The organism is Saccharopolyspora aridisoli, assembly GCF_004348445.1.
GTDB lineage: Bacteria > Actinomycetota > Actinomycetes > Mycobacteriales > Pseudonocardiaceae > Saccharopolyspora > Saccharopolyspora aridisoli.
In genome coordinates, this window is sequence record NZ_SMKV01000040.1 from 1 (window position 1) to 50413 (window position 50413).

The window sequence follows — 50413 nt, forward strand, 5'->3', positions numbered from 1 at the left end:
GGCGTGTTCTTCGCGCCGCCGGAGGAACCGCGCTCCCACCGGCGGCGCGAAGAACACGCCGGTCACGGGCACGGGCACGGCCCGGCCGCCCCCGCTTCGACGCACGTCAAGCGACTGCTGGCATTCCTGCTGATCCCGTTCGCGCTGGCCGCGGTCGTCGGGATCTTCATGCTCTACCCGTGGGGTCACGACCAGAAGACCGGCGCCGACCTCGGGTTCGGGCAGTCCCCGGTCAACGGCGAGGTCATCTCCGCCGGAGCCACCTCGTGCAGCGAGGGCGAGGCCGGTCAGGGCTGCGTCCAGCTCGCCGTGAAGATGCAGGACGGGCCGCGGGCGAACCAGACCATCGAGCAGGTCGTGCCCACCGACCCGGGCAGCCCGCGCTTCGCCGTCGGCGACCAGGTGGTGCTCTCCTACGCAGGGGAGAACCCCGACGACCCGACGTCGTTCCAGGTCGTGGACTTCCAGCGCGGCATGCCGCTGACGCTGCTGGCGCTCGTGTTCGCCGCCGCCGTCCTCGTGCTCGGCCGCTGGCAGGGATTGGCCGCGCTCGTCGGTCTGGGCCTGAGCCTGGTGATGCTGGTCGGATTCGTGCTCCCCGCGATCCTCGCCGGTGAGGACCCGCTGCTGGTGGCGGTCGTCGGCGCCGGACTGATCATGTTCATCGTGCTGTACCTCACGCACGGGTTCTCCGCGCGGACCTCGACCGCCGTGCTCGGCACGCTGCTGAGCCTGGCGCTCATCGGCGTCCTGAGCACCGCGTTCTCGGCCGCCACCAGTCTGACGGGGCTGGACGAGAACACCTCCAGCCTGATCGGGGCGCTGGGCGCACCCATCGACGCGCGCGGTCTGCTGCTGGCCGGCATCGTCATCGGCGCTCTCGGCGTCCTCGACGACGTGACCGTCACCCAGACCAGCGCCGTGTGGGAGCTGCGAGCGGCCAACCCGGCGTTGTCCTGGCGGCAGCTCTACGGGGCGGGTTTGCGCATCGGTCGCGACCACGTGTCCTCGGCGGTCAACACGCTGGTGCTGGCCTACGCGGGCGCGGCGCTGCCGATGCTGCTGGCCTACACCCTCTCCGGCCGCACCTTCGGCGAGGTCGTCAGCTCGCAGGCCGTGGCGCAGGAAGTCGTGCGCACCCTCGTCGGCAGCGTCGGCCTGGTCGCGGCGGTGCCCATCACGACGGCCATCGCAGCGCTGGTGGCCGTCCAGGAACCCGCCGAACAGCCTGGCGAAGCGGGTGCCGAACGGGCGAAGAAGCGGCGACGTCCGGGTAGAGCTGGTAGTAGGTAGGGCTGCGCGTTGCGGGCGACCTGCCGCAGACTGGCGGGCATGCCCACGCCGTTACCCACATTCGGCAGCGTCCTGGACGTCCCCGGCCGCCTGCTCGGGGGCCTGACGTCCCTCGGCGGAGCGGTGCTCCGCGAGGCGACGGCCGTGCTCGCCGCGATCCACGCCCTGCCGCGCCTGGTGGTCGCGCTGGAACGGATCGGACCGCTGTCCGACACCCTCGCCGAGACGCGGGACGCGCTGCGCGAGCTCGCCGACGGCACGAACGACCTGGGCCCGACCGCCGACCAGCTGCGATTCCTGCACGAGCAGGTCGTCCAGCTCGCCTGCGATCTCCGCGTCCTCGAACCGGACGTGGAAGCCCTCACCAAGACCACGGCCCGACTCGACCAGACGGCCCAGCTCCTCATCACAGCCCTCAACCGCGCCTGAACGTCACCCTGCATCCCCACGAGGGTCAGAGGGTGGCGACGAACTTCGAGACCGCCTCCGGCTGGAGGCGCTGGGCCATGCGGCCCTGAGGCGCGAGGGACGCGAGCTGGTAGAGGGGCCGGTTCGGTGGGGCCTCACCCCTGGCCTCCGCGCGGAGCTGCGCGACGACCAGCTGGGAGAGCACCAGACCGCGGGTGTCCTCGTTGCCCGCCAGGGCGTCGGCGAGGCGGCGCAACGCGTAGATCCCCAGCTCGCGGCCACCGGTCCCGGCGTACATGGCCAGCGAGACGCTGATCGCCTTGCCCTTGGGGGCACCACCGATGAGCACGTTGATGGTGCGGGCACCGCGCAGGTCGGTGACGAACAGCTCCAGCCGCGTCGCCTTGTGCACGTCGACCACCCTGCTGCCCAGGGCGCGGGCCACGACCTCGTGCCCGCGCAGCGTGATGGTCTTGCGCGACTCGGTCCAGGCCAGCAGCAACAGCGGCACCGCGACGATCACCAGCGTCGTCGCGAAACCGACCGGCCCGGCGAACACGCTGACGATGCCGCCGAACGCTGCGGCCACGATGACCGCCGCAATCGCCACGTTGCGGGCCCGGACCCGCACGGTGCGCCGGTCCAGCAGGTTCAGCGGCACCGCCTCGACTTCGCTCATCGGCCCTCCGCGACCGCCGCACGCACGTCGTCGACCAACGACTCCAGCGACACCGCGCGCTGCTCACCGGTGGCCAGCTCCTTGAGCTGCGCGCTGCCGGATTCCAGGTCGCGCTCGCCCAGCACCAGAGCGAAGCGGGCGCCGGAGCGGTCGGCGGCCTTCATCGCGCCCTTGAGGCCCTTGCCGCCGTAGGCGATGTCGACCCGCACGCCGTGCGCGCGCAGCCCGCCGGTGGCGGCGACCAGCTTGCGCTTGGCCGTCTCGCCCATCGGGACGCAGTAGACGTCGCACCGCGACTGGTCACCGACCGACAGCCCCTCGGCCTGGCAGGCCAGCAGCGTGCGGTCCACGCCGAGGCCGAAGCCGATGCCGGACAGCTCCTGGCCTCCCAGCTCGGCCATCAGCCCGTCGTAGCGACCACCGCCGCCGATGCCGGACTGCGCGCCGAGCCCGTCGTGGACGAACTCGAACGTCGTCTTGGTGTAGTAGTCCAGACCGCGCACCAGCCGCGGGTTCTCCACGAACGCCACGCCGAGGTCCACCAGGTGCGCCTTGACCGACTCGTAGTGATCCTTGGCCTCGGCCGAGAGGTGGTCGACCATCAGCGGCGCGTCGGCGACCATCTCGCGAACCTCGGCACGCTTGTCGTCGAGCACCCGCAGCGGGTTGAGCTCGGCGCGACGCTTCGTGTCCTCGTCCAGCGGCAGGCCACGCAAGAACTCCTGCAGCTTGGCGCGGTAGGTGGGACGGCAGGTGGCGTCGCCCAACGAGGTCAGCTCGATGCGGTGCCCGGTCAGGCCCAGCCGCCGGTAGCCCTCGTCGGCGATCGCGATGACCTCGGCGTCCAGCGCCGGGTCGTCCACACCGATGGCCTCCACGCCGACCTGCTGCAGCTGCCGGTAGCGACCGGCCTGCGGGCGCTCGTAGCGGAAGAAAGAGCCGCTGTAGTACAGCTTCACCGGCAGCTGGCCCCGGTCGAGGCCGTTCTCGATGACCGAGCGCATCACGCCGGCCGTGCCCTCCGGGCGCAGCGTCACCGAACGACCGCCCCGGTCGGCGAAGGTGTACATCTCCTTGCTGACCACGTCGGTCGACTCGCCGACACCGCGCGCGAACAGCGAGGTCTCCTCGAACAGCGGCAGCTCGACGTAGCCGTACCCGGCGCGACGCGCGGCGTCGGCCAGGGTGTCGCGCACCGCGAGGAAGCCCGCCGAGTCCGGCGGGAAGTACTCCGGAATGCCCTTGGGGGCGTTGAACGTGCTCATCAGGTTCGCGATTCGTCCTCGTCAGTGGGCGTCAGATGCGGGCAGTTCCTGCAGGAACGGGTTGCCCGCGCGCTCGCGCCCGATGGTGGTGGTCGGTCCGTGGCCCGGCAGCACGACGGTCTCGTCGTCCAACGGCAGCACCTGGGTGCTCAGCGACTCGAGCATCTCGCCGTGGTCGCCACCGGGTAGATCGGTGCGCCCGATGGCGCCGGCGAAGAGGGTGTCGCCGGACAGCAGCAGCCGCCCGCCCTCCTCTGCACCGACGCCGAACAGCACCGACCCGCCGGTATGGCCCGGGGTGTGCGTGACGTCGAAGCGCAGCCCCGCCAGCTCCAGCACGTCGCCGTCGGCGATCTCGCGGACCTCGGCGGGCTCGTCACCGCTGATGCCGTCGCCGAAGAGCTGGCGGCCCGCGGGCCCCAGCGCCGCACCCGGGTCGGCGAGCATGAACCGGTCGACGGGGTGGATGTGGGCGGGGACGTCGTGCTCGGCGCAGATCTGCGCGGCCGAGAGCACGTGGTCGAAGTGCCCGTGCGTCAGCAGCACGGCGGCAGGCGTGAGCCGGTGCTTGGCCAGCTGCTCGTTCAACGGCTCGACGGCGTCCTGCCCGGGGTCGACGACGACGCAGGCTTCGCCCTCACCGCGGGCCAGCACGTAGCAGTTCGCCTGCAGCGGTCCTACCGGGAAGCCGAGGACAAGCACGTCAGAAGGGCCTTTCGTCGAGGATGCACAGCCGAATGGCATCCCTAGATTATCGTCCGCCGCCGATCCGCCTGCGCACACCGGCATGGGCTCTCAGGAAGCGGTCCCGGGGCACCTCATAAACTCCGCTGCACAACATCAGATCATGGAGTGCGGGGAGGGGAGCAAGTGCCCAGCAACGAGCAGCGTCGTCAGGCGGCCAAACGGAAGCTCGAACGCCAGATGCAGCGCCGTGAGGAGCAGGCCAAGCGACGCCGGGTGATCACCATCGGGGCGACGATCGTGGTGGTCATCGCGATCGTGGTTGGCGTCTTCTACTTCAGCCGCAGCGGCAGCGCGCCCGCGGCCGAGCAGCAGCCGCCGCAGCCGCAGGTCAACATCCCGACCGAGCTGGCTCCGCCGCCGACCCGTCCGGCCCCGCTGGCCGACCCCGTCTCGTGCACCTACCGCCCGGACGGTCAGGCGAGCAAGCCGGTGCAGCCGCCGGCCAACGGCGAGGTGTCCTCGAAGGGCACCGTGCAGGCCACCATCGAGACCAACCAGGGCAACATCCCGCTGACCCTGGACCGCTCGCTGGCCCCCTGCACCGTGAACAGCTTCATCAGCCTGGCCAAGCAGTCGTTCTACGAAGGCACCAACTGCCATCGGATCAGCACCGAGGGTCTGCAGATGCTGCAGTGCGGTGACCCGACCGGGCAGGGCTCCGGCGGTCCCGGCTACGCCTTCGACGACGAGACGTTCCCGGAGCTGAAGTACGGCCGCGGCTACCTGGCGATGGCGAACTCGGGTCCGAACACCAACGGCAGCCAGTTCTTCATGGTCTTCGGCGACGCCCAGCTCTCGCCGGACTACACCGTCTTCGGCACGATCTCCCCCGAGGGCCTGGAGGTCATCGACGGCGTCGCTCGCGCGGGCCACGACGGCGCCTTCGACTCCTCTGCGGGCGGTGGCCACCCGCACGAGCAGGTCACCTTCAACAAGATCAACGTCCAAGCCTGACCCGGAGACCCTGCAGGGACCCGATGCGAACAGGGGCACCGTTCCACCCGGAACGGTGCCCCTTCCGCTGCGATGACCGGTCTTCAGTGGAAATCGGGAACCGGACTTCCATTGGAATCGGGGTCCTGATCTCCATTGAAATCCGGGTAGGGGACGTGAGACCGCTGCTTGGCGGGACACGACGCCCGGTTTCGGTCAGGTCAGGTCCGGTGGACTCGGGTGGTCGGCATTGGACCGGTCCGGGCAGGGGTCAGGTGGCCGAGGTGACTCGGTAGACGTCGTAGACGCCTTCGATGTTGCGGACCGCCTTGAGGACGTGGCCGAGGTGCTTGGGGTCGCCCATCTCGAAGGAGAAGCGGCTGACCGCCACCCGGTCCTTCGAGGTGGTGACCGAGGCCGAGAGGATGTTGACGCGCTCGTCGGCGAGGACCTTGGTGACGTCGGAGAGCAGGCGGTGGCGGTCGAGGGCCTCGACCTGGATGGCGACCAGGAACACCGAGGACGACGACGGCGCCCAGTGCACCTCCACCAGGCGTTCCGGCGTCTTGCGCAGGTCGTCGGCGTTGGTGCAGTCGGTGCGGTGCACGCTGACCCAGCCGCCGCGGGTGACGAAGCCCAGGATCTCGTCGCCGGGAACCGGGGTGCAGCAGCGGGCGAGCTTCGCCCACACGTCACCGGCGTCCTTGACCACCACGCCGGAATCGCCGCTGCTGCGCCGCTTTCCACCGCCCTCCAAGGTGGACGGCGTTGAGCGCTCGGCGATCTGGTCGGCGGCCTGCTCGGGTCCGCCGATGTGCTGCACCAGCTGCTGCACGAGGTGCTGCGCGGAGAGCTGCTTCTCCCCCACCGCCGCGTACAGGGCGGTGACGTCGACGTAGTGCAGCTCGCGGGCGACGGCCCCCAGCGCCTCAGCGGAGACCAGGCGCTGCACCGGGAGTCCGAGACGCCGGATCTCCTTGGTGATCAGCTCCTTGCCGGACTCGATGGCCTCTTCGCGGCGCTCCTTGGCGAACCACTGCTTGATCTTGGCCTTCGCGCGCGGCGAGGCGACGAACGACAGCCAGTCGCGGCTCGGGCCGGACCCCTCCGCCTTGGAGGTGAAGATCTCGACGACCTCGCCGTTCTCCAGCTTGCGCTCCAGCGCCACGAGCCGGCCGTTGACCCGCGAGCCGATGCAGCGGTGCCCGACCTCGGTGTGCACGGCGTAGGCGAAGTCGACCGGTGTCGAGCCGGACGGCAGCGTGATCACATCGCCCTTGGGCGTGAAGACGAAGATCTCGCGAGTGGCCAGGTCGTAGCGCAGCGACTCCAGGAACTCGCCCGGGTCTGCGGCCTCGCGCTGCCAGTCCAGCAGCTGGCGCATCCAGGCCATCTCGTCGACCTCGACACCGCCGCCGCTGTTGCGGCCCTTGGTCTCCTTGTAGCGCCAGTGCGCGGCGATGCCGTACTCGGCGGTCCGGTGCATCTCGCGGGTGCGGATCTGCACTTCGAGGGGCTTGCCCTCCGGGCCGATGACCGTGGTGTGCAGCGACTGGTAGACGCCGAAGCGCGGCTGGGCGATGTAGTCCTTGAACCGGCCGGGCATGGGTTGCCACAGCGCGTGCACCACGCCCATCGCCGCGTAGCAGTCGCGGATCTCGTCGACCAGGATCCGCACGCCCACCAGGTCGTGGATGTCGTCGAAGTCGCGACCGCGGACGATCATCTTCTGGTGGATCGAGTAGTAGTGCTTGGGCCTGCCCTCGACCTTGGCGGCCAGCCGGGCGGCGTCGAGCTGCGTGGACAGCTCGTCGATCACGGTGCGCAGGTAGGTGTCGCGCGAGGGGGCGCGGTTGGCGACCAGGCGCACGATCTCGTCGTACTTCTTGGGCTGCAGGATGGCGAAGGCCAGGTCCTCCAGCTCCCACTTGATCGTGGCCATCCCGAGCCGGTGCGCCAGCGGCGCGAGCACTTCGAGGGTCTCGCGGGCCTTGCGGGCCTGCTTCTCCGGGGGCAGGAAGCGCATCGTGCGCATGTTGTGCAGCCGGTCCGACAGCTTGATCACCAGCACCCGGGGGTCCCGGGCCATCGCGATGATCATCTTGCGGATGGTCTCGGCCTCGGCCGCCGCGCCCAGCTTGACCTTGTCGAGCTTCGTGACGCCGTCGACCAGGTGGGCGACCTCGTCACCGAAGTCGGACCCGAGTCGCTCCAGCGAGTAGTCGGTGTCCTCGACGGTGTCGTGCAGCAGCCCCGCGACCAGCGTGGTCGTGTCCATGCCGAGCTCGGCCAGGATCGTGGCCACGGCCAGCGGGTGGGTGATGTAGGGGTCGCCCGACTTGCGCTTCTGGCTGCGGTGCTTCTCCTCGGCGACGTCGTAGGCGCGTTGCAGAAGCGTCAGGTCGGCCTGCGGGTGCAATTCGCGGTGGACGACGGCCAGCGGTTCCAGGACCTGCTTGACCTGGGCGGCGCGCTGAGCGGTGATCCTCCTCGCCAGCCTGGCGCGGACTCGGCGCGTGGCCGAGGTCGCACGCGGCTCGGCAACCGGATCGGTTGCCGAGGCAGGAGAATCAACGTGGTGGCTCACCGCACGCTCCCGGGCTCAGGCGTTGCTTAGTCCCAGGTCCGGGGGACCCGGACACTGAGAATAACGCCGACGGGTCAACGACCCATCCCTGGTGTGGTGGTCGATACGCCCAACGGTCACCTTCTGCAGTCGAGATGACCTTGGGAATTCAGCCGAACCGATCACCGACCGTTGTGACGCTGCTGGTGGGCAGCGTCCGGATCAGGATCGCAGCAAGGCGCGGACGTGCACGTCGACGATCTTGTCCCGCCCTTCCAAGGCGGTGAGCTCCATCACGACCGTGGCCGCGGTGACCTCGGCACCCGCCTGGCGGATCAGCCGGCACGCGGCACCCAGGGTGCCTCCGGTGGCCAGCACGTCGTCCACGACCAGGGCCCGCTGTCCTGCACGCAGGGCGTCGGCGGGCAGCTCCAACGTCGCGTGGCCGTACTCCAGCTCGTAGGAGATGCGGTCGGCGACCTCCGGCAGCTTGCCGGGCTTGCGCAGGCCGATCACCCCCGTGCCGAACGCCTGGGCGACGGCGGCGCCGAGCAGGAAGCCGCGGGCCTCGACGCCGGCGACGACGTCGAACTCCAGCCCCCGGCCCAGCGCGTCGGTGATCGCCCGCAACGCCGCCGGATCGGCGAGCATCGGGCTGATGTCGCGGAACAGCACGCCCGGCTCCGGGAAGTCGGGGACCTCCCGGATCAGCCGGACCGCGCTGTTGAGGGCGACGTCGTCGCCGTCCACCACTTCGACGCCGGCGGTGACTTCCTCAGGCATCAACGACGTCGCTTTCCGCTGGGCCGCGCGGCCTTGCCCGCCGGGCGCGCCGCGGGCTGCTGCCGCGTCGTCGCACCGGCCGGGACCGGGCGCTTGGGCTCCTCCGGGACGTCCTCGCCCGCCTCGCGGGCGGCGGCCTTGGCCCGGCGCTGCTCGACCTTCTTGGCGTGCGAGCGGTACTTCGACTCGCTCATCTTCAGGTCCACCAGCAACGGCGTCGCGAGGTAGATCGAGGAGACGACGCCGGTGATCATGCCGACCAGCTGCACCAGCGCCAGGTCGCGCAGCACGCCGACGCCGAGCAGTCCGGCACCGACCACGAGCAGGCCGAGCACCGGCAGCAGAGCGATGACCGAGGTGTTGATCGAGCGCATCAGCGTCTGGTTGACGGCCAGGTTCGCCGCCTCCGGGTAGGTGCGGCGGGTCATGCTCAGCAGGCCCCGGGTGTTCTCCTTGACCTTGTCGAAGACCACCACGGTGTCGTACAGCGAGAACCCGAGGATCGTCAGCAGACCGATCACGGTGCTCGGCGTGACCTCGAAGCCCACCAGCGAGTAGATGCCGGCCGTGACCACGACGTCGTGCAGCAGCGCGGCGAGTGCCGCGACCGCCATCCACTTCTCGAAGTAGAACGCGAGGAAGATCGTCACCAGCACCAGGAACACGCCGAGCGCGAGCAGCGCCTGGGTGGTGATCTCCCCGCCCCAGGTGCCGGAGACCGCGCTGTCGCTGAGCACCTGCTGGCTGGGCTTGCCCGTCCCGTCCAGCGGCTGGACCTGGTTGAAGATCTCCTGCTTGGCCTCCATGACCTGGTCCACCGTCAGCGACGAGGACCTGACCTGGATGCTCTGGTTCGCACCGGCACCGACGACCTGGACAGTCTCGGCCGGGTGCCCGATCGCCTCGCTGAAGGCGGACTGCACCGCGTCCGTCTCGATCGGGCCCTGGGCGCCGACCGCGGGCACGGAGATCTTGGTGCCGCCCTCGAAGTCGATGCCGAGGTTGAACCCCTTGAACCCGATCGCGCCGATGCACAGCAGCACCAGCAGACCGAGCGCGATGTACCAGCGGGAACGCTTGCCGATGATGTCGAAGGCACCGGTACCGGTGTAGAGCCGGTGGAAGACGCTCTCGCGCTTCTGGGCCCCTTCGGTTTCAGGAGTCGTCACCTTCACGCCTCCTTGGAGGTGGTCGCGGCGGCCTTGCGCGCGGCGCGGTTCCGGTTGCCGATGCGCTGCACGGCGCCCAGCCCGGAGACCGACGGCTTGGACAGGAACTTGTTCCTCGAGGCGAGCGCCACCAGCGGGTGCGTGACCAGGAAGACCACCACGAGGTCGAGCACCGTGGACATGCCCAGGGTGAACGCGAAGCCCTTCACCTGGCCGACGGCCAGCACGTAGAGCACCGCGGCGGCGAGGAAGCTGACCGCGTCGGCGGACAGGATCGTGCGCCGCGCCCGGACCCATGCCCGGGGCACCGAGGAGCGGAAGGTGCGACCCTCGCGGATCTCGTCCTTGAGCCTCTCGAAGAACACGATGAACGAGTCAGCGGTGATGCCGATGGCCACGATGAACCCGGCGACTCCGGCCAGGTCCAGGGTGAAACCGATCCACCGCCCGAGCAGCACCAGCACCCCGTAGACCACGCCACCGGACAGGACCAGCGACAGCACGGTCAGGATGCCCAGCAACCGGTAGTAGGCCAGGCAGTACACAGCCACCAGCAGCAGGCCTATGCCACCGGCGATCAGGCCCGCTTCCAGCGAGGCGATGCCCAGCGTCGCCGAGACAGTCTCGGCCTCCGACTGGTCGAAGGCCAGCGGCAACGAGCCGTACTTGAGGATGTTGGCCAGGTCCGTGGCGGACTGCTGGTTGAACTGGCCGCTGATGCTGGCGTTGCCGCCCAGCAGCGGCTCATTGATCGAGGGCGCGGAGACGACCTCGCCATCCAGCACGAACGCGGCCTGCTGGTTGACGTTCGCGGAGGTGAAGTCCGCCCAAGTCTTGGCTCCACCGGACTTGAAGTTGAGGCTGACCGACCAGCCCGGATTGCCGCCCTGCGGGTTCGGCGGCTGGGCCATCGAGTCAGCGATCTCCTTGCCCTCCAGGAAGACCGGCTCGAGGATGTACTTGGCCGTGCCCTCCCGGTCACAGGCGACCAGCGGCAGCTTCGGGTCCTCGTTGCCGCGCAGCGGGTCCTCGGCCTTGCAGTCCAGCGCTTGCGCGGCCTGCATCAGCACGTTCGGATCGGTGCTCTGCCGAGTCGCCTTCGCGGCTTCGATCGCCCGAGCCGAGTCTCCGGGCGGCTGCGCCTGCTGCGGCGCCGTCGGAGCAGGGGACTGGGTGGCGGGGAGCTGCTGGGCGACCTTGCGGAAGTTCAGCTCCGCGGTCTGCCCGAGCTGCTTGGCTTGTTCACCGCCCGCACCGGGCACGGTGATGATCAGGTTCGATCCGTCGAGGGCGACCTCGGAGCCGCCGATGCCCATGCCGTTGACGCGGGTCTCGATGATCTGGCGCGCCTGGTCCAGCGACTCCTTGCTGGGAGGCTGCCCGTCCGGGGTTCGCGCGGTGAGCGTGACCCGCGTTCCTCCCTGCAGGTCGATGCCCAGTTTCGGATTGGGCTTGCCATCACCGGTGAAGAACACCAGTGCGTACAGCGCCATCACGATCAGCGCGAAGATCGCGAGATAACGCCCTGGGCGCAGCTGCCCGGCCGGAGGTGCCACGGTGCGTAGGTCTCCTGTTCAGGGTCAGTTCGGATGCGCGACCCGGCCGGGGCCGAGAGCGCGAGCGGCGAGCGGTTTCGCCCTCGACAACGTACCGCCGGTTGTACCGGGTGCCGCCGTTCGACGCGATCTCATGGCGATCTTCGCCACCACCGACCGCGTACCGCCATCCAGTCTCGCAGGCCCGAACCGAACCGCGACTACATGGGGTGGCCGAACGGCAGCGACGCGGGCCCGGAGTGGTTGGCTCCAGTGCCCGCGTCGCGATGACGACATGTTGTCCCCGGCGGGCGCCCGGCGTGCGGCACCCGTCACCGGGGTCGACCAAACGCGTCAGCTGGTCTTCTGCTTCTCCGCCGACTCGGTGACCTCGGTCTCGGCCTTGTCCTCGACCTTGGTCTCCTCGGTCGCGGTCTCCTCGGTCGCGGACTCCTCGGTCGCGGACTCCTCGGCGGCCTCGGTCTCGACCTTCTCGCGGACGGCCTGACGCACCCAGGTGGTGGTCATGCCCGGAGCGATCTCGATGTCGATGGTGTCATCGCTGGTCGACACGACGGTGCCGAAGACGCCGGAGGTCGTCATCACCCGGTCGCCTGCGGTGATCGAGTTCTGCAGCTTCTGCTGCTCGGCCATCGCACGCTTCTGCTTGCGGGCCTGCAGGAACAGCGGCACCGCCAGCAGGACGATCAACAGCGGCAGGATCAGGGATTCGAGTTGCATCATGCTCCGTTCAGCGGGCGCACGACAGGACCAACCAACGAGTCCGCGCCCGGTTTGTTCGGATGTTCTAGCCCCAGTCTGCCAGGTCAACGGAAGTGCCAGGTTGACGCGTGGCATTCAGCTGGTCCGCCGCCACCGTAACGGCGGATTGTCACCATTCGGTCACTCCGCGAAGAGGGAGGGCGGACCCTCTCCGGGAGCGTTCGCCGGAGGGGTCATGCCCAGGTGGAACCAGGCGGCGGCGGTGGCCACCCGACCTCGCGGGGTGCGGGCCAGCATTCCCGCTCTGACCAGGTAAGGCTCGCACACCTCCTCCACCGTGGTGGGCTCCTCGCCAACCGCGACCGCTAGCGTGGAGATGCCCACCGGCCCGCCGTGGAAGGACTTGATCAACGCCCGCAGCACCGCCCGGTCCAGGCGGTCCAGACCCATCTCGTCGACGTCGTAGACCTCCAGCGCGGCGCGCGCGACCTCGCGGGTCACCGCACCGTCGGCGCGGACCTCGGCGTAGTCGCGGACGCGGCGCAGCAGCCGGTTGGCGATGCGCGGCGTGCCCCGGGAGCGGCCGGCGATCTCCGCGGCACCGTCGTCGCGCAGGTCCACGCCCAGGATGCCCGCCGAGCGGCGAACCACCTGATCGAGTTCGCCGGAGGTGTAGAACTCCATGTGCGCGGTGAAGCCGAACCGGTCCCGCAGCGGACCCGTCAGCGCTCCCGAGCGGGTGGTGGCCCCGACCAGCGTGAACGGCGCGAGTTCGAGCGGGATGCTGGTCGCGCCCGGCCCCTTGCCGACGACGATGTCAACGCGGAAGTCCTCCATCGCCAGGTAGAGCATCTCCTCGGCGGGGCGGGCGATCCGGTGGATCTCGTCGATGAACAGCACGTCCCCCTGGGAGAGGTTGGACAGCATCGCCGCGAGATCACCGGGCTTCTCCAGCGCGGGGCCGGAGGTGACGCGGATGGCCGACCCCAGTTCGGCGGCGATGATCATCGACAGGCTCGTCTTGCCCAGCCCGGGCGGTCCGGAGAACAGCACGTGGTCGGGCTGGTCGCCGCGCCGCAGCGCGCCGTGCAGGACCAGTTCGAGCTGCTCGCGCACGCGCGCCTGCCCGACGAACTCGCTGAGCTTGCGCGGGCGCAGCGTCATCTCGACGTCGCCCTCGCCGTCGTCCTCGTGCGGGGCCAGCGAGACCGCGTCCTCGGGCACCGACCAGTCCTCTTCCTCGAACATCGGCTACCTCACTTGGGCCCGAGGGTGGCCAGCGCCTTGCGCAGCACCGCGGAGGTGTCCAGGTCGCCGCCGCCGTTGGACAGCACGGCTTCCACGGTCTGATCGGCCTGCTTCGCGGAGAAGCCCAGCCCCACAAGCGCATCGGAGACCTCGCTGCGGACCCGGCCGCGATCGACGGTGGCCGTCGGTTCGACCGTGGTGCCCGCGACGACGCCGACCTTGTCGCGCAGTTCGAGGACCAGCCGCTCGGCGCTCTTCTTGCCGATGCCCGGGACCTGGGTGAGCACCGTGAGGTTGCCGTCAGCAAGGGCCGTGCACAGCTGCTCCGGCGAGAGCACCGCGAGGGTGGCCAGGGCGAGCCGGGGGCCGACGCCCGAGGCCGTCTGCAGCAGCCCGAACAGGTCACGCGCCTCGGCGTCGGCGAAGCCGTAGAGGGTCAGCGAGTCCTCGCGCACGATCAGCGAGGTCCACAGCCGGGTTTCCTCGTCGCGCCGCAGGCCGGCGAGGGTTGAGGGGGTGGCGTGCACCGCCATGCCGACGCCACCGACCTCGACCACGGCGTGGTCGAGGCCGATCGACAGCACCGGTCCGCGCACCGTGGAGATCATCGGGTCTTGCCTCCTGTGTTGGGAGCGGCCTGCTCTCGCTGGCTCGCTCGCTTCTCCTGCGCCGCCTTGAGCTTCGCGCGGTGGTTGCGCGCCATCTCGGCGGCTCGCGCCTCCGCCTGCGCCAGCCGGTCCATCATCGGCGCCCGCCACAGGTGGCAGACGGCCAGGGCCAGCGCGTCGGCCGCGTCGGCCGGTTTCGGCGCCTCGGCCAGCCCGAGGATCTTGGTGATCATCGTGGTGACCTGCTTCTTGTCGGCCCGGCCGGAACCGCTGATGGCCGCTTTGACCTCGCTCGGCGTGTGGAAGGCGACCGTCAGGCCGCGGCGCGCTGCGGCTAGCGCCACCACGCCCGAGACCTGCGCTGTTCCCATCACGGTTCGCACGTTGTGCTGGCTGAACACCCGCTCGATCGCCACGACCTGTGGTTCGTGGAGGTCCATCCACCGCTCGACCTCGGTGGCGACGGTCATCAGCCGCGAGGCGAGCTCGTCCTCCTGCGGACTGCGCGCCACGCCGACGGCAACGCACGCGACCGAGCGCCCCTTGCCGCCGTCGACCACACCGAGCCCGCAACGGGTCAACCCCGGGTCGATTCCCAACACGCGCACGACGCCACCCACCAAGCCCGGAAGAACACTCGTTCGAACCCTAACCAACGCAGGCTCACGCACCACACCCGACACGCCCTCCCCATCACTCAGCCGAGTGGGATCCTGAGCTTCACGCGGAGATCCGGTGGGTGCGGCCCTGCAGGCGAACGCGGTCCGCCGGGCCGGGTCAGGGGCCGTCGACGCCCGGTGTCCAGGATTCGGGGAGGCCGGAGTCGGTGAGGATCGGCTGGTACTCCCGGAAGCCGCCAGGAGCGTCGGGCTGCCACGGGAACTTGGCTTCCTCCGGGCTCGACGCGATGAGCTGCACCGCCGGGAAGTCCGGTCCGTTGTAGACCAGGAACGCCGAGCCGAGGTACTCCGGGTAGTGCTGGAGCGCGATCTTCTCGAAGGTCACCGGGCAGCCGTGCAGGAAGCCCTCGTAGAGCTGACCGGGCTGGAAGCGCTCGCCCTGGCCCGCCCGCTGCACGTAGGTGTTGACCACCGAGTGCGCGACCTCCTGCGGAAGCCCGATCACCACGACCTCGGGCTTGCCGAACCGGCGCCACGCGCCGACCGAGAAGGCGTAGGCCGGGCCGCTGTCGTCCCCGGCGACGTGCATGACCGCGGCGCCGTGCTGCTCCGCGGTGTTGACCATCCACTTGCGCAGTGATTCATCGGTGTCGACCACGGCGCCATTCTGCACGTCAACGCAAGCACCGCTCCCCCGACGTCCCGATCCGCGGACGCCGGGGGAGCTGTTCGTGCACTTGGTGATCCGGGTGCGAGCGGCGCGGCCGCCAGGCGTGAGGGCCACCCACCGCCACGGGCCCTGACACGTCGTCTGGCGAGTACGCCCCGTCGACATGCTCGAGGAGTGGCGACGGCATCCAGACGGCGCGTCGACCGCACCGCCACGCAGGACGAGCTCAGGCGTTGACCTCGGCCATGACCGAGTCGCTGACGTCGAAGGCGGCGTAGACGTTCTGGACGTCGTCGCAGTCCTCGAGGGCGTCGATCAGCTTGAAGATCTTGCGCGCGCCCTCGGCGTCGAGCTCGACGTTGACCGAGGCCAGGAAGTTGGTCTCCGCCGAGTCGTACTCGATGCCTTCGGCTTGCAGCGCCTTGCGGACGTCGACGACGTCCGAGGCGTCGGACAGGATCTCGTAGCTCTCGCCGAGGTCGTTGATCTCCTCGGCGCCCGCCTCCAGGACGGCCGCGAGCACGTCGTCCTCGCTGAGGCCGTTCTTCGGCAGCAGCACCACGCCGCGACGGGTGAACAGGTACGCGACCGAGCCCGCGTCGGCCATCGAGCCGCCGTTGCGGGTCATGGCGGTGCGGACCTCGCCCGCCGCGCGGTTGCGGTTGTCGGTCAGGCACTCCACCAGCACGGCGACGCCGTTGGGGCCGTAGCCCTCGTACATGATCGTCTGCCAGTCGGCGCCGCCGGCCTCTTCGCCAGCTCCGCGCTTGCGCGCGCGCTCGACGTTGTCCATCGGGACCGAGCTCTTCTTGGCCTTCTGGATCGCGTCGAAGAGGGTCGGGTTGCCCTCCGGGTCACCGCCGCCGGTGCGGGCCGCGACCTCGATGTTCTTGATCAGCTTCGCGAAGAGCTTGCCGCGCTTGGCATCGACGGCGGCCTTCTTGTGCTTTGTGGTGGCCCACTTGGAGTGGCCGCTCATCTCTCCTCCGTCTTTCCACGCCCGCGACGGGATGTCACCGCCCGCGGACGATCCGTACGAAACAGCGGTGCACCCGATCGTCCCCCTCGACCAGTTCTGGGTGGAAGGCCGTGGCGAGCACCGCTCCCTGCTGAACCGCGACGATCCTACCGGCGAGGCCTTCGCGCTCGGTGGTGTCGGGGGTGGTCGCGTCGTCCACCCCCTCGGGCACCGTGGCCAGGACCGACACACCGGCGCCGATCTTCTCGACCCACGGCGCGCGGATGAACACCGCGTGGACGGGGTCGGAGATCCCCTGGAAGTCGAGGTCGGTCTCGAAGGAGTCGACCTGCCTGCCGAAGGCGTTCCGGCGCACGACGACGTCCAGCGCACCCAGCGGGCGGACCGCTGCGGTCCTGTCGTCGTCAACGCTGGTGGCCAGCATGATCATTCCGGCGCAGGAACCGTAGGCGGGCAGTCCGTCGGCCAGCCGCGCGCGCAGCGGTTCGTAGAGCTCGAAGATGTCCAGCAACCGGGTCATGGTGGTCGACTCACCGCCGGGCAGCACGATGCCGTCCACGGCGTCGAGCTCCTCGACCCGCCGGACCGGGATCGCCCGCGCGCCGCAGCGCTGCAGCGCGGCCAGGTGCTCGTCCACTCCCCCTTGCAACGCCAGCACACCGATGACGGGTTGACCCATCGTTGCCCCTCCTACCCTCGAAACCCCAGGAACAGGTGCGAACGGCGCGGCCGCGGGTTCTGAGCCGTCGTCCGGAGAGGACACCGTGCGCCGGCGCCTCGGATTCCGGACGACGCCTCAGGGGCTGCTACCCGCACCGCCGAGCGAAGATGACCGCGAGAGAAGCTCACCAGCCGCGACCGGCGAGGCGGTCCTCGTCGGAGAGGCCGTCGATGTTGATGCCGACCATGGCCTCGCCGAGACCGCGCGAGACCTTCGCGAGGACGTCCGGGTCGTCGTAGAAGGTGGTGGCCTTGACGATGGCCTCGGCGCGCTTGGCCGGGTCGCCGGACTTGAAGATGCCCGAGCCGACGAACACGCCCTCGGCGCCGAGCTGGCGCATCATCGCTGCGTCGGCGGGGGTGGCGATGCCGCCCGCGGTGAACAGCACGACCGGCAGCTCGCCGGTGCGCGCGACCTCGCGGACCAGCTCCACCGGCGCGCGCAGCTCCTTGGCCGCCACGTACAGCTCGTCGGCTTCCAGGGTGGACAGCCGGCGCATGTCGGCGCGGATCTGGCGCATGTGCCGGGTGGCCTCGACGACGTTGCCGGTGCCGGCTTCTCCCTTGGAGCGGATCATCGACGCGCCTTCGGAGATCCGGCGCAGCGCCTCACCGAGGTTGGTCGCACCGCAGACGAACGGCACCGTGAAGGCCCACTTGTCGATGTGGTTGGTCTCATCAGCGGGGGTCAGCACCTCGGACTCGTCGATGTAGTCGACTCCGAGCGACTGCAGCACCTGGGCCTCGACGAAGTGGCCGATGCGGGCCTTGGCCATCACCGGGATGGACACCGAGTTGACGATGCCCTCGATCATGTCCGGATCCGACATCCGGGCCACGCCGCCCTGCACGCGGATGTCGGCGGGCACGCGTTCGAGCGCCATGACCGCGACCGCTCCGGCCTGCTCGGCGATCTTGGCCTGCTCGGGGGTGACCACATCCATGATCACGCCGCCCTTGAGCATCTCGGCCATGCCCCGCTTCACGCCGTCCGTGCCGGTGGGAGCTGTGTCCGCTGCGCTAGTCAACTTTGATCTTCCTTCACATTCCGGAGGTGTTCCCGTCACCAACCTAGACGCGAACTGGACCACCGCAACGGTCCACTCAGTCCCGATTTCAGTAGTCCACTTCACGCTCGGGTCGCCCAGGCGCGGCCTTGCACGAGCACACCACCGGGTGTGTGATCGGAGACACATCTCTGGCCGTCCGGGTAGCGCAGGAGCTCGCCATGGGAAGCAAACAAGCCGGCACAGCGGCTGGGCCGGGTGTCCCGGCCCCCTCAGATCCCGCTCAGATCCGCAACGTCGTCCTGGTCGGCCCTTCCGCGGCCGGCAAGACCACGCTCGTCGAGGCACTGCTGGAGGCCACCTCCGCCATCCCGCGCCCCGGCGCGGTCACCGAGGGCACCACCGTGTGCGACCACGAACCGGCCTCGATCGACCAGCAGCGTTCCATCGCGCTGTCCATCGCCCCGGTCCAGCACGGGGAGACCAAGATCAACCTGATCGACACGCCCGGCTACGCCGATTTCGTCGGTGAGCTGCGCGCGGGCCTGCGCGCAGCCGACGCGGCGCTGTTCGTGGTGGCCGCGACCGAGGGCGTCGACGCGGCGACCCGCGCCATCTGGCACGAGTGCGCGGCGGTGGGGATGCCGCGCGCGGTGGTCATCTCGCGGCTCGACCAGCCGCGGGCCGACTTCGACACCGCGCTGCTGACCTGCCAGGACGCCTTCGGAGGAGGCGTCCTTCCGCTGTACCTGCCGCACGTGGAGGGCGGCGAGCCGACCGGCCTGCTCGGGCTGGTCACCGAGAGCATCTACCAGGACGGCCAGGTCCGTCCCGCCGACGAGGCACTGCGCGCGGAAGTGGAGCAGCCGCGTGGCGAGCTGATCGAAGCGATCATCGCCGAGAGCGAGGACGAATCCCTCATGGACCGCTACCTCGCGGGCGAGCAGATCGATGAGGACACGCTGATCGGCGACCTGGAGACGGCGGTGGCGCGCGGCGGCCTGCACCCCGTGCTGCCGGTGTCGGCGCTGACCGGCCTCGGCATCCCCGAGGTCCTCGACGGCATCCGGCGCGGCTTCCCGTCGCCGCTGGAGCACCAGCTGCCCGAGTTCACCGACCCGCATGGCGGCAACCCGCGCCTGCTCACGCCCGATCCGGACGGCCCGCTGGCCGCCGAGGTCGTGCACACCTCCGTCGACTCCTACGTCGGACGCGTCTCGCTGGCCAGGGTCTTCTCCGGCACGATGCGCCCCGAACGGCCGGTGCACGTCTCCGGGCACGGCATGGCCGAGCGCGGCCACCCCGACCACGACGAGGACGAGCGCGTCGCCCACCTGTACTCACCGCTGGGAGCGACCCTGCGGGAAGTGCCGCAATGCGTGGCGGGTGACCTGTGCGCGCTGACCAAGATCGGCTCGGCCGAGACCGGCGACACGCTCTCCGACCCGTCCGACCCGATGCTGCTCACCCCGTGGCCGATGCCCGAACCGCTGCTGCCGATCGCGGTCACCGCCCACAACCGCAGCGACGAGGACGCCCTGGCCCGCAACCTCAACCGGCTCATCGCCGCCGACCCGAGCCTGCGCCTGGAACGCGACAGCGAGACCCACCAGCTGGTCCTGTGGTGCATGGGCGAGGCGCACGCCGGCGTCGTCCTGCAGCGGCTGCGCGAAGGCGGCGCCGAGGTGGACACGGTTCCGGTGCGGGTCGCGCTGCGGCAGACCTTCACCAAGCCGGCCAAGGGCCACGGGCGGCACGTCAAGCAGTCCGGTGGGCACGGCCAGTACGCGGTGTGCGACCTGGAGATCGAGCCGCTGCCCGCGGGTTCCGGCGTGGAGTTCGCCGAGGAGGTGGTGGGCGGTGCGGTGCCGCGCCAGTTCATCCCCAGCGTCGAGAAGGGGGTGCGAGCTCAGCTGGAGAAGGGCATCACGGAGGGCTGCCCGATCGTCGACGTCCGGGTCACGCTGGTCGACGGCAAGGCGCACAGCGTCGACTCCTCCGACGCGGCGTTCCAGGCCGCCGGCGCGCTGGGGGTGAAGGCGGCGGCCGAGCAGGCGGGCCTGACCACGCTCGAACCCGTCGACGAGGTCGCCGTGCGCATCCCCGACGAGCACCTGGGCGCGATCCTCGGGGACCTGTCGAGCCGCCGGGGCAAGGTCGTGGGCACCGAGCCGGAGGACGGCGGGTGGACGGTCGTGCGCGCGCACGTCCCGGCCAGCGAGCTGATCCGCTACACGGTCAACGTCCGCTCCCTGACCTCGGGCAGCGCGACCTTCACGAGGCACTTCGAGAGCTACGAACCGGTGCCGGACGGTCTCGTGCCCAAGTGAGGGCGGTTCCGGTTCGCAGACGGGAACGGAACGTCGATCATGGACGGTTCGAACCGGAACCGCCCATCGGCAACCGCCGATGACAACGCTCCGCGGCCGGAACCGGTCACGCCTTCGATGAGGCGTGGACCGCGTGGAGGCGTTGGGCGATGGTGATCAGGGTCAGCGCCGCGAGGAGCCAGATGGCGACGTCCAGCACGTGGGGGACGCTGAGCCCGTGCAGGCCCGCGCCGGTGAGGATGATCAGGAAGCGCTCGGCCCGCTCGGCGAGGCCGCCGTCGGCGTGGAGGCCGTTGGCTTCGGCCCTGGCCTTGATGTAGGAGATCACCTGGGCACCCGCCAGGCAGATCAGCAGACCCAGGCCTCGATCCCCATCGACGTCGACGACCAGCGCCCACCAGACCAGCGATCCGAACAGGACGCCGTCGACGATCCGGTCGCAGCTGGCGTCCAGCACTCCTCCGAAGCGGGTGACGCGGCCGCCGACGCGGGCCATCGCGCCGTCGAGGACGTCGAAGAGCAAGAAGATCGCGGTCACCACGGTGCCGACGAACAGCTCACCGCGCGGGAAGAACCACAGCGCCGACAGCACGGAGGCGACGGTTCCGATGACCGTCACCGCGTTCGGCGTCAGGCCGATGCGGACCAGGCCGAGACCGATCGGGTTGGTCAGCCGGGACAGGGACGCCCGCGCGAAGATGTTGAGCATGTGCCTTCAGGTGCCAGCGGTGGTGTGCAGTGACGTCCGCGCAGGATGCGCGTTGTTGCAGATTAACCGGATCTGGATCGGCTCCGGCCGCAGGTGTGACGATCACCGGGGACCGGAGGTGACGCCTGACACACCTAGGAATGGTTGAAGCTTCAACCTAGTTGGGCCAAGGTGAGAGCAACACCGACAACAACCCCCTTTGGAGGCACGCGACCATGACGGCCACCGCGCAAATCCCCGGCTACACCACCGGCACCTGGGACATCGACCCGGTGCACTCGGACATCCTGTTCTCGGTGCGCCACATGGGCGTCGGCAAGTCCCGGGGTCGCTTCGGCGCCTTCTCCGCCGAAATCGTCACCGCCGAGGACCTGCTGCAGTCGTCGGTCACGGCGACCATCGACGTCTCGTCGATCGACACCCGCAACGCCGATCGCGACGCCCACGTGCGCAGCGCCGACTTCTTCGACGCCGAGCAGCACCCCACCGCGACCTTCCGCTCCACCGGCATCCGCCAGGACGGCGAGGACTACTTGATCGACGGTGACTTCACGCTCAAGGGCGTCACCAAGCCGGTCACCCTCACCGCCGAGCTCAACGGCTTCTCCGAGAACCTGCTGGGCATCTCGGCCACCACCACCATCAACCGCACCGACTTCGGTGTCGGCCAGGCCGGTGGCGCCGTCGTCGGCGAGAAGATCACCATCACGCTGGACCTCGAAGCCCAGCTCCGCGCCTGATCCCCCTCAGGAAGAAGAGCAGGACCGGCACCACGCCGGTCCTGCTCTTCGCGTTCTGGCAAGCGACGAAGTCGCTTCCTCTTCCACCACCCGAGAACCGCAACGGGTTCTGACACGTCTTCTGGGGAGGACAGCCGCAGCGCCGCTATTCGACATACTCAAGTCGCGGAATTCGGAGCCAGGAGGCGTATCAGGTTCCGCCACCCGCACCGGTGAGCAAACGAGTGGATCCCCTACTCCGCCCAAGCGTCGGCCAGCAACTTCCAGGTGTCTCCTAGCAGCTGCGGCAGCACCTTGGTGTGGCCGATGACCGGCATGAAGTTGGAGTCGCCGCCCCAGCGCGGCACCACGTGCTGGTGCAGGTGCGCGGCGATGCCTGCACCGGCCACCGGGCCCTGGTTGAGACCGATGTTGAAGCCGTGCGGTGCGGAGATCTTGCGGATCACCCGCATCGCGCGCTGCGTGTACTCGGCGACCGCGACCGTCTCGTCGACGGTGAGCTCGGTGTAGTCCGCGACGTGCCGGTACGGCAGGACCATCAGGTGCCCCGGGTTGTACGGGTACAGGTTCAGGATCGCGAACACCAGCTCGCCGCGCGCCACGATCAGCGACTCCGAGTCGGGCTGACCGGAATCCAGCAGCCGGCAGAACGGGCAGCCATCGCTGTCATCGCCGTCCGGCTTGTTCTCGCCCTGGATGTAGGCCATCCGGTGCGGTGTCCACAGCCGCTGCAGCGCGTCGTCGACCCCCGCACCCTCCTGCCGCGCCAGCTCGACGCCCTCGGGACCGCTCACACCAGACCTGCCCGGAAGTTCTCCGCGTTCGGCGACGCGTTCTCGCGCCGCTGCACCCAGTCGACCAGCGCGGTGACCGCGTCGTCGACCGGGACGCCGTTGATCTGCGAGCCGTCCCGGAACCGGAACGACACCGCGTCTGCCTCGACGTCCTTGCCACCGGCCAGCAGCAGGAACGGGACCTTCATCGTGGTGTGGTTGCGGATCTTCTTCTGCATCCGGTCGTCACTGGTGTCGATGTCGACCCGGATTCCCCTGGCGCGCAGCGCCGCGCGCACCTCCTGCAGGTGCTCGACGTGCTCGTCGGCGATCGGGATGCCCACCGCCTGCACCGGCGACAGCCACGCCGGGAACGCGCCCGCGTAGTGCTCGGTGAGCACGCCGAAGAAGCGCTCGATGGAGCCGAACAGCGCGCGGTGGATCTTGATCGGCCGCTGCTTGCCGCCGTCCGGGCCGGTGTACTCCAAGTTGAACAGCTCGGGCAGGTGGTAGTCGACCTGGATGGTCGACATCTGCCAGCTGCGGCCCAGCGCGTCCTTGGCCTGAACGGAGATCTTCGGGCCGTAGAAGGCCGCGCCGCCCGGGTCGGGGACGAGCTCCAGCCCGGAGGACTCGGCCGCCTCGCGCAGCGCTTCGGTGGCGACCTCCCAGCTCTCGTCGTCGCCGACGTACTTCTCCTCGTTGCGCGTGGACAGCTCGAGGTAGAAGTCGTCGAGGCCGTAGTCGCGCAGCAAGTCCAGCACGAAGCCCAGCAGCGACTTGAGCTCGTCCTGCAGCTGGTCGGGCATGCAGTAGATGTGCGCGTCGTCCTGGGTCATCCCGCGCACCCGGGTCAGACCGTGCACCACGCCGGACTTCTCGTAGCGGTAGACCGACCCGAACTCGAACAGCCGCAGCGGCAGCTCGCGGTAGGAACGACCGCGCGAGCGGAAGATCAGGTTGTGGAACGGGCAGTTCATCGGCTTGAGGTAGTAGTCCACCCCGGGTTTGCGCAGCTCACCGTTGGCGTCGCGCTCCTCGTCGAGGTGCATGGCCGGGAACATGCCGTCCTTGTACCAGTCGAGGTGACCGGAGGTCTTGAACAGCGTCTCCTTGGTGATGTGCGGGGTGTTGACGAACTCGTAGTCCGCCTCCTCGTGCCGCTTGCGGGAGTAGTCCTCCAGCTCGCGGCGGATGATGCCGCCCTTGGGGTGGAACACCGGCAGGCCGGAGCCGATCTCGTCCGGGAAGGAGAACAGGTCCAGCTCGGCGCCGAGGCGGCGGTGGTCGCGGCGCTCGGCCTCGGCGATCCACTCCAGGTGCTCGTCGAGCTTCTCCTTGGACTCCCACGCGGTGCCGTAGACGCGCTGGAGCTGCTGCTTGCTCTGATCGCCGCGCCAGTAGGCGGCGGCCACCCGCATCAGCTTGAACGCCGGGATGAACCGGGTGTGCGGCACGTGCGGGCCGCGGCACAGGTCGCCCCAGACGCGCTCGCCGTGCCGGTCGATGTTGTCGTAGACGGTCAGCTCACCGCCGCCGACCTCCATGATCTCGGAAGTGTCCACATCAGACTTGATGTCGACCAGTTCCAGCTTGTACGGCTCGTTCGCCAGCTCTTCCTCGGCGGCCTCGACGGAGTCCAGGCGGCGGCGGGAGAACTTCTGGCCGGACTTGAGGATCTGCTTCATGCGCTTCTCCAGCGCCTGCAGGTCCTCCGGGGTGAACGGCTTGTCGACGTCGAAGTCGTAGTAGAAGCCGTCCTTGACCGGCGGGCCGATGCCCAGCTTGGCGTCCGGGAACAGGTTCTGCACCGCCTGCGCGAGCACGTGCGCAGCGGAGTGGCGGATGACGCTGCGACCGTCCTCGGTCTCAGCGGCGACCGCCTCGACCTCGACGTCGGACTCCGGCGCCCAGTCCAGGTCGCGCAGCGCGCCCTCGGCGTCGCGGACCACCACGACCGCGTCCGGGCCCTTCGACGGCAGCCCCGCCTCGACGACGGCCGCACCCGCGGTAGTGCCCGCCGGAACCTTCACCCGGGGTGCGTGCTGGGCGTGGGAAGGCTGTACGGACACGATCACTCCTAGACTGGGCCGGTTCACCGGCGCGGACACGCTTCGCCACCCGATGCTATCGGGGGCCACCAATCCATTAACGCCCAGCCCACGCCCTTGATGAGGGTTCCGGTGGTCACCTCGCTCGGCTGCGCGGGTGGCGGAAACCCCCGCACGGGGCGCAGCGGCCCGCCGGCTCCGTGAGCCGCAACTCGTGCGTGCCCACGCACGGCGTTGCGGCTTTGCTCACCAGAGAACCGCTGAGAGATCACGGTGAACGCGACGGCACAGCGGTGCCGGCTGCACGGGTGGTCTTCGCGGCTCGCGGCCACGCCGCTCCGCTCACCCCGGCTCGGCGATGAGCTCCTCCAGCTCCAGGGCGGACACCCGCTCACCAGCGAACGCCCCGATCGCCGAGCACACGCCCAGGGCTTGCAGCCGCTCGGCCTGCAGCTCGTCGTGGACACCGCCGGCGACCACCGGCAGGTCCATCAGCTTGGCCGCTCCGGCCGCCGCGCCGAGCAGGTACTCGTCCAGCGGATCGGGTCCTTCGGGGTCGGCGAACCCGTCCAGGTGCGGACCGTCGATGCGCACTGCGAACAGCGGCAGGCCGCGCAGCCGGGCCACGCGCGTGTAGTCGTCGCCGAACTGGTAGACGACCAGCCGGATGCCCATCTCGGCGAAGATCTCCACGGTGTCCACCGGGTCGCCCTGGTGGTCGAACAACGCCGACTCCGGCATGCCCAGCGCCAGCGACTGCGCGGGCAGGCCAGTCTCTCGCAGGATGCGCTGCACGTCGTTGACCAGCTCGGGGTCGCGGCAGTGCCGGTGGGAGAGGTTCATCGCCGCGACCGGGGCGCGCTCGCCGAAGCGCTCCGTCCAGCGAGCCGCGTGCCTGCACACCTCCCCCAACGCCCAGCTGCCGAGCCGGGTGATCAGCCCGGTCTCCTCGGCCAGGTCCAGGAACGACTCCTGCCCCAGCTCGCCGAACTCCGGGTGGTCCCAGCGGATGTCCGCCGCCGCGGCGAACAGCGAGCCGTCGTGCAGCAGCCTCGTCGGCTCGTACTCGATGAACAGCTCCCCCTGCTCCAGGGCGGCGGGGAGGGCCGCGGAGAGCCTGAAGCGGTCGCGGGCCTCCGCGTTGAGCGCGGCGTCGAAGAGCACCCACTGGGCGCGGCCGTCCTGCTTGGCCCGGTAGAGGGTGATGTCGGCGTCGCGCAGCAGCGACTCGGCATCGGTGCCGACCACCGGGCGTTCGACGACGCCGACGCTGGCCGACGCCGACAGCTCGTGCGCGCCGATGCGGACCGGCCGGGTGACCTCGGCGAGCATCTTCTCCACCTGCCCGATCAGTCCGGCGGCGCCGTCGGTGTCGGGCACCAGCACCACGAACTCGTCACCGCCCATCCGCGCGGCCAGCGCGCCGAACTCGGCTGTCAGGGCTTGCAAGCGCTGCGCGACCGCGCGCAGCAGCTGGTCGCCGACCGGGTGCCCGAGGCTGTCGTTGACGGCCTTGAAGCCATCGAGGTCGAAGAAGCACAGCCCGACCCGACGACCTGGCGCGGACGGTTCCAGCGCGTATTCCATGCTGGTCTGCAGCTGGGTGCGGTTGGGCAGCCCGGTCAGCGGGTCGTGCACGGCCTGGCGGCGGAACTGCTCCTGGAGCATGTGCCGATCGGTGATGTCCTCGTAGAGCATCACCAGGTAGTCGGGCGCCTCGTTGGCGTCGCGCACCAGCGACGCCGACAGCTGGGTCCAGATGTGCGAGCCGTGCTGCTCGGTGAAGCGGATCTCCAGCTGGTAGCGGTCGACCTCGCCGCGAACCAGGTCGGCGTTGGCGGCCGAGAGCTCGCCGATCCACGACGTGTCGGCCAGGTCGAAGATCGTCCGGCCCACCAGCGACTCGGAGCCGAGCCGGAAGATCCTGTTCATGGAGGGGTTGATCTGGTCGATGACGCCGTCGAGGGTGACGATCGCGATGCCGAGGGCGGAAGAGAGCAACACCGCCCGCGACCGCGCCTCGGACGCCCGCAGCGCCTCCTCGGCGGCGTCCCGGGCCTCGAGCACGGACTGCTTGATGATCTCCTGCTCGTCGAGGGTCCGCTTGCGCAGCGCCCCGGCGAAGCCCGATCCGACCGCGCCGAGGACGTCGACCAGCCGGGCCTGATCCACCTCGCGGTGGGCCGGGAGCGCGGAAGCCAGGTGGTTGAGCGTCCTGTGCACGACGACAGGGTTGGTGAAGTGCACGTCGACGAGGCGCACACCGACCTGGCGCGCGGGCTCCAGAGGGCCGTCGCAGGCGGCGAGCACGTCCTCGAAGCACTTCGCCAGGAACGCCTCGATCTCGGGACGACCCATCGCCACGTAGCTGGTGTGGATGATCTCGCGCGTCCACTGCGCGACCACGTGACGACGTTCGACCTCCGCGTCGGAGGCTCCCTCGGATTCACGCATTGCCCACACCTCCTGCCCGGCGTCGCCGGTCGCATCGCACCCATGTCCTGGTCCGGACGGGGTGAAGTCGGTGATCAGTTCGGCGATCCCACCACGACCTCGCACGACGACGGGCGCTCAGACCTTGCGGCCCACCAGGCCGTAGACGATGGTCTCCTCCGGGTGGTCGCCGACGTCCTCGGGCGAGTCCGGGTGCCACTCGGAAACGTAGACCACTCCGGGATCGACGAGTTCGAAGTCGGAGACCAGCTCGGCGACCTCGGCGCGGGTCCGCAGGGTGACCGGGTTGGTGCTGTTCTCGTAGAGCTTGACCAGGCCCTGCACACCTTCCGGGAATTCCTCCCCGGTGACGTGCGAGAAACCCAGGTAGCTCCCGGGGGCGAGCTTGTCGTAGTACTGGCCGATGATCTCGCGCGGCTTGGCGCTCTCGGGCACGAAGTGCACCAGCGCCACCATCATCACCGCGACCGGTTGCGAGAAGTCCAGCAGCCGTTGGGTTTCCGGGGACTCCAGGACACCCTCGACGTCGAGCAGGTCGGCCTGCACGATCGTGGCGTTGTCGTTGCCCTCGAGGATCGAGCGGCTGTGCGCGACCGCGACCGGCTCGTTGTCCACGTAGACCACGCGGGCCTGCGGGTCCACGGCTTGCACGATCTCGTGCACGTTGCCTGCGGTCGGGATTCCCGATCCGATGTCGAGGAACTGCCGGATGCCCCGGTCGAGGCAGTAGCGCACCGCGCGGCGCAGGAACGCGCGGTTGTTCAGCGCGACCTCCTTGACATTGGGCATCGCTTCCAAGACCTTGTTCCCGAGTTCGCGGTCCACGGCGAAGTTGTGGGCGCCGCCCAAGTAGAAGTCGTAGCAGCGGGCAGCACTGGGCTTGTCCAGGTCGACGCCCTCGGCCAGCCAATCGGGTCGCTGCTCCATAGAATTCAGCCTCCTGCACTCGGTTTGGTCGTTCCGGCACCCGAAACGAAGATCGAGAAGGCCATCGTAGGTGTCACGCCTCGCGCTCGACCAAGCACCCGGAGCATGGTCCTCCACATCGCTCCCGTGCTCAGCTTTTCCGAAGGATCCGCCGAGGAATTCGCGTTTTCCAGCCTCATCGGCCCACTACGCGCCGCCCACGAGCTCGACGACCTCCGTCGCCGAAACCCGATCGCTGACATGCGGCCCCTGGATCAGAGCAACACCGATCTCCCCCAACCGGTGGGCCTGCTCCGCACTCGTCACACCGGTGGCCAGCACCGGCAGGTCCATCAACCGCGCCGCGCCGACCGCGCTGCGCACCAGGTACTCGCTCAGCGGCTCCGGGCCGTCGGGATCGGCCAACCCCCGGATGTGCGGCCCGTCGATGAGCACCCCGGCCAGCGGCAGGTCCTTGAGCCGGTCCACCCGGGTGTAGTCCGAGCCGAACTCGTGCACGAACAACCGGATTCCCATCTCCGCGAAGATCTCGACGGTGTCCACCGCATCGCCCTGGTAGTCGAACAGCGCCGACTCCGGCAGGCACAGCACCAGCGACTCCGCGGGAAGCCCGGTGGTATCCAACGCCTCCCGCAGATCGCGGACCAGCTCTGGATCGCGGCAGTGCCGGGCCGACAGCGTCACCGCCAGCAGCGGCGCGTGCTCCCCGAGCTCGCGCACCCACCGCGCCGCGTGCCTGCCGGCCTGCTCCAGGGTCCAGCCGCCCAGCCGGGTGATCAGGCCGGTTTCCTCGGCGAGGCCGAAGAAGCGGTTCGACCCCAGTTCGCCGAACTCGTCGTGGTCCCAGCGCACGTTGGCCATCACGGCGAGGACGTCGCCGGTCTCCGCGTCGGCGACCGGGTCGTACTCCACGAACAGCTCGTTCTTCTCCAGGGCCGAGGGCAGTGCCGCCGACAGCCGGAAGTTCTCGTGCGCCACCGCGTTTCGCTCGGCGTCGAAGAGCACCCACAGCGCGCGGCCGTCGCGCTTGGCCCGGAACAGCGTGATGTCGGCGTCGCGCAGCAGCGAACCGGTGTCGGTGCCGACCACCTCGCGCTCGACGATCCCGGCGCTGGCCGAGGCGGCGAGCTCGTGCGCGCCGATCCACATCGGCTTGGTGACCTCGCGCAGCAACCGCTCGACCAGTTCGGTCACCCGGGCGGCGTCGTAGGAGTCGGGGATGACCATGGCGAACTCGTCGCCGCCGATGCGCGCGACCACGGCGCTCTCCTGCGCGGCCAGGGATTGCAGCCGGCGGGCGACCTCACGCAGCACCCGGTCGCCGATGGCGTGGCCGAGGCTGTCGTTGACGGCCTTGAAGCCGTCCAGGTCGAACAGGCACAGGGCGACGCGGCGGCCTGGGTAGACCGGGGTGAGCGCGGCGTCGACGCAGGATTCGAGCTGGGCGCGGTTGGCCAACCCGGTCAGCGGGTCCTGGACGGCCTGGCGGCGGAACTGCTCCTGGAGCATGTGCCGATCGGTGATGTCCTCGTAGAACACCACCAGGTGGTCGGGCTCGCCCCGGTCGTTCCGGACCAGCGAGGCAGTCATCCGGGTCCACACCTGGGCGCCGTCGGTGGTGGTGGAGCGGGCATCGAGGTTCACCCGCTCGCTCGCACCGTCCGCGAGGCCTGCGAGCGCACCGGTGAGCTCGGGCCGCCACCGGTCGTCGACCAGCGCCAGCACCGAGGAACCGGTCAGCTCGTCCTCGGTGAGGCCGAACATGCGGCGCAGGGCTTCGTTGGTCTCCTCGATCACACCCGTGGTGCTGACCGCGGCGACTCCCATCGTGGAGGTGTGGAACAGCGCACGCGAGCGCGCGGGGAGGTCTCGGCTCGCTGGCTCGACCGAGCCACTGCCGGCGCGGAGCTCCTCGGCGAAGCCCGCGGCGAGGTGACCGAGCGCCGCCACCATCCGGTCCGCCGGAACCTGGGGCAGCAGCCCGGGCAGCTCGGCGGCCAGCAGCTTCAGGGTGCCGGGCAGGACCATGGGGTTGTCAGCGTGCAGCGGCAGCAACGCCGCGCCCGCGTTGGCCGCCTCGCCCGCTCGGTCCGGGCAGGCCAGTTCGCCGAGCAGGTGCTCCAGGCAGGTGCTCAGCAGGTCCTCGACGTCACCGCGGCGCAGCGGCGCGTAGCTGTTGGGCGCGATCTCGCGCTTCCACCGCTGGATGAGCTCGTGGCGTTCCACCCTGGTGATCACGGTTCGACTCCGTCGGCGCTCCGGTGCGGCGTTCGACGCACTCGCCCACCCTGTCTCGACATTTTGGACACCGCGTGTAACCGGCCCTGCAGGTAGAACACCGACGCGGTTGATCAGGGGCCGATCCTACTGTCACGCACCGCGTCCGGTCACGTACTCACCGCTGAACATTCGAGCCCGCACTGCCCCTTCTGCGCGGCCGGGGTCGCCGAAATGATCTTGACCGGCCGGGTTCGCGGAGGTGGTGGGCGAGATCAGTTATGAGCATTGTCACCAGCCCGCATCGCGGGATCGGGGGTAAGGGCTTCCTAAGCTGGTAGGGATTCCGCGCATGGCCCAGGCCCGGTCCACTTCGGGTCCGCTGCCACGCGGCTTCGCAGTCGAGCGCGCCGAGCCAGGCGCACCCAGGAGGAGAGTGCATGACCCGCCCGTTGCGAGTCGCCATCGTCGGGGCCGGCCCGGCCGGCGTTTACGCCGCCGACATCCTGACCAAGTCCGAGACCCCGGTCGAGATCGACCTGCTGGACCGGATGCCGGCACCCTATGGGCTGATCCGCTACGGCGTGGCGCCCGACCACCCGCGCATCAAGGGCATCATCAACGCGCTTCAGCGCGTGATGGAGAAGCCCGAGATCCGCTTCCTCGGCCACGTCGAGTACGGCGTGGACGTCAAGCTCGAAGACCTGCAGCGCTACTACGACGCGGTGATCTTCTCGACCGGCGCCGACCAGGACCGCCCGCTGGACATCCCGGGCATCGACCTGCCGCACAGCTACGGCGCCGCCGAGTTCGTCTACTGGTACGACGGCTACCCCGAGGCGCCGCGCGACTGGACGCTCGACGGCGAGCAGGTCGCGGTCATCGGCGCGGGCAACGTCGCGCTGGACGTGGCAAGGGTGCTGGCCAAGCAGGCAGACGACCTGCTCAGCACCGAGATCCCGGACAACGTCTACCAGGGCCTGGCCAAGTCGACGGTCACCGACGTGCACCTGTTCGCGCGCCGCGGCCCGGCTCAGGCCAAGTTCACCCCGCTGGAACTGCGCGAGCTCGACCACCAGGACGAGGTCGAGATCATCGTGCACCCGGAGGGCTTCGAGCTCGACGAGGCCAGCGAAGAGCAGATCCGGACCAACAACCAGGTCAAGACCATCGTCAAGACCCTGCAGGACTGGGCGCTGCGCGATCCGAAGAACGACACCAAGCGCCGCCTGCACCTGCACTTCCTGCGCGCCCCGGTCGAGGTGACCGGCACCGACCGCGTGGAGGGCTTCAAGGTCGAGGTCATGGAGCTCACCGGCGATGGCAACGTGCGCGGCACCGGCGAGTACGAGACCTACCCGGCCCAGCAGGTCTACCGCGCCGTCGGCTACCTCAGCTCGCCGGTCGCCGACCTGCCCTTCGACACCAAGAAGGGCACGGTGCCCAACGAGGGAGGTCGCGTGCTGGACCTCGACGGTGAGCACATCCCCGGCGTCTACACGACCGGATGGATCAAGCGCGGCCCCGTGGGCCTGATCGGCCACACCAAGGGCGACGCCCTGGAGACGATCAACAACCTGCTCGCCGACCTCGACCAGATCCCCAAGGCCGAGCAGCCCGACTCCGACAGCATCATCAACGTGCTGGAGGAGCGCGGCATCGAGTACACGACCTGGGACGGCTGGACCCGCCTGGACGCCCACGAGAAGTCCCTCGGCGAACCCCACGGCCGCGAGCGCATCAAGGTCGTCGCCCGGGACGAGATGGTCAAGATCTCCCGAGCGGACTGACCACCTCCCGCACAGCACCAGGAACGCCCCTGCGCCACCCGAGCGCGGGGGCGTTCCTGATTGCGGCGGCAATCCGGGTTCTTCACTGGACACCGCCGCGATCGAGGGCTGATCGCGGCGGTGTTCGGGGTGGTGGTCGGTGGGGGGCGGGTCAGGTTCGTGTTTGGGTCCGGGTGGCTCGGTGGCCGAGGAGGCCTCCAGCTGCGGTGATGAGGGCCAGCAGGAGCAGCAGGGCTGCTGCCGACCAGGATTGCTGGCCGCTGGCGATGAGCAGGGCGCTGGCGGCCAGCGGGACGAAGCCGCTGATCAGGCCGCTGAGGTTGGAGGAGATCGCGACGCCGCTGTAGCGCAGGTGCACCGGGAACAGCCCGGCCAGCAGCGAACCCGACACCGCGTACGGGATCGACAGGCAGTTGATGCCCAGCGTCACCGCGAGGATCACCAGCACCGGGTCGCGCGTGTCGATCATCCAGAACACCGGGAACGCCACCAGCGCGGACAGGACCCCGCCCCACAGGCAGACCTTGCCGGGGCTGAACCGGTCGGCCAGCCTGCCGCCGAAGATCAGCGTCACGACCTCGGCCGCCGCGGCGAACAAGGTCGCACCCAGCATCAGCGACTTCGGCAGTCCCAGCTGCCCGGAGCCGTAGCTGATCACGAACGTGGTCAGCAGGTAGAAGCCGCCGATGCCGATCAGCGACGCCGCGATGCCGATCAGCACCTGCCGCCAGGCGGTGCGGAACAGCTCCACCGCGGGCACCGAGGCTTGATCGTGCTCGGCGAGCACCTGCTCGAACAGCGGCGACTCCCCGACCCGACGCCGCAGGTACAGCGCGACGCCGAGCAGCGGGAAGGCCGCCAGGAACGGCAGCCGCCAGCCCCACGAGTCGAACGACTCGTCGGGCAGCATCGCCACCAGGTAGAACCCGCCCGAGGACAGCAGCGTGCCGATCGGCGAACCGATCTGCGGCAGCGCCGCGAACCGCCCGCGCTGCTCCGGCGGCGCGTGCTCCACGGCGAGCGTGACGGCGCCGCCCCACTCACCGCCGACCGCGATGCCCTGCAGCACCCGCAGCGCGGTCAGCAGCAGCGGTGCGGCCAGACCGATGGCCATGAAGTCCGGCAGCAGACCGATGGCCCCGGTGACCACGCTGATCAGCGTGACCGTGATGAGCAGGCTGCGCCTGCGCCCGATGCGGTCGCCGAGGTGGCCGAACACCACCGCGCCGAGCGGCCGCGCGAGGAAACCGATCGCGAACGAGGCGAAGGCGGCCAGCGTGGCCACCGCCGGGTCCTCGGTCGCGAAGTACAGCCGGTCGAACACGATCGACGCGGCCGTGCCGTAGAGGAAGTAGTCGTACCACTCCAGGGCGGTGCCGACGAAAGCGGCGAACGCGACCTTGCGCGCCTCCGCGGGGTCGGTGCGTGGCGTGCTCGCTGTTTCGGTCACGGGGCCTCCCGGTGTGCCGGATCAGGTGGGGACTTCTGCGAACTCGTCCACTCCGTGCACCGCGCGGCCGGCGACGAACGTGGCGCGCACGTCGATGTCGCCGATCTCCGAGACGGGCACGGTGGTCGGGTCGGCGTCGAGCAGCACGAGGTCGGCGAACATGCCCGCGGCGATCTGGCCGCGCTGCTGCTCCTGACCGGCCGCCCACGCCGCGTGGGTGGTGTAGGCGCGCAGCGCCTCGACGGCGTCGACCCGCTCGTCGGGGGCGAGCACGCGCCCGGCCTTGGTGGTGCGGTCGACCATCGCGCGCATCCCCAGCAGCGGCGCTCCGCTGGACACGCACGGACGGTCCGAGCTCCCGGGCACCACCAGGCCGGCGTCCAGGAAGGACCGGTGCCGGTAGAGCCAGGACTCGCGCTCCTCGCCCACCGCTCCGATCATGGTGTCGCCGATCTCGTAGAGGAACCGCGACTGCGGCACCGGGATGACACCCAGCGCGGCCATCCGGGAGAGCTGGTCGGGGCGCACCATCGCCGAGTGCTCGATGCGGTGCCGCGCGTCCGGTCGCGGAACCTCGCGCTGCGCCTGCTCGAACGCCTCCAGCGTCAGGTCGATGGCGCGATCGCCGATGGCGTGCGCGGCGACCCGCCAACCTCCCCGGTGCGCGGTGCGGATCCGCTCGCGCAGCACGTCCGGGTCGTCGCCGAGCACGCCGTGGCCGCCGTGGCCGTGGAAGGGGTCGGTGACCGCGGCGGTGCGGCTGGACAGCGCGCCGTCGGTGAAGATCTTCATCGGCCCGATGCGCAGGAAGTCGTCACCGAAACCGCTGCGCAGGCCCAGGTCCAGGCCGAAGGCGTCCGGACCGACCTCATGCAGCACCTCGTTGGCGGGCATCAGCTCCACGCGCAGCGGCAGCTCCCCCCGCTGCCGCGCCAGCTGGTACGCGGCGGCCTCAGCCGGGCTGTGCCCGATCCAGCCGCCGCCGATGCCCGCTTCGGTGACGTGCGTGAGCCCTTCGGCCGCGTAGCGCTTCGCGGCGCGGCCGATCGCCGCCACCAGCTCCTCGACCGGGTAGGGCTTGACCAGCGCGTCGACCAGTTGCTGCGCCTGCTCGGCGAGCAGACCGGTCGGCGCTCCCTCCGCGTCGTGCTCGACCACGCCGCCCTCGGGGACGCGGACCGAGCCGTCCAGAACCCCTGCCTTGGCCAGGATTTCGGTGCTGGCCACGCACATGTGGGCCGAGCGGTGCTTGAGCCACACCGGCCTGCCGCCGCCCGCCCTGTCGAGCGCGGCGCGGTCCGGGTGCCCGCCGATGGCGTAGTCGTCGTAACCGGACCCGATCACCCAACCGTCGGAGGGCAGTTCGGCGGCCTCGGCGGCGACCAGGTCGTAGAGCTCCTCGGCTGAGCGGCATCCGGAGAGGTCGAGTTCGGCGAGCGAGAGCCCGTACCAGACCATGTGGTTGTGCGAGTCGGCGAAACCGGGCGTCACGACCGCGCCGCCGCCGTCGATCACCTGCCGCGCGGGCAGGTCTGCGATCTCCTCGTCCACCCCGACGATCCGCCCGCCGAGCACTCCGATGGTGTGCGCGGTGGGGTGGTGCGGGTTCATGGTCAGCGCGCGGACGTCGCGCAGCAGCAGGTCCAGCACTTCGTTCCTCTCCTCAGCCCAGGTGGTGCGTGCGGGTCAGCGGCAGCGTTGCCGCGCGGTGCACGTCGATCTCCGCACCGTCGACCGACACCGGACCCGGTTCGCGCGGGACTTCCACGCGCGGGGTCGCGGTGTTGCGCACCATGTCCGCCCTGGTCAGCCCCCTGCTGTCGCGCACGGAGGCGTAGTTCGGGCCGCTGGGCAGGAGCGCGCGGTCGGCGGCGTCGGCGACGAACACCGTGGACAGCCTGCGGGGGGCGGCGCCGAGTCCGCCGAAGAAGGGGCGCATGACCCTCGGTTGGGTGAGCCGGGTGGATCCGGAGCCCGAGCCGCTGGCACCCCATGCGACGAACCCGGACTTGATTACCAGGTCGGGCTCGGCGCCGAACCAGGCCGGCTGCCACAGCACGATGTCGGCGAGCCTGCCCGGCAGCAGCGATCCGACCTCGTGCGCCATGCCGTGGGCGATCGCCGGGTTGAGGGTGATCTTGGCGAGGTAGCGCAGCACCCGCTCGTTGTCGGCGTGCTCGGGCCCGGCCTCGCCAGCGAGGGCGGCCTGCACGTGCGCGAGCTGCCAGGTGCGGCGGGCGGTTTCGGCGATGCGACCCATGCCCATCGAGTCGGAGTTGACGATGCTGATCGCCCCGGAGTCGTGCAGCGCGTTCTCGGCGGCGATGCCGTGCTCGCGAACCCTGCTTCCCGCGATGCTCTTGTCGCTGTCCACCATGGAGTGTCCCTTGTGGACTGTCATGGTCATCGGGAACAGCTCGGCGACCGTCGCCCGGGTCAGCGGCAGCGTCGGGGTGGTCGAGGAGGTCAGCACGTGCGGGCTGCTCACGACCTCCAGCAGGTCGGGGTGCCCGCCGCCGCCCTCGACGTGGTAGGCGTGCACCGTGCGACCTCGCGTGGCGTCGAGGGTGTCGGCGAGGAACCCGGACTCGTTGAGCGTGTCGGTGTGCAGCGCGACCGGCAGGTCCGCCTGATCGGCCACGCCCAGGCAGGTGTCCACGATGTGCGGGGTGGCGCCCCAGTCCTCGTGGATCTTGAACCCGCCTGCGCCGGACAGGACCGCCCGTTCCAGCAGGTCGTTCGACGACGACGATCCGCGCGCCAGGAACGCGACGTTGATCGGCACGTCCCGCCACGCCTCGATCATCGAGTGCAGGTTGTGGGCCGGGTTCGCGCCGACGTCCCACACCCCGCCCATGCCCATGCCCACCAGCGAGGTCACCCCGGCCGCCAGCGCGGCGGGCACCACCTCGGGGCTGGACAGGTGCACGTGCGAGTCGACCACACCGGGCGTGGCGATCAAGCCGTCACCGGTGATCATCGCGGTGTGCGAGTCGACGACCAGCTCCACGCCGTCCCCGGCCTCCGGGTTGCCCGCGCGGCCGACGCCGACGACGCGTCCTCCCTTGATCCCGATGTTGGTCTTGCGCACGCCCAGCACCGGGTCCAGCAGCAGCACTCCGAGGACCACCATGTCCAGCGCGCTGTCCCGGCCGGCCTTCGGCGCGACGAGCAGCCCGTCGCGGGCGGTCTTGGCGCAGCCGCCCAGCATCTCCTCGCCGGGCTCGGTGTCGTCGTCCTCGACGCGCACCCACAGGTCGGTGTCGGCCAGCCGCACCAGGTCACCCGTGGTCGGTCCGTACAGCGCCGCGTAGCGCTCCCGGGACAGGCTGGTCATCGTCGGCCTCCCATCGCCACGAGGACGAGTTCCTTGCGCTCCCCCGCATCCAGGCGGACCGCCGTACCCGCGGGCACCGCCAGCCGGAAACCGGCGAGCTCGGCGTCGCTGCGCACCGCCGGGTTGAGCTGGTCGAGCGGGAAGTGGGAGGAGATCCACACCGGGCGCTCACCGGTGTTGTGCAGCCACGCCGTCCGCCGCTCGCGGCCGGCGGCCAACTCGACCTCGCCGTCGGCGGCACGCACCGCACCCGGCGCGTCCGGACCGGGCGGGCCGAACGGCTGCGGCACGTGCACCAGCGAACTGCCGTGCGGGAACAGCGCCTCGACCTGGATCACCGGGACGGCGGCGGGAACCCCCGGACGGACCTGGTCGGCGGTCAGCAGCGCGCCCGCGCGCCGCACGACCTCGTCGATGTCCACGCCGTCCCAGGCGAGTTCGCAGACCACGTCGCACACGTAGGCCACGGCATCGGGTGCGCCGAGCAGCGCGCCGCGCGCCAGCCTGCGGCGGGCCAGCTCCGCGGCGGTGAACAGGTTCAGCCGCTCCTGCTCGCGGGGCGTCAAGTGCATGAGAGCACAGTCCTCTGGTCACCGGCCCAGCACAATGATGGATCCACGCCATCTGATCGCTCTAGGTTGGGCGGATGCACACTTCGCCTTACGAGCCGGTCACACCCGACGGGCCGTTGCGCAGGCTGGTGCACTCCTGCCTGGACGATCTCGACGAGCTGGTCGCGGTGTTCCTGGCGGAGCTGCGCTCGATGGAGCCCTACGCCAGCGACGCCGTGCCGTGGGCGGAGCTGCGCGAGCACGCCGAGGGGAGCATGGAGCTGCTGCTGCGGCTGGCCGGAGGACTGGCGGTGCCCGACCGGCTGGCCGACCTGTGCGAGCGCATCGGGCGCAGCCGCGCGCAGACGGGCGTCCCGCTGGAGGTGCTGCTGCACGCGGTGCGCGTCGACTTCCGGGTGCTCTGGGACGCCTTCGCGCGCCGGGTGTCCGAGGACGAGCTGCCCTCGCTGGTGCGCAGCGCCTCGCGGGTGTGGGCCGCCGTCGACCACCACACCACCCGCATCCACCTGGCCTACCTGTCGGAAGCCGCGGTGCTGGCCCGCGAGCAGGAGCACGAGCGCGCCCAGCTGGTGGCGCGGCTGCTGGTCACCGACGCCCGCGATCCGCAGGTGGTCGCGCAGGTCGCCACGGCGCTCGACGTCTCCGCCGACGCGGACTTCGCGGTGGCCGCCGCCCCGCAGCCCGCCACCCGGCCGCTGCGCGATGCGGCCGACGAGCTGTCGGCGCGGGGGATCTCGGTGCACCTGCAGGACGTCGACCGGCGGCCGGTGCTCATCGCTGAGCTGCCCGCCGGTGTCACCGCGGTGCCGCAGCGCTGGCTGCAGGAGGTCCCGTGCGGTCTCGCGCCCGTGGCGCGCACGCTGGCGGGCGTGCCTCGCGCAGTGCGCATCGCCGCCGAGCTGGCCGGAACCGGCGCGGCCGAGGCGGGCCCGCGCGCGCTGCCAGACGTCTGGTCGTCGGTGGTGGCGGGGAGGCTGGGCGAGCTGGGCGACGCGCTGGCCACCGAGGTGTTCGGCCGGATGCGCGGCATCGGCGCGGGCGAGCGCTCCCGGCTGCTGGAAACCGCAGGGGCCTACCTGCGCACCGGATCGGCCGGTGCGGTGGCCGGTGACCTGTACTGCCACCGCAACACCGTGCTCAACCGGCTACGACGCATAGACGAGCTCACCGGCTGCGATCTCACCCGTCCTGAACAAGCGGCCCTGTTCACCGTGGCGCGCGCCTGCGACCCGAGTGCGTGATCCCGGACCCATGCGCAATGTCGAACACCGTGCGGTTCACCGGTTGTCCGGCGTACTACGGTGGATGTGGACCTCTCCCGATCGCGCAAAGGATGGGACGTTGACCGCGACGCAGATCCCGGACACCACCCGAGCTGAACTCGACGCCGCGCTGCAGCGGGCCGCCGACGCCGCCGAGCCCTTCGGCGAGCAGGCCCCGGCCGAGCGCGCCCGCCAGCTGCGGGCCGTCGCCGACGCCCTGGACGCGGCGGCCGGTGAACTGATCCCGCTGGCCCTCGACGAGTCTCACCTGTCCGAGGCCCGACTGACCGGTGAGCTCAAGCGGACCACCTTCCAGCTGCGCCTGTTCGCCGACACCGTCGAGCCCGGCGACCACCTGCGGGTCACCTTCGACCGAGCCGACCCGGACTTCGCGCTGGGCCCCAAGCCGGACCTGCGGCGGATGATGCTGCCGGTGGGCCCGGTGCTGGTGTTCGCCGCCAGCAACTTCCCCTTCGCGTTCTCCGTCGCCGGTGGTGACACCGCCGCAGCGCTCGCGGCCGGCTGCCCGGTGGTCCTCAAGGGCCACCCCGGTCACCCGGAGCTGTCGTTGCGGACCGGTGAGATCGTCGCCGAGGCGCTGCGCTCGGCAGGCGCGCCGGAAGGCGCGTTCAGCGTCGTGCTCGGCTTCGACACCGGCGCGGACGCGCTGCGAGACGAGCGGATCAAGGCGGCCGCGTTCACCGGTTCGGTGCCGGCCGGGCGCGCGCTGTTCGACATCGCCAACTCGCGGCCGAAGCCGATCCCGTTCTTCGGTGAGCTCGGCAGCCTCAACCCGGTGTTCGTCGCCCCGGGTGCCGTCGCCGCGCGCGGAACCGACATCGCCAAGGGCTACGTGACCTCCTACTCCGGCAACGCCGGTCAGCTGTGCACCAAGCCCGGCCTGCTGTTCCTGCCCGCCGACCACGGCCTGGAAGGCGCGCTCGCCGAGGAGTCGGCGGGCGTGGCGGCCCACCGGCTGCTCAACGAGCGGCTGCACGAGGGCTACTGCGGTCGGCGCTCGGTGGTCACCGACGTCCCGGGAGTGCGCGTGCTGACCGACGGCGCGAGCAACTCGGCAGAGGACGGGGCAGCGCCGACGCTGCTGGCCACTGACGTGGACACCCTGCTGGCCAACCGGGACGCGCTGCTGGAGGAGGTCTTCGGCCCGCTGTCCATCGTGGTCGCCTACGCCTCGGAGGACGAGGCCCGCCGCGCGGCCGAGGCGTTCGAGGGCAACCTCACCGCGACGGTCCACGCGGAGGACTCCGACACCGACTTCGTCGCCACGCTCCTACCGCGCCTGCGGGAACGCGCCGGGCGCCTGCTGTTCAACGGCTGGCCGACCGGCGTCGCCGTCTCCCACGCCATGCATCACGGCGGCCCCTACCCGGCCACCACGGACGCCCGCTTCACCTCGGTCGGCACGGCGGCCATCGACCGCTTCCTCCGCCCGGTGACCTACCAGGACGTCCCGCCGGCCCTGCTCCCCCAGCCCCTCCAAGACCAGAACCCGTGGAACATCCCGCAGGAGGTCCACGCGAGGGACTGAGAACCACGCCGCACGGGGCGCGCCACCACCGGGCGTCCCGTGCTTCGGCGCTCAGGGGCTTCGGCGGTAGCGGGCGACCGCGACCGCGGCCGTCGGCGTCACGGGTGAGGGCAGGGCTGCGATCTTGGCTTCGAGGGCTTCGGGCGTGGTGTGCCATGCGCTGGGCCCCATGGCCACGGCTGCCAGGGCCTCGGCGTGGGTCAGTTCGAGCCGGAACTCGACCGTGCGCCGCTCCAGCGGGGTGAAGTGACCTCGGAGCTGGTCGGCGAGGCGTTCCGGCTTGGACTCGTCGACGTTGAGCAGGTCCAGGCGGTCGACCAGGCCGGTCAGGTGACCGGGGTTGGGGATCACGACGACGAGCTCACCGCCGGGGCGCAGGATCCGGCGCATCTCCGACGCGTTGCGCGGAGCGAAGACGTTGAGGACGACACCCGCCGCACCGGTGCGGATCGGCAGCGGCTGCCAGGCGTCGGCCACCGCCGCGCCCATGCGCAGGTGCGCCTTGGCCGCCCGGCGGCACGCGTACTTGGAGGCGTCCAGGGCCACGCCGATCCGGTCGCCGAGGGCGCGGGCCAGGTAGAAGCCCGTGCCGGCCCCGATGTCGACCACCGGACCGTCACCGGTGACCGCTGACGCCACCGCCTCGGCGATCGGGTCGTAGTGCCCGGCGCCCAGGAACTCGGCACGGGCGGCGACCATCTCCGCGGTGTCACCGACGACCTTGCTGCGGCCCGAGAGCAGGCTGACGTAGCCCTGCCGCGCGAAGTCGAACACGTGGTTCGACGAGCACCGCAGCGAGTTCCCGCTGCGCTCCAGGTCGAGTCCGCAGTGCGGGCAGGCCAGCACCTCCACCACCTCGTCCAGCACAGCCCAGCCTCCACACACTTCGCAGATGCGCGATTCTAGGACCTGCTGAGGACCTGCTTGGCGGTGCGGGTCGCGGAACCCGAGCGACTCCGTGCATGTCAGGACTCGACGAGCAGTGCGGAAGGAGGCGCGGCGATGTGGCACTGGCTGAGCGCACCCGAGTACCAGGCGGCGAGGTTCGCCGTCACCCACCTGCTCGCCCTGATCTACCTGATCGGTTTCGTCTGCTTCCTGCGGCAGTTCCGCGGTCTGCTCGGCGAGCGCGGGCTGACGCCGGTCGCCCGGTTCGTCGACCGCGTGCCGTTCCGCCGGGCACCGAGCGTGTTCCACTTCCGCAGCTCCGATCGCTGGCTGGCGGGGGTGGCCTGGACCGGCATCGCCGCGAGCCTGCTCGCCCAGTTCGCCGACTTCGCTCCGGTGTGGGGCTGGATGCTCGTGTGGGCACTGCTGTGGGTGCTGTACTCGTCGATCGTCAACGTCGGCCAGGTCTGGTACGGCTTCGGCTGGGAATCGCTGCTGCTCGAAGCCGGTTTCCTGGCGGTCTTCCTGGGCCCGGCGCACGTCGCCCCGCCGGCGCCGGTGCTGTGGCTGCTGTGCTGGCTGCTGTTCCGCGTCGAGTTCGGCGCCGGGCTGATCAAGCTGCGCGGCGACTCCTGCTGGCGCGACCTCACGGCGCTGCACTACCACCACGAGACCCAACCGATGCCCGGTCCGCTGAGCCGCTGGTTCCACCTGCTGCCGCGCCCGCTGCACGAGGTGGAGGTGCTGGCCAACCACGGGACCCAGCTGGTCGTGCCGTTCCTGCTGTTCGCCCCGCAACCGGTGGCCACCGTCGCGGCGGCGACCATCGTCGTCACGCAGCTGTGGCTGATGGTGAGCGGCAACTTCGCCTGGCTGAACTTCCTGACCATCACCCTGGCGTTCGCCGCCGTCGGCGGGCCACCGGGCGCGCTCCCCGACCTGCCTGGCTGGTTCGCGGTGCTCGTGCTGGCGGTGACGGCGCTGTTCGCGGTGCTGGCGTACTGGCCGGTGCGAAACATGCTGGGGCGCGGTCAGGTCATGAACCGCAGCTTCAACCGGCTGCACCTGGGCAACACCTACGGCGCGTTCGGCAGCATCACCAGGGTGCGCTACGAGGTCGTGGTGCTCGGTGCGAGCAGCTCGGCGGGGCCGTGGTGGGAGTACGGGTTCAAGGGCAAGCCCGGCGACCCAGCGCGCAGACCTCCGCAGGTCGCGCCGTACCACCTGCGCCTGGACTGGCTGATGTGGTTCGTGGCCATCAACCCGTCCTACGGACGCGCCTGGTTGCCCCGGTTCATGGCGGCTCTGCTCCGCGGTGAAGCCCCGGTGCTGGCGCTGCTCCGCCACAACCCGTTCCCGGACGAACCGCCGAAGCTGGTCAAGGCCGACCTCTACCGCTACCGCTTCACCAGCCGCGAGGATCGCCGGGAGACCGGGCACCACTGGAACAGGACCAGGTCCTCAGACCTGGTCCCGCCTCTGTCCCTCGACGACCTCGACGAACGTTCGGACTGAACCGCCCCTCACCCCAAGGCGGCGGCTTCGAGCTCGGCGATGTCGAACTTGCGCATCTCGAACATCTTCTTCATGGCGCGCTCGGCGACCGCGGGATCCGATGAGGTGATCAGCTCCATCAGGCGCCGAGGGGTGATCTGCCAGGACAGGCCGAAGCGGTCCTTGAGCCAGCCGCACGGCTGGTACTCGCCGCCCTCCCCCAGCACCTCCCAGAGCCGGTCGATCTCCTCCTGCGATTCGCAGGTGACCTCCAGCGAGAACGCCTCGGAGAGCTTGAAGACCGGGCCGCCGTTGATCGCCACCAACTTCAGCCCGGCCAGTTCGAACTGGACCACCAGCACGCCGCCCTGCTCTCCCGGCCCGGCTTCGCCGTTGTGCAGCACGTGCACGATGCGCGAGTCCGGGAACACCGAGCAGTAGAACTTGGCGGCGTCCTCCGCCTCGCTGTCGAACCACAGGTTGGGCGTGATCTTCTGGGTGAACTCGTACATGGGTCTGTCCCTTCGCGAAGAGAACCGGTGTGAAGGGGTAGACCCGGACGAGCGCCAGGACTAATCGGTCAGAACGCCGGGCGCAACGGCATGCGCGCGTCGGTGCCGTCGAGCTTGACGCCCAGCACCTGGTGCAACTGGATGTTGTTGCGCTCAAAACCGAGCCGGCAGGCGGCCATGTACAGCCGCCACACACGCGCCCGCGCGTGACCGGCCTCGGCCACCGCGGCCGACCAGTTGCGGTCGAGGTTCTCGCACCAGTGGGCCAGCGTCAGCGCGTAGTGCTCGCGCAGGTTCTCCTCGTGGCGCACCTCGAAGCCGTTGTCGTTCATCGCCGACACCAGGGTGCCGACCGGTTCGAGCTCGCCGTCGGGGAACACGTAGCGGCCGATGAACTTGCCCGTCCGCGCCCTCTGCTGACCGTGCGGACGGGTGATGCAGTGGTTGAGCAACCGGCCACCCGGCACCAGCTTGTTCTGCAGGAACGAGAAGTAGTGCGGCAGCTGCTTGAGACCGATGTGCTCGGTCAGGCCGATGGAGCTCACGGCGTCGAACCCGGTTTCCGGCACGTCCCGGTAGTCCATGTAGCGGACCTCGGCGAGGTCGGCCAGGCCACGTTCGGCGATGGCCTTCTGCGCCCACTGCGCCTGCTGCCGCGACAGCGTGACTCCCAGCCCGCGCACCCCGTAGTGCTCGGCGGCGTGCATGACCATGCCGCCCCAGCCGCAGCCCACGTCGAGCAGCCGCTGGCCTTCGGACAGGTCGAGCTTGCGGGCCACCAGGTCGTGCTTGGTGAACTGCGCCTGCTCCAGGGTGGCGTCCTGCTCGGGGTAGACCGCGCAGGTGTAGGTCATCGACGGGCCGAGGACGTGCTCGTAGAACCGGTTGGAGACGTCGTAGTGGTACGAGATCGACTGGCTGTCGCGGTGCTTGGAGTGCCGCCAGCCGCGCGAGCGGTGCTCGACCTCCGGCACCCGGACCGGCCACCAGAACCGGTACCCGGCCAGCTTGAAGAACAGTTCACGGCGCAGGTCCGCGGGCACGTCGTTGAGCGTCACCGACGGGAACGCCGCCAGCGCGCCGTACATGTCGCCGTGCACTTCCAGCGCGCCGCTGACGTAGGCGCGGGCGAGTCCCAGTTCACCGGGCGCGTTGGCCAGGTGCGAGAGCGCCAGCGGCGAGCGGACTTCCACGCACACATCGGCCCCGGCGGCCCCGGCTCGGCTGCCGTCGAAGGCTCGGATCTCCACCGACAGGTCGCCGCCGAGAATCCGCTCGAACACCCCTGCCCATCCCATCAGAGGGTCTCCTCTCCAATTTGATGTGTCGTCTGCCGCGAGTCAGCGCTCGCGAACGCACTTCTCGTACAGCCCCGGCAATCGGTCCTTCGGGTCGTAGGTGTCCTTCAGCCGCTGGTAGGCCGGTCGGTTGTAGAGCCGCCAGAACTCGTCCTCCTCGAAGTAGGAGTCGGAGTACAGCGACTTGTGCCCGTCGAGCTCGGTCACCTTCCGCTCGATCGCGCGGTTGTGCCTGCCCGGCGCCTCGCCGGGGCGCAGCGGCACCGTCGCCCAGAACCCGACGTTGACGTAGAGGGTGTCGGGGTCCATCGGGTACAGCGACCAACCCTCGCGGTCGCGCAGCCGCACAGGGCACAGCCAGATCGGCGAGATGCCGATGTCGCGGTGGAAGAACTCCAGGAACTCCGGCAACCGCTGGACCGGGATCTCGACGTCCTGGATCACGGGTTCGTTGAGGCCCTTGCCCTGCAGCACGGCGAGCCGGTCGGTCACCGAGTGCCGCCGGTCCCAGGCGACGATCCGCCGGTAGACGTCGGAGCGCTTGTACTTCGCCGGCCAGAAGCGGCGGACCAGCGGGTGCTGCACGCCGATCGCCCGCGAGCACCAGAACCAGTCGGTGTCCCAGCGCCACAGGTAGTCGTGGATGCTCAGGTGGTCGGTGCGGCGTTGCTGCACCGACCGGTAGTAGATCTGCTCACCGGTGTAGTCGCTGGTGAACGGCGCGGAGTCCACGTAGGACCCGAGGGTGAGGTAGTGCTCGGTCGGCGTGAACACGGTCCCGTCGACGAAATCGACTCGCTCGCCGTCGAATTCACCGTTCGCGCAGATCCTGGTGATCGCCTCGGTGCACTCGGCGGCGGAGGCGAACGGGATGTGGCGGAGCTTGACGTAGGGCTTGACCTCCTCCAGCTCGATCTCCAACCGCAGCGCGTAGCCCAGCGTGCCGTAGGAGTTGGGAAATCCCCGGAACAGATCCGCGTGCTCGTTGTCCGGTCGCGCCACCACCACCGAACCGTCTCCGGTGAGGATTTCCACCTCGCGCACCGACTCGTGCGGCAACCCGTTGCGGTAGGAGGTCGACTCGATTCCCAGCCCGGCAACCGCGCCGCCCAGCGTGATGGTCTTGAGCTGCGGCACCACCTTCGGGATGTGCCCGGTGGGCAGCAGCGCGTCCACGACCTGCTCGTAGGTCGCCATGCCCTGGACCTGCGCGGTTCCGGCTTCGGCATCGACGTCGAAGACCTTGGTGAACCGGCCGACGTCGAGCCCCTGGGAGTCAGAGGGAGCGCGGAACCGGAAGAGGTTCGAGGTGGGTTTGGCGAGCCGGACCGGTGCACCGGTCGGCAGTTGTGCGTATTGCGCGACCAGCTCGGCCACGTCGTCGGAATGCTCGCCGCTCATCGGCGTTACCCGATCCGCCATACCACGACCGTAATGCCGGATCCGGTCTCAAGCACCCTTCAAACAGGGCTCCGCACCCTCCCGCAAGCCGACGAACAGCCCAAAACCCGCTCGCGAAGGGCGGTTCCGCGATCTTCGGTGTCCCCAAAAGCGCAGGTTGGAGCTACGAGCGGGGCGTCGCCCCACACACTTGCGTGATACATGCAAGTTCAGCGATATCTCGATCACATCCGCTGCGCTCGGAAGTCGTGCGGCCTGAGGCTCCACCGCGCGGCGGAGGCCCATTGCTGCGAGCGGGCGATACCCACCCGCACAGCCGAGCCGCAGGAGTGGTCGCCTCAGCCCGTTCAGGGATGCGGCCTGCTCAGGAATGTGGCGCAGCCGCTGCCCCAGGTGTGGAACTCACTGTGTCGTTCCTCCGTGCTCCTCTGCCCTTCGGGGTGGACGCCGCGACGCCGAGTCCACCCCGGGCAAGCGCCAGGCATCACCAGTGGCGCCAGGCCCAGAGGACAGCTGCGCTCTCCCGTTCGGGTGTTTCCGCCCGCACCGCCGAGCAGGATGAGCTCGGCAACAGCACAGCGCCTAGCGGCGCTTGAGGGCCCACGCGCGCAAGCCCCGGAAGCTCTGCACCTTCGTGGGCCCCACCGAGATGAGCTTGTAGCCCTCGTGGCCGCGCAGCGCGGCGGCCATCTCGCGGTCGATGAGCACCGAGGCGGGACGGGCGACCGAGGTCAAGCGGCTGGCGATGTTCACCGTCGAGCCGTAGACGTCGCCGAAGCGCGCCAGCACCGGTCCCCGCGCAAGGGCGATCCGCAGCGGCGGCAGCAGGTCGTTCTCGGCGATCTCCTCGTTGAGGGTCAGCGCGATCTCCGCGCCCTCCTGCGGGCTGTCGGCCACGAACAGGACCTCGTCGCCGACGGTCTTGATGACGCGGCCGTGGTTCTGGGCGACCACACCGCCCGCCAGCGACTCGAAACCGTCGATCAGGCGGGTCAGCTCCAGCTCGGTGAAGTCGCGGATCAACCGCGTGTAGCCGACCAGGTCGGCGAACCCCACGACCTGCACGCGCTCGTCGATGCCGGGATCGCGCTCGTCGAGCTCGCGGGCCACGGTGGCGGCCAGGTGCCGCCGCCACACGTAGTCCTGCATCTTCTCCATGACCGGCACGATCGCCGCCGCCACCTCGGTGGTGGTGTCCACATCGGTGGCGAAGCTCTGCCCCAGCAGCGACTTGAACAGCCCCGTCTGCCACTCGGCCAGCCGCGACATGGTTTGCGCGAGCGAACGCGCCACCGCGGATTCGAGCTCGTCGGGGATCACGTCCGCCGACACCAGCGACACCAGAGCGCGCAGCGCCGCGACGTCAGCGTCGGTGAAGATCACCTCGTCCGAGTCGACGTGCGCGAAGCCCATCGCCTGCCACAGCTGTTCGGCGCGTTCCAGGGGAACGCCGGACACCTCGGCGATCTCGCCCTTGGTGTACTGGGGCGGCGAACCGAGGAGGATCTCCTCGATTCGCCGAATCCGGTCATCGCGACGTTCGGACAACGAGCACGTCGCAATCAGCTCGTCGGGACACCTCGGACGGGACCGAACCGAGTATGCGCCCCTTGAGGGTGTTGAGCCCTCGGCTACCCACGACCAGCAGGTCGGCTCCGTGCTTGTCGGCCGCGCCCAGCAGCACCGAGACCGGCTCGCCGACGGTGGCGACGGTCTCGACATCGGTCGCACCGGCCTTGCGGGCGGTGTCCGATGCCGTCTGCACCGTGTCGTGGGCCGGAGCCGAACCCATGACCTGGAACGCCTCGTCGCCGAGCTGATCGGCGGCCCGTTCCAGCTCCTTCGGGTCGGTCGGGTAGTAGGCGCAGACGATCACCAGCCGTGCCGACGAGGCGCTGGCGACCTCGGCGGCCCGGCCGACCGCGCGCAGCGAAGGCGCGGAGCCGTCCGTTCCCACGACGACGGTGCGATAACTGGACATCGCTCTCCCACTTCCTTTGGGGCCGGCATTTCGACGCTCCGGGTGAGAACACTAACGATCGAGGACGGCCGCAGTCACGGCCCGTGCGCGGAGCCCTCCACCAGTGCCCCACGCCATGGTGACCGACCAGGCCTGTTGTGCCGTTCGACAACCGTCTCCCGGAACTGTCGTCCAACAGCACAGCGCGACAACTCGATCAAGCGGCGTACGTTTCGCCGCAACCTGTGGTTCGAACAATGGAGTCGACGTGCCAGCACCTAGCCTGCAACCCGGGCGGGGAATATTTCGCCGCAAGCCCATCGAGACCATCACCTCGGACGCCGAGGAAACAGGTCTGAGCAAGTCCCTGGGCTTGTGGCAGCTCACGGCCATCGGCGTCGGCGGCATCATCGGCGCCGGGATCTTCTCGCTGGCCGGCGCGGTCGCCAACGAGAAGGCCGGGCCCGCCGTGCTGATCTCGTTCCTGATCGCCGGCATCGCCAGCGCCGCCGCAGCGTTCTCCTACGCCGAGTTCGCGGGCATGATCCCCAAGGCGGGCTCGGCCTACACCTACGGCTACGCCGTGCTCGGTGAGGTCGTCGGCTGGCTGATCGGCTGGGACCTGCTGCTGGAGTACACCGCGATCGTGGCAGTGGTGGCCATCAGCATCTCCGGGTACTTCAACGAAGTGGTCGGCTACCTCGGCATCGACCTCCCTGTGTGGATGCTCGGAGCACCGGGCACCGAGGAGGAGGGCGTCGCGCCCGGCAGCTACAAGATCAACCTCTTCGCCGTGCTGCTGTGCCTGTTCATCGCCTTCATGCTGAACCTGGGCATGAAGAGCGCCGCGCGGTTCGAGACCTTCCTGGTGTACCTGAAGGTCGCCGTGGTGCTGCTGGTCATCGGCGTCGGCGCCTTCTACGTCAACACCGGCAACTACACGCCGTTCTTCCCCTTCGGCGCGAGCGGGGCCATCACCGGTGCCGCGACGGTGTTCTTCGCTGTTTTCGGCTACGACGCCATGAGCACCGCTGCCGAGGAGTCCGAAGAGGCCCGGAAGCACATGCCCAAGGCGATCCTGTACTCGCTGGGCATCTCGATGGTGCTGTACGTGCTGGCCTGCCTGGTGCTGACCGGGATGATCCCGTTCGAGCAGATCAAGGGCGAGAGCGCGTTCGCCTCCGCCTTCACCGACGTCGGCCTGCCGATGCTCGGCGCGATCATCGGCGTGGGCGCGATCCTGGGCATCCTCACCGTGATGTTCACCTTCATGCTCGGCGTGACGCGCGTCGGCTACTCCATGAGCCGCGACGGCTTGCTGCCCGCGTGGTTCAGCAAGACCCACCCGGTGCGCAAGGTGCCCACCCGGTTCACCTGGCTGATCGGCATCGCCTCGGCGGTCATCGCCGGTCTGCTGCCCATCGGTGAGGCCGCGGAGCTGACCAACATCGGCATCCTGCTGGCGTTCGTGATCGTGTGCGCCGCGGTGATCGTGCTCCGCCACAAGCGCCCCGACCTGCCCCGCGAGTTCAAGACACCGGGCATGCCGGTGGTTCCTGCCATCGGCATCGCCTTCTCGATCTGGCTGGTGACGTTCCTGGCGTGGGAGACCTGGCTGCGGTTCGCAGGCTGGTTCGCCATCGGCCTGGTCATCTACTTCGCCTACGGCTACCGGAAGTCGAAGATGAACGCCTGATCGCGAGCACCGGGCCGGCGCGCGTTGCGCCGGCCCGGTGTTGATCGGTTGAGCTCATGTCTGCTGCGTCTCAGCGTGCACTGGATCACAGCGTTATCGGGTGCCGTATGCCTAGGGTTTTCGCTGGCGCCACCGGGGTTTTTCACGGTGCTGCCAGCAGTACGACCGGGCCTCGATGCTGAGGGGTGCTTTGTGACGCGCGTTCGCGAACTGAGCCCGTACGTGGAGCTGCACCGCGCGCAATGGCGGGAGCTGCGCGATTCGCTCCCCCTCCCGCTGAGCGAAGACGAACTGGTCGCGCTGCGCGGCCTCGGCGAACCGGTCGACCTCGACGAGGTCGCCGACGTCTACCTGCCGCTGTCCCGCCTGATCAGCCTGCAGGTCGCTGCCCGGCAGCGGCTGCACGAGAGCACCACGACGTTCCTCGGCGAGGACACCCACGGCACCAAGGTGCCCTTCGTCATCGGCCTGGCGGGCAGCGTCGCGGTCGGCAAGTCCACCACCGCCCGCATCCTGCGCACCCTGCTCGCCCGCTGGCCCGACCACCCGCGCGTGGACCTGGTGACCACCGACGGGTTCCTGCACTCGAAGACCGAGCTGGTCCGGCGAGGGCTGATGCACCGCAAGGGCTTCCCGGAGAGCTACGACCGGCGGGCGCTGCTGCGCTTCGTCACCGAGGTCAAGTCCGGGGCTCCCGAGGTCTCCGCCCCGGTGTACTCGCACGTCGCCTACGACATCCTGCCCGATGAGCGGCACGTGGTGCGCCAACCCGACATCCTCATCGTCGAGGGGCTCAACGTCCTGCAACCGGGTCCCAGCCTCACCGTCTCGGACCTGTTCGACTTCTCGATCTACGTCGACGCCCGCACCGAGCACATCGCCCGCTGGTACACCGACCGGTTCCTGGCGCTGCGCAGCACGGCCTTCGCCGACCCGAAGTCGCACTTCCACCACTTCGCCGAACTGACCGACTCCGAGGCGCGCGCCGAGGCCGACCACCTCTGGCGCACCATCAACGAGCCCAACCTGGTGGACAACATCCTGCCCACC

The 50413-nt window shown here is 69.9% G+C and carries 42 protein-coding genes; 11 read left to right on the forward strand and 31 right to left on the reverse strand.

The annotated features are described in order from the left end of the window. Nucleotides 1–3: 3 nt before the first annotated feature. Nucleotides 4–1293, forward strand: a complete 1290-nt coding sequence (locus E1161_RS23120; protein ID WP_207920365.1) for a YibE/F family protein — start codon at nt 4–6, stop codon at nt 1291–1293. Between the two features lie 39 nt (nt 1294–1332). Then, entirely contained in the window at nt 1333–1722 is a 390-nt protein-coding gene (locus tag E1161_RS23125) for a hypothetical protein (RefSeq protein WP_132626720.1), read from the forward strand. Nucleotides 1723–1747: 25 nt separating this feature from the next. On the opposite strand, the gene E1161_RS23130 is transcribed toward E1161_RS23125, so the two are convergent. Genes E1161_RS23130 through E1161_RS23140 form a run of 3 tightly spaced genes read right to left on the reverse strand, consistent with a single transcriptional unit; the run spans nt 1748 to nt 4347 of the window. Then, nucleotides 1748–2380, reverse strand: coding sequence for a hypothetical protein (locus E1161_RS23130; RefSeq protein WP_132626722.1), 633 nt, complete (start codon nt 2378–2380; stop codon nt 1748–1750). After that, on the reverse strand, nt 2377–3645 hold the full coding sequence (gene hisS / locus E1161_RS23135; protein WP_132626724.1) for a histidine--tRNA ligase: 1269 nt from the start codon (nt 3643–3645) through the stop codon (nt 2377–2379). Before hisS ends, E1161_RS23130 begins: the two co-directional genes overlap by 4 nt. Before the next feature lie 21 nt (nt 3646–3666). Continuing rightward, nucleotides 3667–4347 (reverse strand): MBL fold metallo-hydrolase, encoded by a 681-nt coding sequence (locus tag E1161_RS23140; protein WP_132626726.1) that lies wholly within the window; start codon nt 4345–4347, stop codon nt 3667–3669. A 168-nt stretch (nt 4348–4515) separates the two neighbouring features. On the opposite strand from E1161_RS23140, the gene E1161_RS23145 reads away from it, so the two are divergent. Beyond that, nucleotides 4516–5346, forward strand: coding sequence for a peptidylprolyl isomerase (locus tag E1161_RS23145; protein WP_132626728.1), 831 nt, complete (start codon nt 4516–4518; stop codon nt 5344–5346). Nucleotides 5347–5596: 250 nt separating this feature from the next. Here E1161_RS23145 and E1161_RS23150 read toward each other — a convergent pair whose 3' ends face one another. The 12 genes from E1161_RS23150 to pdxS form a co-directional block, all read right to left on the reverse strand. Next, the gene (locus tag E1161_RS23150) at nt 5597–7912 is read right to left on the reverse strand and encodes a RelA/SpoT family protein (protein ID WP_132626730.1); all 2316 of its coding nucleotides are present in this window, start codon (nt 7910–7912) and stop codon (nt 5597–5599) included. 201 nt (nt 7913–8113) lie between these two features. Then, on the reverse strand, nt 8114–8674 hold the full coding sequence (locus E1161_RS23155) for an adenine phosphoribosyltransferase (RefSeq protein ID WP_132626732.1): 561 nt from the start codon (nt 8672–8674) through the stop codon (nt 8114–8116). Then, on the reverse strand, nt 8674–9849 hold the full coding sequence (gene secF / locus E1161_RS23160) for a protein translocase subunit SecF (protein ID WP_132626734.1): 1176 nt from the start codon (nt 9847–9849) through the stop codon (nt 8674–8676). The genes E1161_RS23155 and secF overlap by 1 nt, the downstream gene beginning before the upstream one ends. Further along, on the reverse strand, nt 9846–11399 hold the full coding sequence (gene secD / locus E1161_RS23165) for a protein translocase subunit SecD (RefSeq protein WP_132626736.1): 1554 nt from the start codon (nt 11397–11399) through the stop codon (nt 9846–9848). Before secD ends, secF begins: the two co-directional genes overlap by 4 nt. 333 nt (nt 11400–11732) lie before the next feature. After that, a complete protein-coding gene (gene yajC / locus E1161_RS23170; RefSeq protein ID WP_132626738.1) occupies nt 11733–12119 on the reverse strand; it encodes a preprotein translocase subunit YajC in 387 nt (128 codons plus the stop codon). A gap of 162 nt (nt 12120–12281) precedes the next feature. Beyond that, nucleotides 12282–13349 (reverse strand): Holliday junction branch migration DNA helicase RuvB, encoded by a 1068-nt coding sequence (gene ruvB / locus E1161_RS23175; RefSeq protein WP_132626740.1) that lies wholly within the window; start codon nt 13347–13349, stop codon nt 12282–12284. Between the two features lie 8 nt (nt 13350–13357). Next, nucleotides 13358–13957 (reverse strand): Holliday junction branch migration protein RuvA, encoded by a 600-nt coding sequence (gene ruvA, locus E1161_RS23180; RefSeq protein WP_132626742.1) that lies wholly within the window; start codon nt 13955–13957, stop codon nt 13358–13360. Next, the gene (ruvC, locus tag E1161_RS23185) at nt 13954–14565 is read right to left on the reverse strand and encodes a crossover junction endodeoxyribonuclease RuvC (RefSeq protein WP_132626744.1); all 612 of its coding nucleotides are present in this window, start codon (nt 14563–14565) and stop codon (nt 13954–13956) included. The genes ruvA and ruvC overlap by 4 nt, the downstream gene beginning before the upstream one ends. Before the next feature lie 169 nt (nt 14566–14734). After that, complete coding sequence (locus E1161_RS23190) at nt 14735–15202, reverse strand: DUF4262 domain-containing protein (RefSeq protein ID WP_132626792.1); 468 nt, start codon at nt 15200–15202, stop codon at nt 14735–14737. Nucleotides 15203–15473: 271 nt separating this feature from the next. After that, nucleotides 15474–16226, reverse strand: coding sequence for a YebC/PmpR family DNA-binding transcriptional regulator (locus E1161_RS23195; protein WP_132626746.1), 753 nt, complete (start codon nt 16224–16226; stop codon nt 15474–15476). Nucleotides 16227–16260: 34 nt separating this feature from the next. Continuing rightward, nucleotides 16261–16905 carry a pyridoxal 5'-phosphate synthase glutaminase subunit PdxT gene (gene pdxT, locus E1161_RS23200; protein WP_132626748.1) on the reverse strand — a complete coding sequence of 215 codons (645 nt, stop codon included), beginning with the start codon at nt 16903–16905 and terminating at the stop codon, nt 16261–16263. A 166-nt stretch (nt 16906–17071) separates the two neighbouring features. Beyond that, nucleotides 17072–17974, reverse strand: coding sequence for a pyridoxal 5'-phosphate synthase lyase subunit PdxS (gene pdxS, locus E1161_RS23205; protein ID WP_132626750.1), 903 nt, complete (start codon nt 17972–17974; stop codon nt 17072–17074). 200 nt (nt 17975–18174) lie between these two features. Here pdxS and E1161_RS23210 point away from each other — a divergent pair, with 200 nt between their 5' ends. Further along, nucleotides 18175–20283 carry an elongation factor G-like protein EF-G2 gene (locus tag E1161_RS23210; protein WP_132626752.1) on the forward strand — a complete coding sequence of 703 codons (2109 nt, stop codon included), beginning with the start codon at nt 18175–18177 and terminating at the stop codon, nt 20281–20283. A 106-nt stretch (nt 20284–20389) separates the two neighbouring features. Here the strand turns inward: E1161_RS23210 and pgsA are convergent, their stop codons facing one another. Then, nucleotides 20390–20992: a phosphatidylinositol phosphate synthase gene (gene pgsA / locus E1161_RS23215; protein WP_132626754.1), complete on the reverse strand. Its 603-nt coding sequence runs from the start codon at nt 20990–20992 to the stop codon at nt 20390–20392. Nucleotides 20993–21207: 215 nt separating this feature from the next. Between pgsA and E1161_RS23220 the strand changes: the two genes are divergently transcribed. Next, nucleotides 21208–21732: a YceI family protein gene (locus E1161_RS23220; RefSeq protein WP_132626756.1), complete on the forward strand. Its 525-nt coding sequence runs from the start codon at nt 21208–21210 to the stop codon at nt 21730–21732. A 233-nt stretch (nt 21733–21965) separates the two neighbouring features. Here E1161_RS23220 and E1161_RS23225 read toward each other — a convergent pair whose 3' ends face one another. The 5 genes from E1161_RS23225 to E1161_RS23245 form a co-directional block, all read right to left on the reverse strand. Continuing rightward, complete coding sequence (locus tag E1161_RS23225) at nt 21966–22439, reverse strand: HIT family protein (RefSeq protein ID WP_132626796.1); 474 nt, start codon at nt 22437–22439, stop codon at nt 21966–21968. An 83-nt stretch (nt 22440–22522) separates the two neighbouring features. Beyond that, entirely contained in the window at nt 22523–24538 is a 2016-nt protein-coding gene (thrS, locus tag E1161_RS23230) for a threonine--tRNA ligase (RefSeq protein WP_207920366.1), read from the reverse strand. A 360-nt stretch (nt 24539–24898) separates the two neighbouring features. Continuing rightward, nucleotides 24899–27010 (reverse strand): putative bifunctional diguanylate cyclase/phosphodiesterase, encoded by a 2112-nt coding sequence (locus E1161_RS23235; protein WP_132626758.1) that lies wholly within the window; start codon nt 27008–27010, stop codon nt 24899–24901. A gap of 117 nt (nt 27011–27127) precedes the next feature. Beyond that, nucleotides 27128–27937 carry an SAM-dependent methyltransferase gene (locus E1161_RS23240; RefSeq protein ID WP_132626760.1) on the reverse strand — a complete coding sequence of 270 codons (810 nt, stop codon included), beginning with the start codon at nt 27935–27937 and terminating at the stop codon, nt 27128–27130. 186 nt (nt 27938–28123) lie between these two features. Continuing rightward, nucleotides 28124–30175 carry a putative bifunctional diguanylate cyclase/phosphodiesterase gene (locus E1161_RS23245; RefSeq protein WP_235875245.1) on the reverse strand — a complete coding sequence of 684 codons (2052 nt, stop codon included), beginning with the start codon at nt 30173–30175 and terminating at the stop codon, nt 28124–28126. Nucleotides 30176–30594: 419 nt separating this feature from the next. On the opposite strand from E1161_RS23245, the gene E1161_RS23250 reads away from it, so the two are divergent. Continuing rightward, nucleotides 30595–31944 (forward strand): FAD-dependent oxidoreductase, encoded by a 1350-nt coding sequence (locus E1161_RS23250; RefSeq protein ID WP_132626762.1) that lies wholly within the window; start codon nt 30595–30597, stop codon nt 31942–31944. Nucleotides 31945–32095: 151 nt separating this feature from the next. On the opposite strand, the gene E1161_RS23255 is transcribed toward E1161_RS23250, so the two are convergent. From E1161_RS23255 to ureA, 4 genes are read right to left on the reverse strand one after another with little or no spacing between them, the layout of a single operon-like run. Further along, the gene (locus E1161_RS23255; protein ID WP_132626764.1) at nt 32096–33394 is read right to left on the reverse strand and encodes an MFS transporter; all 1299 of its coding nucleotides are present in this window, start codon (nt 33392–33394) and stop codon (nt 32096–32098) included. 21 nt (nt 33395–33415) lie between these two features. After that, on the reverse strand, nt 33416–35044 hold the full coding sequence (locus tag E1161_RS23260) for an amidohydrolase (RefSeq protein ID WP_132626766.1): 1629 nt from the start codon (nt 35042–35044) through the stop codon (nt 33416–33418). A 13-nt stretch (nt 35045–35057) separates the two neighbouring features. Further along, nucleotides 35058–36731 (reverse strand): urease subunit alpha, encoded by a 1674-nt coding sequence (locus tag E1161_RS23265; protein ID WP_132626768.1) that lies wholly within the window; start codon nt 36729–36731, stop codon nt 35058–35060. Then, on the reverse strand, nt 36728–37303 hold the full coding sequence (gene ureA, locus E1161_RS28745) for an urease subunit gamma (protein ID WP_132626770.1): 576 nt from the start codon (nt 37301–37303) through the stop codon (nt 36728–36730). The genes E1161_RS23265 and ureA overlap by 4 nt, the downstream gene beginning before the upstream one ends. Before the next feature lie 74 nt (nt 37304–37377). Between ureA and E1161_RS23275 the strand changes: the two genes are divergently transcribed. Further along, the gene (locus E1161_RS23275) at nt 37378–38544 is read left to right on the forward strand and encodes a helix-turn-helix domain-containing protein (RefSeq protein ID WP_132626772.1); all 1167 of its coding nucleotides are present in this window, start codon (nt 37378–37380) and stop codon (nt 38542–38544) included. Between the two features lie 64 nt (nt 38545–38608). Beyond that, nucleotides 38609–40114: an aldehyde dehydrogenase (NADP(+)) gene (locus E1161_RS23280; protein ID WP_132626774.1), complete on the forward strand. Its 1506-nt coding sequence runs from the start codon at nt 38609–38611 to the stop codon at nt 40112–40114. A 51-nt stretch (nt 40115–40165) separates the two neighbouring features. Here the strand turns inward: E1161_RS23280 and E1161_RS23285 are convergent, their stop codons facing one another. After that, entirely contained in the window at nt 40166–40981 is an 816-nt protein-coding gene (locus tag E1161_RS23285; RefSeq protein WP_132626776.1) for a putative RNA methyltransferase, read from the reverse strand. A 135-nt stretch (nt 40982–41116) separates the two neighbouring features. Here E1161_RS23285 and E1161_RS23290 point away from each other — a divergent pair, with 135 nt between their 5' ends. After that, a complete protein-coding gene (locus E1161_RS23290; RefSeq protein WP_132626778.1) occupies nt 41117–42517 on the forward strand; it encodes a lipase maturation factor family protein in 1401 nt (466 codons plus the stop codon). 8 nt (nt 42518–42525) lie between these two features. On the opposite strand, the gene E1161_RS23295 is transcribed toward E1161_RS23290, so the two are convergent. The 5 genes from E1161_RS23295 to E1161_RS23315 form a co-directional block, all read right to left on the reverse strand. Continuing rightward, nucleotides 42526–43008, reverse strand: a complete 483-nt coding sequence (locus E1161_RS23295) for a VOC family protein (RefSeq protein WP_132626780.1) — start codon at nt 43006–43008, stop codon at nt 42526–42528. Nucleotides 43009–43076: 68 nt separating this feature from the next. Continuing rightward, a complete protein-coding gene (locus tag E1161_RS23300) occupies nt 43077–44306 on the reverse strand; it encodes an SAM-dependent methyltransferase (protein ID WP_132626782.1) in 1230 nt (409 codons plus the stop codon). A gap of 42 nt (nt 44307–44348) precedes the next feature. Then, nucleotides 44349–45728 (reverse strand): FAD-binding protein, encoded by a 1380-nt coding sequence (locus E1161_RS23305; RefSeq protein WP_132626784.1) that lies wholly within the window; start codon nt 45726–45728, stop codon nt 44349–44351. Nucleotides 45729–46289: 561 nt separating this feature from the next. Next, nucleotides 46290–47255: an adenylate/guanylate cyclase domain-containing protein gene (locus tag E1161_RS23310; protein WP_235875247.1), complete on the reverse strand. Its 966-nt coding sequence runs from the start codon at nt 47253–47255 to the stop codon at nt 46290–46292. After that, nucleotides 47236–47688: a universal stress protein gene (locus E1161_RS23315; protein ID WP_132626786.1), complete on the reverse strand. Its 453-nt coding sequence runs from the start codon at nt 47686–47688 to the stop codon at nt 47236–47238. Before E1161_RS23315 ends, E1161_RS23310 begins: the two co-directional genes overlap by 20 nt. 247 nt (nt 47689–47935) lie before the next feature. On the opposite strand from E1161_RS23315, the gene E1161_RS23320 reads away from it, so the two are divergent. Together E1161_RS23320 and coaA are read left to right on the forward strand one after the other, a co-directional pair. Next, complete coding sequence (locus E1161_RS23320; protein WP_235875248.1) at nt 47936–49363, forward strand: amino acid permease; 1428 nt, start codon at nt 47936–47938, stop codon at nt 49361–49363. A gap of 192 nt (nt 49364–49555) precedes the next feature. Beyond that, a partial coding sequence (gene coaA / locus E1161_RS23325) for a type I pantothenate kinase (RefSeq protein ID WP_132626788.1) occupies nt 49556–50413 on the forward strand: 858 nt, incomplete at its 3' end.

What these genes read in the sequence shown, in the direction of transcription:
- E1161_RS23125 (WP_132626720.1), top strand. Translation starts at nt 1,333, where the DNA reads ATGCCCACGCCGTTACCCACATTCGGCAGCGTCCTGGACGTCCCCGGC.
- E1161_RS23130 (WP_132626722.1), bottom strand. Translation starts at nt 2,380, where the DNA reads ATGAGCGAAGTCGAGGCGGTGCCGCTGAACCTGCTGGACCGGCGCACC.
- hisS (WP_132626724.1), bottom strand. Translation starts at nt 3,645, where the DNA reads ATGAGCACGTTCAACGCCCCCAAGGGCATTCCGGAGTACTTCCCGCCG.
- E1161_RS23155 (WP_132626732.1), bottom strand. Translation starts at nt 8,674, where the DNA reads ATGCCTGAGGAAGTCACCGCCGGCGTCGAAGTGGTGGACGGCGACGAC.
- yajC (WP_132626738.1), bottom strand. Translation starts at nt 12,119, where the DNA reads ATGCAACTCGAATCCCTGATCCTGCCGCTGTTGATCGTCCTGCTGGCG.
- ruvB (WP_132626740.1), bottom strand. Translation starts at nt 13,349, where the DNA reads ATGTTCGAGGAAGAGGACTGGTCGGTGCCCGAGGACGCGGTCTCGCTG.
- ruvA (WP_132626742.1), bottom strand. Translation starts at nt 13,957, where the DNA reads ATGATCTCCACGGTGCGCGGACCGGTGCTGTCGATCGGCCTCGACCAC.
- E1161_RS23190 (WP_132626792.1), bottom strand. Translation starts at nt 15,202, where the DNA reads ATGGTCAACACCGCGGAGCAGCACGGCGCCGCGGTCATGCACGTCGCC.
- E1161_RS23195 (WP_132626746.1), bottom strand. Translation starts at nt 16,226, where the DNA reads ATGAGCGGCCACTCCAAGTGGGCCACCACAAAGCACAAGAAGGCCGCC.
- pdxT (WP_132626748.1), bottom strand. Translation starts at nt 16,905, where the DNA reads ATGGGTCAACCCGTCATCGGTGTGCTGGCGTTGCAAGGGGGAGTGGAC.
- E1161_RS23210 (WP_132626752.1), top strand. Translation starts at nt 18,175, where the DNA reads ATGGGAAGCAAACAAGCCGGCACAGCGGCTGGGCCGGGTGTCCCGGCC.
- pgsA (WP_132626754.1), bottom strand. Translation starts at nt 20,992, where the DNA reads ATGCTCAACATCTTCGCGCGGGCGTCCCTGTCCCGGCTGACCAACCCG.
- E1161_RS23220 (WP_132626756.1), top strand. Translation starts at nt 21,208, where the DNA reads ATGACGGCCACCGCGCAAATCCCCGGCTACACCACCGGCACCTGGGAC.
- E1161_RS23225 (WP_132626796.1), bottom strand. Translation starts at nt 22,439, where the DNA reads ATGGCCTACATCCAGGGCGAGAACAAGCCGGACGGCGATGACAGCGAT.
- E1161_RS23235 (WP_132626758.1), bottom strand. Translation starts at nt 27,010, where the DNA reads ATGCGTGAATCCGAGGGAGCCTCCGACGCGGAGGTCGAACGTCGTCAC.
- E1161_RS23240 (WP_132626760.1), bottom strand. Translation starts at nt 27,937, where the DNA reads ATGGAGCAGCGACCCGATTGGCTGGCCGAGGGCGTCGACCTGGACAAG.
- E1161_RS23250 (WP_132626762.1), top strand. Translation starts at nt 30,595, where the DNA reads ATGACCCGCCCGTTGCGAGTCGCCATCGTCGGGGCCGGCCCGGCCGGC.
- E1161_RS23265 (WP_132626768.1), bottom strand. Translation starts at nt 36,731, where the DNA reads ATGACCAGCCTGTCCCGGGAGCGCTACGCGGCGCTGTACGGACCGACC.
- ureA (WP_132626770.1), bottom strand. Translation starts at nt 37,303, where the DNA reads ATGCACTTGACGCCCCGCGAGCAGGAGCGGCTGAACCTGTTCACCGCC.
- E1161_RS23275 (WP_132626772.1), top strand. Translation starts at nt 37,378, where the DNA reads ATGCACACTTCGCCTTACGAGCCGGTCACACCCGACGGGCCGTTGCGC.
- E1161_RS23280 (WP_132626774.1), top strand. Translation starts at nt 38,609, where the DNA reads ATGTGGACCTCTCCCGATCGCGCAAAGGATGGGACGTTGACCGCGACG.
- E1161_RS23290 (WP_132626778.1), top strand. Translation starts at nt 41,117, where the DNA reads ATGTGGCACTGGCTGAGCGCACCCGAGTACCAGGCGGCGAGGTTCGCC.
- E1161_RS23295 (WP_132626780.1), bottom strand. Translation starts at nt 43,008, where the DNA reads ATGTACGAGTTCACCCAGAAGATCACGCCCAACCTGTGGTTCGACAGC.
- E1161_RS23300 (WP_132626782.1), bottom strand. Translation starts at nt 44,306, where the DNA reads ATGGGATGGGCAGGGGTGTTCGAGCGGATTCTCGGCGGCGACCTGTCG.
- E1161_RS23305 (WP_132626784.1), bottom strand. Translation starts at nt 45,728, where the DNA reads ATGGCGGATCGGGTAACGCCGATGAGCGGCGAGCATTCCGACGACGTG.
- E1161_RS23315 (WP_132626786.1), bottom strand. Translation starts at nt 47,688, where the DNA reads ATGTCCAGTTATCGCACCGTCGTCGTGGGAACGGACGGCTCCGCGCCT.